A 57,671-nucleotide genomic window follows, 5' to 3' on the forward strand; every position below is an offset into this window, starting at 1 on the left:
AGAACGCGGAAAAAAGCAAAAGGCTTACGGTAGTGTAAACTTGCGTATAGCGGGTTGCCAGCAGCCAGAGCGGATAGACAATACAAAAACTGAAAAGGAGGCAAAAGCCGAATATGAGCACAAATGTGCACACTTTAAAAAAAAGGGCTTTATAACCGGTAACCATTTTGTGAAAATAATCTTTCACGCTTCAAAACCTTTTATAATAAAATAGATACCCTCTAAAAACATCGATTTTTAGAGGGTTTTCATCGATTTACTTGCAGCAGCCCGTGCATACTGAACCGTCTTGCATTACCGGTCCCGGAACTGCCGCAAAGAAAAAGCGTTATGCTTCGGAGATTGCTTCCGTAGGACAAACGCCTGCACATGCACCGCAGCTGATACAAGCATCAGCGTCGATAACGCGCGCTCCATTCGCTTCACTGATAGCGCCTACGGGGCATTCGCCCTCGCATGCACCGCAATTAACGCAAGCATCGGAGATCTTATAAGCCATAGTCATACTCCTTGATATATGTGTGATACCCGTATCATAATCCTAAGAGTTGAAAAATGCAAGTATTGAACATGAGAGAACGGGACAAACGTATCTACTTTTTTACAGTACATTGCAAAATCAGTGAAGCGGTTTTGAGAGATATTCTGCCGGCGCTTATAAAAACAATGAGTTTTAGTTACCTGCAAAGAGTGTTTTTTTCCAACGGCTGATCATCTGCAGCGCTTGGAGCGGAGTAGTTCCGTCGGTGTCGGTAGAAAGGATTTCGTTGATAATCAGTTCTTCATCGCTAAAGAGATTTTTTTCCGGTGAGGGATGTTTCTTTTCCGGCACGGTAAAGTCCGTAGACACGGCAGTGCCGGAAACTTGAGTGTTAAGAAGCTCCGTTGCGCGCCGTATGACCGTTTCCGGCAGCCCGGCCAGCTCTGCAACGTGCACGCCGTACGAATGGGCTGCAATCCCTTCGATAACTTTCTTTAAAAATACAATCTTTCCCTCGGTTTCCGCCACATCCAAACACAGCCGTTGCAGCCGCGGATGGATAAGTTGAGCCAGCTCGTGGTAATGGGTTGCAAAAAGGGTTTTTGCCCCGGTGGTCTGCAAAAGGTATTCGCTCACCGCCCGCGCAATAGAAAATCCGTCTCCCGTCGAAGTGCCCCTACCGATTTCATCCATAATGACAAGACTGTTAACCGAAGCGTTCCGCAGGATGTACGCAGTTTCGGTCATTTCGACAAGAAAGGTGGATTCCCCGCGGGCAAGATTATCGCTGGCGCCTACCCGGCAGAAAATACAGTCGACGGGGGTAAGCAGCGCTTTTTCCGCCGGCACAAAGGAACCGACCTGTGCGAGCAGCACAATCAGGGCGGTTTGCCGCAAAAAGGTGCTTTTACCCGCCATATTAGGACCGGTAATGAGGGCAAACGAAGGAATATCCGCATCGGCGGCGGACGAAAGCTTAATGCTGTTCGGCACAAATTCGCCTGCCGGTAGATGATTTTCCACAACAGGATGCCGTCCTTCGCGGATATCCAAAAGCCCGTCGGCGGAAAACTCCGGTTTTACCCATGCATGAAGGGCTGCCGCATAAGCAAAGGATTGCAGTACATCCAATTCTGCAATCTCTTTTGCAAGAAGGTGCAATAGACCAATCCGGTTGTATACTTCCGTATGCACTGTAAGGAACAGCTCTTTTTCGCATGCAATAATATTTTCGCCTACATCGTTCAGTTTTGTTTCAAGTTTGCTTAAATCATCCGTGGTAAAACGATCGGCTGTGGTAAGAGAACGCCGCCTAATAAAATGCTTGGGGATTTCTACCGTTTTAAGGGTACCGCGCGTTACCTCCAGAAAGTAACCGCTTAACCGGTTGTATTTAATCTTTAAATTTTTAATACCGGATTTTTCCCGTTCTTTTTCCAAATAAGCTTCCAAAAGCTTATTGGCGTTATCCCGCATATCACGCAGTTCATCCAGTTTTTCAGACCATCCCTGCTTAATCAGACCGCCCTCGGTAAGGGCAATCGGGCAATCTTCGGCAATGCTTTTGTCCAAAAGGGTATACAGCCCTTCCATATCGTCATGCAGCTCTTGCGGCAGCTGCAAAAAAAAGAGGCTGTTAATTCTACTCAAGTGTGCAAGCTCGATACATGCTTTAAGACTCTGCTTAATCCCTAAAAGGTCTTTTCCATGAGCCCGCTGCATGGCGACCCTGCCGGTAAGCCGGTGGATATCCAGCACTGCCGCAAGTGTAGTCCGAACGGCAGCCAACGCTTTTTCATTTCGGAAAAGCACCACTGTTTTATTAAGCCGTGCGTTTATTTCTTCGGCCGTCCGGAGCGGGTGATAGAGCCATTGCCGCAGCAGCCGCGTTCCCATCGCCGTTTTGGTATAGTTGACGGTTTCAAACAGCGTAAAAGCATCAGTGCTGTCATGCAAGTTTTGCAGCAATTCAAGATTTTTGCGGGTTGCATCATCCATCATCACAAAATCGGAGTCGCGGTATACCTTTATACCCGTAATATGCGGCAGTGCCGCTCCGGTTGTTTGATCCAAATACTGCAAAAGCAATCCTGCCGGCGGTAACTCCGGCGAAGGAGCCGTTAGGCCGAACGATTTAAGGCTTTCGGTACCGAAGCACGCACAAAGTCTCTTTTCGGCGGAAGTAGCGGAAAAATACCAATCGGGATAGAGGTTCTGCAGCATCTGCGGGTACTCTCCGCACAAGGCTTTTAAAGCAGGTACCGAATCGGCGAGCGATATTTGAATAAGGATTTCCCGCGGCTGTACACGGCCGAGTTCTTTTTTGAATTGTTCGGCAAAGTCGGAACGGGGAAAGGACGTAGCAAAAAACTCCCCCGTGCTGACATCGAGGTAGGCAAAACCGATAAATACATCCGTAACGCCGTTGTACGTAATCTCTTTCGGCGTGCAGTAAACTGCTGCAAGATAATTATTTTGCCCTTGTTCAAGGAAGTCGTCGCCCGTTGCGGTGCCGGGAGTAATCACTTCTACGATTTTCCGCTCCGTAAGTTCCCCGGGCACGACATCCGAAACTTGTTCGCAAATAGCAACTTTTTTTCCGGCACGGAGCAGCCGTGCAATATAAATACGCGAGGCATGGTAGGGAATACCGCACATAGGGCTACCCGTCCGCTGCGTCAGCGTCAAATTCAGCAGCTTACTCACCTCGATTGCATCGTCATTGAACATCTCATAAAAATCGCCTAAGCGGAAAAAGAGCACGGCATCTTTATACTGTGCCTTTATTGAGAGATATTGCTGCATCATCGGGGTGATCGGCGCCGGTTTTGCCATATTAGTTTGAACTGAGCTCTCGAATAACGGTTTCAGTAATATCGACGGTGGGGCTGTACCAAACGATAGCTTCCCCTTGCTGCAAATTTAAAACCATTGTATATCCTTGGCTTTCCGCAATCCGCTTAATAGCGGCATAAAGGCGGGAATAGAATGTATCATCACTTACAAGGTTTTTCCGCAGCATTGCAAGTTCATCATTGCAAGCCTTGGAATACTCAAGCAAAAAACTGGTCTTTGCATCGATTTCGGCCTGATATTTTTGTACGGCATCGGTGCGTCCGATTGCTTCGGCATCCACTTTTTTTTGCCGGAGTTCGATAATCTCATCGGACATCCGTTGCGTTTCAGCCTGATATTTTACCTGCTTTGCCTGATAGTCGCGGACGGAGCGGGAATCCCGCAAGAAAGTAGTGTAAATACGGGAGGTGTCTACAACTGCAAAACGGGTTATCTGCTGTGCCGCTAATGCGCCGGCTCCCGCCAAAAGACAAATCAATATAAAAACATGTTTTTTCATTTATCTTTGTACTCCTTTTATAAATTGGGAACATTAAACGACAAAACAAAACGCCAGTCGGCGCCCTTGCCGTTACCCCATACCAGTTTTCCGTTTTCCGCTTTAAAGGTATTTGCAAACATTAGCCGCAGCGGGAATTGAGGAATAACAAAACGCAATCCCGGACCAAAGCTGAAATAATAATCGTCAATTTTAAAGGTCTTTAGATCGGCTAAATCTTTCTTGACTGCAGCAGCATCGGCAAAAAAGTCGAAGGAAAGGATACCGTGAGCTAACGGCCATCTAAACTCCACCCAATGGTTAAGCAGTACATTTCCCTTGCCTGAAGAACCGAGTGTCATCCAGCCGCGGCCGGTAAACATACCGTCAATTGCAAGCTTGCTGCTGTCGCCGATAAGGCTGTTCGGCATGGGGATTTGGAATGAAAATCCGGTATAGAAGGCCAGTACGAATTTTAAATTCCAAATTTCCGAAACGGGATAATTGACAAGTGTAATATATGCCTCCGCTTTGGTTTCGGAACGGAAAAAGTATTCATCTTCGAGTTTCGGTATGATGCCGAAGAAAGAGACCTGCTCACTCAAGAACCAGCCTTTTGAAGGATCATACGTGATATCGCGTCCATCAAAGGAGAGTCGTGTCCAGAATGAGTTGCTGAGCCGCCAGTTTGCCTGCTGCTGCCGTACGGTCTGGTCTGCTGCGCGGTATAATGAAGTATCATAGAAATTCTTTACCAGCGAAAAGTTAACCCCGCCGCGCCATGTAATCATGCAGAATTGGGGATACCACCGATAACCGGTATGAATACCGAACGTCGTTTCAAATCGGTCATAGCGCATTCGGTATGCATTTGCCAAGTCTTGATTTTTTTCAAATTCTTTCTTACTCGCGAACGGGCCGTAGGGGAATACCATATCTTGATAATCGAACAAAGATTTGTGCGTCAGCGACAGATCGAATCCAAGCGTTAGTGGATAGCCGAGGAACCAGTTTTCAGCATAGCCGAGCTGAATTGTTTGATTATCGGTCGCCGCCGTAGCATTAACCGATAATTCATTTCCCCGCCCTGCAAGGTTCCGTTCCTGCCATTGCACAAACAGCGAAAGGGGGAAGCTATCTGCATCGGAAATACCCGAAAATGTAATACCGAATTGGATGCTGGCCGTCGATTGCTCTTCAACATTGAGGATAACATCGATAAGATCCTGCTCTGAACCTGCTTGTACATCCGGTACAACAGTCGAAAAATAGCGGAGATTAAATAAGTTTCGTAAACTATTTGTAAATTTTGACTTTGAAAACACATCGCCCGGTTCAAATAAAAGTTCACGCTTTATAACATAATCTTTTGTGCGTGCATTACCGCGGATGATAATATTTTCGATATGACTTCTACTCCGTTCGACAATCGTAATAACGAACGACACTTTTTTCGTTGCCGAATCGCGCTGAACCGCTCTTGCAATATAATTTGATGTATAACCGTTTTCAAAATACATATCGGCGATTGCTTGAAAGCCCTGTTCAAATCTGGTCATATTCAAAACACCGCCCGGCGTCAGTCTTATTTTTGCACTTAGATCTTCCGTAGAAAAAATCTTATTCCCTTCAAAAGAGGTTCCGTTGTAGAAATACTGCTCCCCTTCCATGATGATATATGTCAGCTTTACCATATTTTTTTGCGGATCGGATTCTGAATCTACATCCTGCACAATATTTTCGACATGGGCATCGATATACCCCCGTTCACCGTAGAATTGCTGAATAGCAGTCTTATCTTCTTCCAGCAGACGCTCTTGAAAAATTCCTTTTACAAGAAATTTTGCCGGTTTGGTAGCTAATACGCCTTTTAAAGCCTTTTCCCCCACAGCGGTGTTACCTTGAAAAGCAACCTCCGAAACGATTGTCTGCTTTCCTTCGTTAATGGTAAATTCAAGGCTAACACCTCCTTGCGGACTATCGGATACACTTGAATTTACAACAACCGATGCATAACCTTTTTCTATATAGTAATTTTTAATGGTTTGCTCGTCGGCATTCTTTTTTATTTCATTATAGATGTCGCCTTTTTTCAATAATATTTTCGATAAAAGATCACCACGTGAAATTTGATGATTACCGGTTATCGTTATCAATGTAACAACAGGCTTCTCCGTTACTTCAAATTCAAGCCTCACATACTGATAGTCCATATCGGCAGGAACAGCTTTAGGTACAATATTGGAAAAATAATCAAGGGCATATAATTTTTGTAAAATTTCCGAATATATTTCATCTGAAAAGGGTTTACCCTTAAACGAATCAAAAATACCGGCCATTTCGGTTTTCGATACGCTGTTTAATCCCTGAAAAACAATGCTTGTTATCGGTTTATTTTCATACCAATTATCGGAAGATTGTGCCCATAAAAAGCACACGGATACCATGAATGCCGTTACGGCTATCATCTTTTTTAACATTAAAGACTCCTCTATCTTATTTACCTTATATTATACAATAGCATTACCGCCCGGATCTCTCTGAACTGTACAGGGAGTCCCTTTTTCAGATATGCGTTCAATATGAATATTTCCATGAAAAAGTCAATGCCGCATCTCCTACAAATAAAGTATCCGGTTTTGTAGGGGCGACCGACCAACGAAGCAAAAAGAAGGGAGTTGCCATCTCCAAACCGATTTCGGGCTGAAATAAAATATTGTTATATACAGGACGCTGTGAACCGCCGTTTTTAAGCGATTTTGAATCATAGTGGCTTAAGTGCAGCAGCGCATCCGCATAAATAGCAGAACCGAAATATTTCCCTATATAAACACTTGTATTATCAAGATAGTTACTCATAGTTAAAGTGGTATTCTGACTTGTACTAAACAGGTTACCGAAAATAGCATTTTGAAGCAACAACGTGCGGAAAGAAAACGCATCCAATCCTAAAAAATCCCTTACTTTACTTTCCGTTTTTTTCAAAAAACCGACCTGAGCCAAGATATCCGAACTGGTAACCAGCAGGTTTTGCCATACATTATCTTTTTGCGTGTCGCCGATAGCGACTTGTCCTAATAACTGCATAATCTCATTGGTCGAACGGGGCGGATCTGAATTAAGAGTCGGATTAAAATTAAACAACGGCTGATCCTTTGCCGTCAAAATAAGCCGCAGCGGTTCGCCTGAGCTATCACGGTCGCGGATTTCCGCTCTTAATGTTACCAACGGTTCGATTTCCTTAGCAACATCTGCAAAAGTGATGTTACCTTCACGGATATAGAAACTGCGTTTAATATAAAACACCTCGCCGCCGCGCATTTTTATATCACCGGAAATCGTAAAATTCCCGGTTCCGGCATCGGCAACCAGCGAAAGAGGTAAATCGGTAGGCACCAGCGTCCTTAAAATGGGAAAATCTGCGGTAGGCCAGCGGAATTCAGCCTTATGCCCGAACTGTAAATCGAGCTTCATATCAAACGCCATATCGCTGCTTCCGCTATACTTAGCGTTGAATTTATCCAGATCGTTGAATTTAAATACAAAGTACCCCGAATCAAAGGTTGCCGAACCGTATACCCCGACAAGCGCCGGCGTGATCTTTATTTCAACAGTACAACCGGCAAAACCGTCCGCTTGGAACAAGATATTATCGGTTTTAAGCACCCCCATCTTGGCGCCGAGCGTCCCGCATTGGATTGAAACATCGTCCGGAATCCAGCCGGAAAATTCGGCGGTACACCGTGCCCAAATATCCGTCGACGGTCCCTTTAATACGGTATACGGTACTTCCAAGCCCGTACCGTCAGCAATAATATCCAATGCAACAGGACCGTATTTTTCCGGCGCATACCGGGGAGAATTGACGATTATATTCTGTCCGGTTAATTTTCCGTTAAACTCCGGTTCCATCGGTTTGCCGCCGATAGCTAAATCTCCGGTAAGTGTTCCGCCGTAAAAAAGCACATAATCCAAGCCTGTTATATCCCAAATCCGTTTAAAATCGGCACGGATACCGGTTACCTGTAAGTTTAAAGCATCTTTTTTTACGGTACCGTCCAAATTCAATTTAAGCGGCAGTGATTCGGCTAATTGAAGCGAAACTACGCCGTCATCCAGTATAAAGCCGGTTATATCATCATTCTTTCCGGCATAAAATGCGGTAACGCCCGGGTCACGGATAACAGAAAGCGGTACTGTGTTTTCTCCTTTTGTATCCCCGAACTGCCAATTACTCAAAGAGGTTGTAATCGTAAAACGCTCTATGACGCTTTTCAACCGGGAAAACAGCGCATCTTTTGTTTTTTCATTCGGCTGTACGCCGGTATATACGGCAGCGATATGCGCACCCATTTGCTTATCTGCAACCGCTCCGGCATAATCGGCATCCAGGCTGCCGGTCATATCAGCTAATGAAAAGGTTCCTGCAATACCTGACATCTTGTGCGCACCCCATTCAAGCTGTGCAACCTTTAATTCCGCTTTTTCATTTTCGATTATGAGGGAGCCGGAAGTATTGAGATCTTCTCCTTGTACAAACATTGAAAGCTGCGGCAAATTAAAATGAAATGAAAAAGAATTGGGAGAAGTTGAAAAAACGGCGTCCGCCGATACCTTGTGAGCTGTTCCCTGCGTATATAAAAAACGTGCCAAGGAAATATTGTCGATTTTAAGAGAGCCGTCGGTATAGATGCCTTGGCCGGAAAGATTAAGTTTTGCCGTAAGTTCCAGCTTTTCGGCAGCATCGGGAGAAACAAGGTTCATTTCAACCGTATAATCTTTTTCATCATCATTATCGGCTGCAGGCGCCGTCAATGCTAACACACCGGACAGAGCTTCTTCATTACCGAGCCTTACTTCAGACAAAAGCAGTCCCGAAGGATCCGCTTTTCCCCGAAAATTAAATCCAATTGCAGCTCGCGCTAATGAGGCGGGAGAACCGTAACTGACATAGCCGTCTTCAATAATGTAGTTCCAATCTGTACCGTTACGGTATTGAAACTCCGAATCGAGGGTTAAAAAGAGCGGCAAAAAAGGCAACGGCATCTCCTCGGTTTTAATTGTTCCTTTAAAACCCGTATCTTTTTCATAAAGAGCGCTGATTGCAAGGCCGTAATCACCGTAAATATTTAGAACATTCTGAGAAAAAAAGCCCTGCACCTGATACCCGATTGAATTAATAACTAAAGAACCGGTAAAGATAATGTCGCTTAAACGCTCAAAATCGGCATTAATATTTCCGCGGACGGACATATTATTATACGAAAACTCAATATCCGTCAGTGCAAAGGAGGACTGATTTCCTTTTAGCGACAACAGTGCATAAAAATCATTTATTGTATTTGAAGCTAAAACAAACCTGATAAAGTTATACGAGAAACTCCGTAAATCACTCGAAACATAAAACTCGGTCGTACATTGCAGCGGTTCAACAGCCGCTTGCGGTATGTCCACTCCGGGAACTGCTGCCTGAATAAAGCGGCAGATTGTACCGATACCGACGGCATCCAATGCTCCGTGCAGCTCTAAAAAATGCGGTGAACCGGCAGTAGTTCCTTCATTATAAATATATGAGCCGTCAAAACTATACTTTCCGTACCCGTCCTCGGCAGATACCGTGTAATCGGCTTTTTGGTTTGAAGGATTAACAGCTACGGTAATATTATGAAGCGAACCTTCTCCGACGATAAGCTCCGGTATTTTACAGAGGAGTGCTTTTCCATTCTTAGAAAATTGAAAATCTGCAGCTACCGAAGCGCCGGACGGAAGATTAAACCGTTTTACGGATACTATGCCGATAGGGAACTTTGTATCGAAATTAAATGCAAATTTTGAAAAAATATCCGCATCTTTTCCCGATAATGAAAGCCGCGAAACGTCGATGCCTTGATTATTTCCTTCCGCCGTAAGCCGCAACTGAGACGCTGCGAAACGATATGAAGAAAATGCCAGTGCAGGAACGGAAAAATTTAAATCGGTATTCCACCGGATCTGCTGTTCCGAAAACGTAAACTGAAAGTCGCCCGACATCGTCAATGAAGCAAATTGCCTAAGGTTTTTGGGAGCATTGTATACCGTCACAGACTGCAGCGGCATAAAATCTTTACAGCTGAATCTTCCGGTTATATCGTTTGTTTCGACATTCCAGCTTGCAGTCAAATCAATCGGCTGAAAATCCTGCATGGTGTTGAATGTAAAAACCTTATCACGGTAATCCGCAAACAGCTTGAGCCGGTATAGGCCGAACCGTTCGGCGGAAATATGAGAAAAATCGGCAACTGCCGAACCGGCGGTTAAATCTTTGTTGAACTTTCCTTCAATAGTAAAGGCTGTTTCAGCTTGGCCGATATCCGTATAGCCGGCATTTTGATAAGCAGCGGTGCTGGTAAGGCTTACCGTTATAGCATCCGAATCGATACCAAGATATCCGTCCGTTATCCGTGCATTTATATCATGTACGCTATTCTTAAATCTTAAACGGACATTTTTAATATGGACGTTGAGCAATTGAGAGGAGAAAAATGAAAGGCCTTGTCCGGTATTTGTAGAAGGCTGCACAGAACTTGAACTTGGAGCTTGCAGTATCGTATTAAGCTTTTCGGCAAGCGTTTTATTTTCGACCAAATCTATATCGACAAAACCGTCGGCGATATTGACGGAATCTATAATCTCTGCGCTATTGCCGAAAATGAGCGCCCAAAAACGGTATTGGACGGAAAAATCAGCGAACGAAGCAATTTCCCTATTCTGTTCGGCGTCATAAACTTTTACATTCCGCAATGAAACGGATCGCAATATTGAAGGGGACAGCGATTCATACGACAGGCGTATATTATACGTTTCCTCCAACTCCGTCAGGATCAGATTGCGCACCGCCGACAATTTTTTTTCAAGCGTCTGCATCAGAGGACGAAGTACCGCAAAGGAGAGGATAAGGATACATAAAAATAGTAAAAACTCTACTTTAGACCGGGCGGCAGATTTCATCGAGGGGCTATTATATCAAAAAAAAAATTGTTATGATAGATAAGCATGCTAGACAAACACATCAGGAGCCTTTTAAATTTCCCCGCAGAAAAAAATGAGGCTGTTCGACCAGAGTTGAACTGCTTCGCAGTTCAAATGGTCTCACCGCCTCATTTTTTTCTGCGCTTTTATCTATTCTGCCTGATGTGTTTGTCTGCCTGCTGGAAAAAATGTGCGAAATTTTATCTAAAATTTCGCACAGAAGGAAGGTAAGCATACCAGAACTTTACTAAATATCCCCGCAAAATACTGAGGCCGTTCAACCTTTCCTTTTGAAAATATGGGGGCATCTACTTCGTTATTTCACAAAAATTAGTCCTCGACGTGCAAAAGCACGCCTGTGGGTAATTTTTGTTCATGCCTCGTATCTGCCTCCCATATTTCCAAAAGGCTAACGGAAAGATTATTTTCGAACATCATACTCTCATTTATTTTGCGGTATTTGATTTATTTGTTTGATACGATTATCCTCTTGCTAAGAATAAGGAAAAATTTTAGATGATTTTGAAAAATTTTGTGGTGTTTGAGGGGCTTGACGGGACGGGGACGACGAGTCAGCTTCGACTGTTGCGGGAAGCCTTTACTACCCGCGGTCTGCAAGATACCGTATATTTTACCTGCGAGCCTACCGGAGATTCCATCGGGAAGTTAATCCGCGAAGCGCTTTCCGGAGCCGCAGGTTTCGACGCAAAGACGATTGCCTACCTTTTCGGCGCAGACCGCTGCGAGCATGTCTACGGTAAAAGCGGTATTTTAACGCAATTACAGGCGGGAAAAGCGGTATTTTCCGACCGATACTTGTTTTCCAGCCTTGCGTATCAGGGACTCGATGCCGGAAAAGAGCTTGCGCAGACAATCAATGCACCGTTCCCGCTCCCCGAATACCTCTTTTTCTTTGACCTACCGGCAAGCACGGCAATGGCGCGGATTGAAAAACGGAATATTCCGCGGGAAATATACGAAAAAGAAACCTTTCAGCAAAAGGTCGCTGCCGAATATCAAGCTATTTTCCGGCATTATGCAGAAACGGCTCCCGATATGCGGATTCTCCGCATCGATGCTTCAAAAACAATAGAGGAAATTCACGAAAACATCTGGAGAATTGTCTGCAATCTGCCGATAGTATGAAGGATGAAAAAGCTTTTTTGCTTATCCGCAGTGTTACTTTTTTTCTCTTTCGCCCAAACGGCGTTACTGCCTGCATATTTCGTAACGTATAAAGAGCAGTATTATAAGCTGTACCATATTCATTATCAGCAGTATCCCGACGATACGCTCGAGAATATCTATTGGCTTGAAAAGGCTATCAATGCGGATTTCTGCAACCCGTTGTATGCGTTGGGCAAGATCAACGATAAAACGGATTGGGAAAAATACCGCTACCTGTTTATGATGCACTTAAACCTTAAAATGGTCGAACAGCACCTGAGGCTTGGGATGAAATACGACAAGCAGGTTGCATACTTTTATAATGCACCGTGGAAAGAACAAAACATCGAAAGCTTAAAAATGGCGGAAGACTGCTATAATACCGCCTTATTTTATTGGAAAGAAGCGGCGTTATGGGCGGAAAAAGCAAATGTACGGAAGTTTCAGTTCCTTTTTTTAACCGATTTACAGAATTGGGAAGATGAACGGGAACGGATTGCGCAAAAAAAACTCAACTATGAACGCACAATAACACGGGAATTGGAACGGCTCACCAAAGTCCGCGCCGAATTTATGCAGATGGAAGAAACCTACTGAGGTAAACACATCAGGCTGTTTTTTTACGACCCCCACAGAAAAATTGAGGTTGTTCAACCAGAGTTGAACCGCTTCGCAGTTCAAATGGTTTCACAACCTCAATTTTTCTGCGATTTTTATCTACTCTGCCTGATGTGTTTGCTCGTCTACAAGAAAAAGCTGGACAGGTAAGGCGTTAACTGATATACTTAACTTCTAGTATTATATAAAGGGGAAAGAGGGGCAAAAATGTCTCGAACACGAGGATATAAGAAAACTGAAAACAATATCGTACGATATATCTCAAAACAGGTAAAAAAAGCGGCGGAAGCGGTTCTGCATTTTTTTCAGCGCATCATTGCAGGCGGCCGGAAAAAACTGACTATTATGATCGTCCCTCATTCACAGAAAAAAATACTGAACTTTCAGACAAGTATTTTCAGCTTGCTTTTTACGCTGATTGCCGTTATCGGCTTTTTTTCATCATTCTTTTGGTTTGCACACAAAACAGCCGTATCGGTACAGGATCTTTCCGCAACTAAAGAAGAAGCCCGTAAAGCACAGGCAAGTTTGGATGTATTACGGGATGAGACAAACGAACTTTTAAAAACGGCACGGAATTTTCAGGCTGCGCTTACGTCGACATTTTCTTCACTCGGCCTTAAGACGGCCGCTCCTGCCGGTCAAACGGCAAATGGGGACTTATCCTTTTTATTTAACATGCATGAGGTTGCGGAAGGCTCACTGAAAGAAGCGGCGGAGCTGCAGCAATTAACGTCATACCTTAACGATGCCGTCTTACCTGTGCAGGAAATGGGCAAACTCCTTAATATGCAGACTACGCTTTTCTCCGATATTCCGAGTTTATGGCCGATTAAAGGCGGAATCGGACATATTTCGATGCCATTCGGTCAAAACCGGCATCCTTTTACCGGACAATGGTATATTCATAAAGGGATAGACCTTTCCACCTACCGTTCGGGAGATCCTATCGTTGCAACGGCCGACGGCCAGGTTGTTACCGTAGAATTTGACCCCGGCTGGGGAAATTATATTATCATCAAACATAAGCACGGTTTTTATACCCGTTATGCGCACCTTCAATCATACCGCGTAAGCAGAGGCGAATATGTACAGCAAGGGCAGACTATCGGGTATATCGGAACAACAGGCATTTCGACAGGGCCACATCTCCATTATGAGGTACATATAGGTTCCGATGTTGTAGACCCGATTAAATATTTAAACATAAAGGCTTCCAACACAAAGCAATAAATATGGCAAAAAAAAACTTCATCGATGATATTTCGATTAATACCATTATAGGACCGGGAGCGATGATAACCGGCAATGTAACGGTTTCGGGATTTTTACGGATAGACGGCGATATAGACGGCAATGTGCAAACTCAAGGGCGTGTCATTATCGGAGAGGAAGCACGGATACGAGGTAATATCCGTGCAGCTTCCGTCAGTGTCGGCGGGGTTGTACAGGGCGATATTATCGCGCCGGATTATGTTGTGATTCTTTCATCGGGGATGGTCATCGGATCGGTTCTGACAAAAAAATTGCGAGTCGATGATGATGTCATTCTGCACGGTTTCTGCTCTGCGGCTGGAGACCAGAACAGCTTTGAAGAAGCGGAAAAGAAATATTCAAATCGGCAAGCGCTGCATTCCTCCACTTTTTCTTACTCAAAATAAAGGAGAAAAATGGGAAATCAGATAGAGAGTTCAAATTATACGGCAGGGGTAACCGTTCCGCCGTCCCTGCAAACCAAAACGGCACAATCCGAAAAAGACAAAAAAAAACTAAATAAATTTAAAGAGATGCTGCGAAGCGTCTTACCCCAAGCCGAGCCGAACAATGAAGCGAACATTATTGAACAGCTCAGCAAATTGCCGCCGGAAGAAGCGATAGCGCTGCTGCAAGACAATGTCCGATCTGCCGGCGATACATTACGGACACGCCAAAATCCGGAAACAATTTTACGGTATAAGCAGGCAGTTAAAAACTTTATCGGCTATGTTGCCCGCGAAGCATATACGGTTACAACGAAGACTCATTTACGGCGAGATAGAACCAACCATTTACGGCCGCGTTCTTTTACCCAAATTGTAATCATCAACGAAAAGCTTGATAAATTTGCCGGTGAATTACTCTGCGATCAAAAAAGCCAGCTTTTTATTCTTGAACGGCTTGAGGAAATATACGGCTTGATTATAGATTTAATTACATAATAGGAGTAAAAAATGGAGATTGAATTTGAAGATACATATTCCGAATATGAAGAAATAGATGATTTAAGCGCTTTGGAGGATACCGATGTGCCTCAAACAGAAGAACCTATTCAAGAAGGCGCATTCCCCTACCCGCTCTATCAGTTAAAACTCGAATATTCACAAGAAACCTTTTACGCAACAACAGCTGAACTCAACCTGCAAAGCGGAGATTATGTTATTACCCCGACACGTTACGGGGACGATATGGCTTGCGTAATGGGTTTAGTACGACACCCCATCAGAACAACGCTTAAAGATATTGTTACGATTACGAGAAAAGCGACGGAAGAAGACTTTCTCCATGCAAAAGAAAATCTTGGAAAAGAAAAAGAAGCAAGCATCCTTTTTAAAGAAAAAGTTCTCGCCCATAAGCTTGACATGAAACTGGTTGACTGCCACTACCTGCTTGACGACCCGAAAGTAATCTTCTTTTTTACGGCAGATACCCGTATCGACTTCCGCAAGCTGGTTAAAGACTTGGTAGCCATTCTGCGTCTCCGTATCGAGCTGCGGCAAATCGGAGTCCGCGATGAATCGAGGATGGCGGGCGGTATCGGTTGTTGCGGTAGACCGTTTTGCTGTCATGCAGTAACCGACAAGCTGCGGCCGGTATCCATCAAGATGGCAAAAGAGCAAAATCTATCTTTAAATTCGCTTAAAATTTCGGGACAATGCGGACGGCTTCTCTGCTGTCTTTCCTATGAGTACGATTGGTACATCGAAACTCGAAAAAAGCTGCCGTCAATCGGCACCAATCTCTACTACGATAATACGCTGTTCCGCATCAGTGAAATAAATCTCATCACCGGCATTATTGTGCTTTCAGGGGACGACGGTAGAGTAATTTCCATACCTGCACAGCGTTTTTTTCAGCAACACGGAAAATGGAGAATTAATTAGCTGGCATCTCTAACAACTGAAGTTTTTAGAGGTTCCCAGCTATTTAATAAGACGGTCGTAGGAATTTTGAACTCGTTGGGTTTTAGATATTTTATCTTCCGGACCCGGCGCTTTATCAAGTTTGCGGAGATACGCGTACAGCTTATCCGAAGTATCTTGACTGATCGCATGTTCCATTTCGCACGCTTCACGGTCTGCCGTTTCTTCCGGAACGCCCAATATATCGGTTAAGAACTTATACAGTGTATTATGCCGTTCGCGGACATTTTTTGCAACAGCGCATCCGCTTTCGGTGAGGCGCACCAGTCCGTACGGTTCGTGTTCAACAAAACCGGAATCCTTTAACAAACTTAAGCGCTTGTTTACACTTGCCCGTGACACACCGAGCAAATTGGCTATGTCAATTGAGCGGACAGACTCGGAACCGTGCGACAAATCGTAAATAACTTCTAAATAATCTTCTTGGGAAGCAGAAACTCTTGCTATCATGCCTGTATTATATACCCCTTTGCACCGGTTTGCAAGTTTTAATTTTCATTCGGACGGCATCGGCAAAACAAGCTTCCTCTATTTATACTTCTTAGTATTTTATGCTATACTGCCGGTATGGTGCCTAAAGTATGCCTCGTGTTGACGGAAAACACTATCGATAAAAATATTCAGTTAATTGAACGGTATCGGCCATGGATTGATATTGTCGAGCTGCGGGCTGATTTTCTTGATCCGCGAGAATTGCTGCATATCCGCACCTTTCCGAAAATCGCACATATACCGGTTATTTTAACCGTACGCAGGTTTCTGGACGGCGGACAATTTAAAGGCGGCGAAGGTTCACGCATTACATTATTTGCCCGCGGACTCGCCTTTGCAGATACCGATCCTCTTGATAATTTTGCTTACCTTGATCTCGAATCCGACGTACAGGCGCCGAGTCTGGAAGAAGCGGCACAAGCCTTTAATATCGGCATTATCCGCAGTATCCACAGTATCAAAACGCCGATTAAAGATATTGCCGCTAAAATACGGGAAATTCGGCGCACGGATGAAGAAATCGTAAAAATTGCATACAAGGCTGATAACCTTGCGGAGGTAACGGCGCTCTTTAAACAAGCGCAGCAGCTTAACGGGCAAAACACCTTAATTGCGATGGGCAAATACGGTATTCCGTCCCGTATTTTAGCACCGAAACTCCACTCCTCCTTGGTATACACCATGCCTCGGGAGTATATCGCAAAGTATCATTTAGAACAGGAATATATCGATCCCATTACGCTCACTGAGCTGTACCGCTTTCGCGCCATAAATGACCAAACGGGTATATACGGAGTCGCGGGTGCGGATACGACAAAAAGCCTAAGCCCTGCTATCCACAATAGAGGGTTTGAGAAAAAAGAACTCAACGCAGTTTACATTCCGATTTCCGGCACAAATATTCAAGAAGTGATTGAATTTGCCAAATGTACCGGAATAGCGGGGCTCTCGATTACCCATCCGTTTAAATTCGATGTTATTCCTTTTTTAGATTCGCTCGGTCCCGTATCAACAGCCTGCGGTGCAGTGAACACGGTTCTATTTAACGGAGGAAAGCGACAGGGATTGAATACCGATATAGACGGTTTTATTCGAGCTTTACAAGAATTTTTACATGTCCGAAACCTTCGCTTTAAGCATGTTGCCATTATCGGAACCGGAGGAGCGGCGCACGCGATTGCCAATGCCGTACATCAACTGCATGGAAAAGCATGTGTTTTCGGCCGTTCTGCAGAAAAAGCAAAAAAACTGGCAGACCGGTATAACTTCCAATGGGAAATTTTGGATTTGGCCTCCGTCCGTATATTGAAAAAATATTCCGAAATCATTATCCAATCCACCTCTGTGGGTATGCACGAAGGTGAAGACCCGCTTGAATTTTACAGCTTTTCGGGCAATGAAAAAGTATTTGACGTTATCTATGTTCCCGAAAAAACTACGCTCTTAAAACGCGCGGAAGCTGCCGGCTGCCATATTTGCAACGGATACGATATGCTTAGATATCAGGCATATAAACAATTTGAACTATTTACAGGAGGTTCCTATGAAGAATACGATAAGTGTTGAAGATCAGAAAGTATTGGTTGCCCATACCGCCATCGATAAACTGATTTCGGAGGGGCTCATCCACTCAGGCATGAAGATCGGTCTTGGAACGGGCTCTACCGCAATGCCCGCCGTAAAGCGTTTGGCGGAGTATATTGCAAAGGGAGAATTAAAAGATATTGCCGCCGTTCCTACCAGTTTCCAAACGTCGATAGCATGTGAAGAGTATAATATTCCGATTTTTTCCCTCAGTTCGGGACGAATCAACGGAGTGTTAGACCTTACGATTGACGGTGCGGATGAAATTGATTCTAAAAAGAATCTTATTAAAGGAGGCGGAGCAGCGTTGCTGCGTGAAAAGATTATCGCGTATAATAGTGAACTTTTTGTCGTTATCGGCGATGAAACCAAGAGCGTCAAAGCTTTGGGGGTAAACTTTCCGCTTCCAATCGAAATAGTGCCGGAAGCGCGGCTTAGTATTATGAAAAAACTTGAATCCTACGGAGTTTCAATGATTATCCGTGACGGCATACGTAAAAAAGGCCCCATTATCACCGATAACGGAAACTTCATCATGGATATAAAATGGCCGCTCAATGCAAAAATCAATCCGGTAAAATTGGAAAGCGAACTGAATGCCATACCGGGTATTATCGAAAACGGATTTTTTACTCAAAAGCCTCCGCGCGTATTTTTAAGCAATGCCAACGGAACCGTCGAAGAGTTTTAACAACCGGGGATAGAGATGAGAATAGGTATATTTGCGGCGGAACAGCAAGAGATTGAAAACATCCAGCAAAGTTTGCAAGGCCGAAAGACCGAAAAAGCAGGGCTTACGTTTTATGAAGCGGAACACGGTACCCATACGGTTATCAGCGTATGCGGCGGAATCGGCAAAGTGAATGCGGCGATTTGTACGCAGCTGTTAATTTCGGAATTCCATGCAGAGGTAATTATCAATACCGGCACTGCCGGAGGTTTAAATGATTCATTGCATGTATTCGATTTGGTAGTGTCGACCGACGCAGTACAGCATGATGTGGATATTTCGGCATTCGGTTATGCAAAGGGGCAGATTGCCGGTACGCCGTCGCCCTTTTGGAAGGCGGACGATAATCTGCGTGCCAAAATAATGGAAACATTTACGCAGCTTAAAACAGACTGTGCGGAAGATTTTGCTCATACCGACAGTATGATTGCGGGACGCATTGCTTCGGGAGACCGCTTTATTGTCGACCCTGCCGTAAAACAGGGCATTATTTCAACGTTTAAAGCCGACTGCGTTGAAATGGAAGGCGCCGCGGTCGCTCAAGCCTGTGTAATGAACGCAGTGCCCTTTGTAATACTGCGGTGTATTTCCGACAATGCGGGAGAGCCTGCGGCAATCTCGTATCAGCAATTTTCAAAGGAGGCTTCCCGCATCTCCGCGATGCTGGTACTGCATACTATTGCCTTACTATAGCATGACAAGATTTGACTAAATACGAAGGTATAACTTCGGCAGCCGCAATAAGGCTGCCTTGTTAACTGTCAAGTTTGCGGGGCAAACTTGCGGATTGTATGTGCACGTTCCGCGCACCAATGCAACAGTTTCCAAAGCGGACACTTTGTTCAACTGTTGCATTTTAAGGAAGGATGGCGTAAAATTATCCGTTATGTCCGCTTCATTAAAACCGCTTATCATTCAAGGCGACCGCTCTATATTGCTCGACGTTCATGCGCCGGAAGCAACGGATGCGCGCTTTGCACTTATCCCCTTTGCAGAACTTGAAAAATCTCCCGAACACTTGCATACCTACCGCTTGACCGGCTTATCTTTATGGAATGCCGCAAGCGCAGGCTTTACTGCCGAAAAAATTACGGAAACGCTCAAGCGGTTTTCCCGTTTTGATATTCCGCCTGCGGTACTCGATTGGGTGGAAGAAACGTTCAGCAGGTACGGAAAGATTAAACTAACCGAGTGTGAAGATGATTCGTTTTTGTATTTGACGGCGGAAAACGATCGGATATATCAAGAATTAAAAGCTTCGCCGAAGCTTGCAAAGTATCTGGTTGCGGCGGAAAAACCGCGTTCGTTTTTAATTGCGCTTTTGAACCGCGGTACGGTAAAACAGGCGCTGCTGAAAATGGGCTGGCCGGTACGTGATGAGGTACCATTGAAAGACGGTGCGCCGCTTGCGGTTGATTTACGTACGCAGACGAAAAAAGAAAAAGATTTTATCATCCGCGACTATCAGCGGGAAGCGGCGGAAGCATTTACCGGCGATAAGGGACCGGGAACAGGCTTCGGTACGATTGTGCTGCCGTGCGGCGCGGGTAAAACGATTGTCGGTATGCTGGTTATGTCGATGCTGAACACTGATACATTGATTCTAACCACTAACACCGCCGCCGTGCATCAGTGGAAGCGCGAGTTAATCGATAAAACCGGATTGGAACCCGATAGCATCGGTATTTATTCAAGCGATACCAAAGAGATTAAGCCCGTTACCGTGGCAACCTATCAAATTTTAACATGGCGGCCGGACACCGAATCGGAGTTTCCGCATTTTAAACTGTTTCGTGAACGGAACTGGGGCTTGATTATCTATGACGAGGTGCATCTGCTTCCCGCTCCGGTATTCCGCATTACCGCGGAGCTGCAAGTGATTAGGCGGCTCGGCTTAACGGCAACGCTGATCAGAGAGGACGGCTGCGAGGGGGATGTGTTTAGTCTCGTCGGCCCGAAGCGCTATGATGTGCCGTGGAAGGAGCTTGAAGAAAAGGGCTGGATTGCTCACGCCTATTGTACGGAGATACGCATCCCTTTGCCGGTCTCTAAGGAGATTGAGTATGCCGCCGCCCCCTTGCGCGAAAAGCACCGGATTGCGAGCGAGAACGAAGCAAAAAACGAGATTGTCCGGCAGCTGCTTGCACGGCATACGGACGACCAGATTTTGATTATCGGGCAATACATTACGCAGCTGAAAAAAATAGCCGAAGCGGTTCAAGCTCCGCTCATTACCGGAAAAACGCCGAATGCCGAACGGGAAGTTTTATACGATGCGTTCAGAGCGGGGGATATTTCCGTACTGGTAGTTTCCAAGGTAGCGAATTTCGCAATCGATTTGCCGGATGCTTCCGTTGCAATCCAAATTTCCGGTACCTTCGGAAGCAGGCAGGAAGAAGCGCAGCGGCTCGGCCGTATTCTCCGCCCGAAAGAGCGGGATTCGTTTTTTTACACGCTCGTAACGCGCCATTCGGTCGAAGAAGAATGCGCCGACCACCGCCAAAAATTCCTTGCGGAACAAGGCTATGCCTACTCGCTCATCACCGATGCGGATTTCGCCGCCGATACATGCATACGATAGTGCAATGGAATCACTAAACTTCCAATTATAATTGCTTCAATAAAAACCTCTTCATATTTTTCCCCTTGTGCCGATATTGAGTAGAGAGGTTCTTATGATTAGAGGTTGGTACACTGCGGCAAGCGGCATGAATGCTCAGCAAAAACAGCTGGACGTTATCGCCCAGAATTTAGCAAATGCCGATACGACAAGCTATAAACGGGACGTTGCGACCCATAAAAATTTTCCCGAATTACTGATACGGCGCTTAAACGATGACGGCGTGGTTAAAAATCCCTTCGGTTCTTCCGATGTTGCGCCCATTATCGGAAAGCTCGGCCTTGGGGTGGAGCTGAACGAAATCTTTACCGAATTTGAACAAGGTTCCTTAAAACAGACCAATACCGCCTCAGATCTCGCGCTTGAAGGCAAAGGATTTTTCTGTGTAGAAACCCCTTACGGCGAACGGTATACCCGCAACGGAAACTTTACTGTCGGCGTCGAAGGTTATCTGATGACCAAAGAAGGTTATCCCGTTCTTGGGGAAAACGGCCGTATTTTTTTACAGGATCAAGAATACAAAGTGAATCAGAATGGAGAGGTTTATGCGCGACCGATGACCGAACCTGATTCGGATTCCACGCTCGTCGACCGGCTTAAAATCGTTACCTTTGAAAATGACCGCTATCTGAAAAAGCACGGCTCAAGTTTTTATCTCGACACGCCGGTGTCGGGGCCTGCAATCGCTGCGGAAGGCGGCGACCGTCCTGTTGTGGTGCAGGGTTTTGTTGAAGCCTCAAATATTAAGGTAGTCAACGAAATGGTGCGGATGATCGAGGTGAACCGTGCGTATGAAGCAAATCAAAAAACAATTCAATCCGAAGATACGATGATGAGTAAGCTTTGGAATGAAGTTGCGAAGGTCAAATAGAAAAAATTAGTGATACGGCGGAATAACGAATAATCGGTATTCCTTAACGGCCTTAAAAGCAGGAGAAGAAGATGGTCAGAAGTTTATGGACAGCCGCAACCGGCATGAACAGTCAGCAAGCAAATATCGATACGGTTGCAAACAACCTTGCAAACGTAAATACGAGCGGTTTTAAAAAGCAGCGGGCGGAGTTTGAAGACCTGCTGTATCAGACCATTCGGGCAGCGGGAACACCTGCAACCGAAGATACGATTACGCCCGTCGGTGTGGAGATGGGGCACGGTGCAAAGCTCGCGGCAACACAGCGGAATTTTGAGCAGGGTTCGCTGCAGCAAACGGGAGTGTCCACCGATGTGGCTATTGCGGGAGAAGGATTTTTCCGCGTGCTGCAATATGACGGCACGTATGCGTATACGCGCGACGGCTCCTTTAAAATCGACGCAGACCGTCAGCTGGTAACCTCAAACGGGCTGCGCTGTTTGCCGGAAATTATTTTCCCTGAAAACTATCTGCCCCACACAATCGCAATCAGTCAGGACGGCCGTGTGTCGGTACGGGTTGGGGAACAGGATGATCCGGTAGAAGTAGGACAGATAGAGCTGTACCGCTTTCAAAACCCTGTAGGCCTTTCCGCACAAGGGAGCAACTTGTTCCGGCAAACACCGGCTTCGGGTCAAGCGATTGCAGGACGGCCGGGTTTTAACGGCTTCGGCAAAACCGAACATAAATTTTTGGAAATGTCGAACGTATCTACGGTCAGCGAAATGGTCAACATGATTGTCGCACAGCGCGCCTACGAGTTTAACTCAAAGGCGATCCAAACCAGCGATAATATGCTCGGCACCGCAGTCGGCCTAAAACGGTAATATTCCTTTTGTGCGGATTTTTGTCTAAAATTTCGCATATTTTATTCGTGCGGAGGGTTTAATACCCCGACGCTCTGCGTCGTAACAAAGGGTATTAAAGCCGACTGCAACCACCTTATGAGAACAACATACCACGATGCCCTGCGTCGGGGTATGTTGATTGTAGAAAGCGGACAACCGCATCAGACCGAGTTAAAAAAGCAGTCTGATGCGGTTGCCCTGATTGAAAGGAGCGGATTTGATGATTGAGGCGGTAACGCAAAATATCTACACGGCGCAGCATCCGGCAAACAAACATGCTGCAAAAAACACGCAGAGCTTTTCTCAGTTGCTCGATTCCTTAAAGACCGAATCCGCCCGTTTTTCTACAGCGCAGGAAGCCGCGCATTCCAACCTCTCGACGCGGCTGCCGGGCGAGTATTTAAGCTCATTTGAAATCGTCAATCCCACCGATGCAGACCGTGCCGCACAGCCTAAGGGCATGGGCGCCGCTGCAGCAGCGCAGGCCGGCGGGAAAGCCGTTATCGATAAAACCTCTCAACTGTATCAGCAAGCGCTTGAACTTGAATCCTATTTTGTCAAAATAATGCTCGACTCTATGCGGAGCACCTTAGGCAAAAATACTCTTGCCGGAAAAGAAAGCTTTGCCGGCCAAATGTACGACGACATGATGTACGAAGAGCTGTCCCGCACGATGACCAAAAACGCAGGACTCGGCCTTGCCGATCAAATATACTTACAGCTGAACGGGCAAGCGTAAGGAAATCTCTGTCCCAGCAATTCTTGTTAAAGCCTTGAAACGCCGGTTAATTCAGAAACGAATTAACCGGCATCTTTTTATTCGTGCGGAGGGTTTAATACCCCGACGCTCGCGTCGGGGTTGTTGATTCTTGACATTTTGATTGACGATATGTCGGAATTTTTGTATAGTTAGATCACTTAAGTCTCTAAAACTGAAGTTTTTAGAGATTCATGTTATAATAATCAAAAGGAGGTCATATATGGCTACATCAAGTTTAAAGAAATCATTTGTTATAAACTCAAAAAAAGAAGCCGATGCGTTTGTAAAGCTGTTTGCAAATTCTATGAAAAATCCTCCTGAACCTATAAAGGAAGTAAATGTATCTTCGATTCCTTGTGAGCAGATGGCACAGATAATTAATGCACAGCTTAGCAAAAACAACTGACTATAAAATTCACAGACTATCGGAATTACTGGCAATAGAAAACGGCGAGGCATATTTTAATTCAGTTGTGAAAGTATTCAAATCTCAAAATAAAGATGTTGAAAGTTTTCTCAAGACAAAAGCAGTACAAGCAACAAAATTGAATACAGCAACTACATATCTTGTATATGTAGAGCGATCTGCTATTAAGATAGATTTAGTCGGATATTTCTCGCTAGCGATGAAGATGCTTACTCTAAAGAAATCTTCATTGTCAAAATCTTCAATAAGAATAATAAGCAGATTCGGTTATTATGATGACGACTCGGAGTCTTATAAAGTCCCTGCAATTCTTATTGCCCAGTTTGGAAGAAATTTCAGTGAAGAATCGCTGTCAATTCCGGGAACAGATTTAATGGCAATTACCTTACATCAAGTACAAACTATCCTTGCATTATTAAGCGGAAAGACTGTATTTCTTGAATCTGAGAAGAAGCAAAAATTGATAAATTTTTATATAGAAAATGGATTTACTGTTCTTGATAATGACGTTTTGTCTAAAAATAAAAAGGAATTAATACAATTATATAAACTGTTGTAAATATTTACCCAATAAAGTTTTCACTAGAAACTATAAAAGGATATGATGATGAATGAACAAAAGCATACTCCGCCTCTGCAATTAGGTGCTATACAAGAGACGATGCTGATACCGGTTACGATAAAAGCAACTGAAACTCAGCGGAAAAATGCGAGAATTAAAGATTATACCGCTGTAAAAATCCTTGAGGCCTTGCAGTGCAATACTTCAAAATACGACAAATTTATGAGTCATGAGGGAGTTATTGCACGCACGATTATGTTTGATCGGGAAGCTGCCTCTTTTATTGCAGCGCATCCTGATTGTACTGTGCTGAATCTTGCGTGCGGGCTGGATGACCGATTCTCCCGTGTCGATAACGGAACTATCCGCTGGTTCGATCTTGACCTTGCCGATAGTATGGCGGTGCGGCGGTCATTTTTTTCCGATACCGACCGGAGAAAGATGATTACCGGATCCGTACTTGATACTGCATGGGTTTCTGCGGTAAAGAGTTCCGGTAACTACAAGAAACCCTCTTATGTATTGATCATAATAGAAGGACTCCTCATGTATCTGACGGAAACAGAGGTTAAAAAGACCTTTGACATCATTGCAAACTCTTTTCCCGGTGCACGGATTATCACTGAGCTGATGTGTAGAGCCGTAACAGGATTTTCAAAACACCATGATACCGTTAAACATACCGGTGCGGTATTCCGATGGGGAATCGATAACGGTACCGAACTTGAAGAGTTGTGTCCAAAGCTGCAGCTGCTTAAAGAAGAAAGTTTTAACCTGGAAATGAGCAAATACACGTTCCGCGGCTGGCTATTCGGTAATCTGCCTAAGTTCAAGCAGCTGAATAATAGGCTGGCGGTATTTGAAGTAAAGGCTTACTCTCCTACCCCCACCGTTTCGGTATAGACTTCAATATCCCCCGACACGGAATGCAGGGGGATTAAACGATCCGTACTACTGAATTAAAAATACTGCCGTTTTGCCTCTGCACGGGGATGCAAAATCCATTCTACATCGGCATCGGTAAGCGTCATATTATAGAATTGTTTATAATATTCTTTTATTTTTTGATTCATATCGATATCGCTGAAAAGGTCGGGTCGGGCTGTTTTCGCAAACCACCACATAGCAAGCGGGGTATCGGTTGTGGGCGGCCACCAACGGTGCATTCCAAACGGAAACTTAAATACCTGCCGGTTTTTGACTGCGTTAATGCCGCTCCAATCATGACCGGGAGCCGCCGTGTTGTTGTATAAATTATCCGGTGTCTTATCGGAAAAGGTTAAGATAAAGACCTGATCAGGCTGCCATTCATATATTTGTTCCATATTGATAGCTCCCTGAGTTGCCTTCCCTCCAAGGTTTATTCCGCCCAGCAAGTTCGCCCAGTATTGCCCGAACGATTTTTTTCCGGCAGAGGCGATAGTTGTGTCCGAATACTTACTGATAAACAGAATCTTATTCGGAGAGGGAAGCGGATGCTTTTCAATTCGAGCTTTAATTTCCTTTTCAACTTGTTCGCCGTAGGCAATAATCTGTTGAGCAGGGCTTTCCATTTGCAGCGTTTGAGCCATCGTATCCATCCACGACTTGAGGGTTACAAGCGGGCTTGCATCCCATCCGGTACTCGGATGTGCTAAGGCTACAGCAGCAATCCCGGCTTGCCGGAGCGGTGCGGCAACCGATGCATCCATATAAAAGACAACATCCGGCTTGAGCTTAATCAGCTCTTCCAAGTTGAGCTTTCCGCCGGTATAAAACGCAGAGGAAATATTTTGGAAGTCCGGGGCATATTTTGAAAATATGCTGTACTTTGCCCCATTGACGGAATCGGGAGAGACTCCGACAATATTGTCGGTCTTACCCTGTTGAAACACGGTTAGAACGGTCGGTGCAGGCAGCGGACCTAATACCACGATCCGTTCGATCTTATTGGGAACCTCTACCGAATTTCCCTTGAAGTCTACAACCGTGTGAGTTCTTGCTGCTGCGCTCATCGCCGCGGTTCCGGCTGTCTTTGCCGGTTCATCTTTTTTACCGGCGCCGTAGACACCGCCCAACACAATAGAAAAAAACAATACCGTTATTAGTAGTTTTTTCATACCTTACACTCCTTCTGGTAAGTTTGGTTTTTATTTCGCTAAAGATACCGCCGTTACAGCGCTGTACGGTATCCCTTTATGCGAAGCCTGAAGAATATCAACGTGCACCTGAAAAACATCTTCCATTATCTCTGCGTTAATAACCGTCTCCGATTGCCCGAATATACTTTCTCCGCTGCGGGAGAGAATGAGCGATTTATCGGAAATACGTAGGGCATGGGCGGGGTAATGCGTATTGAACACACAGCATAAGCCGTCAACTTTTGCAAGCCGGTGAACCGTTTCCAAAATGATAAGCTGGTTGCGGAAATCCAAGTTTGATTCAGGTTCATCCAGCACCAGCATCTCCGGCTTGCTGCACAGTGCCCGGGCAATCAGCACCATTTGCAATTCCCCACCACTTAAACGGTTGCAATACTTGCCGCGTAAATGGGAAATGCCTACTGCTTCCATCGCTTCTTCACAGTATTGTCTATCCTTTTCTCCCGGCACGCCGAACAATCCGATGTGTACACTGCGTCCCAATAGAATCATCTCCTCTACGGTAAAAGCAAAGGGGAGATATTTTGCCTGCGGAACATAGGCAATACGCCTCCACAGCTGTTGTGCAGGAATTTCTACAATATCTTGTCCGTCAACCGTAGTGGTGCCGGAATTCCATTGCAGCATCCCCATCATGCAGCGGAGCAACGTTGTTTTTCCGACACCGTTGGGGCCAAGGATGGATAATATCTGCCCGCTCTCTATCGAAAAAGAAACATCCCGTAAAACCGGTGTGCCGCCTTTAAATGTAAATGTCCCATTGTGAACCGCGAATATCACTTCCAGCCGCCTCCCGTCCGTTTTAGCAGTATGATAAAGAAAGGAGCTCCTACAAGGGCTGTCAGAATAGAAAGGGGAATTTCCGACTGCGTTGCACTGCGGGCGACTGTATCTAACAGCAGCATGAACACAGCACCGATGCTGGCGCTTGCAGGAATAACCCGCCGGTTATCGCTTCCGAAGAGCATCCTGCATACATGAGGCACCACGAGCCCTACCCAGCCGATTTGTCCGCACATAGAAACACTGGAAGCAATAACCGCCGCCGATGCGATAATGATCAGTAAGCGTATTTTTCGGAGATCGATCCCCATAGACTTTGCTTCATCATCAGATAAGGTGAGAATATTGCATTTCCACCGTGCAAGGATTAAGATTACCGTTCCTGTTACAATAATCGGCGCTCCTACGGCTAAACCTTTCCATGTGGCATTATTCAGACTCCCAAGCAGCCAATAGGTAATTGTCGGGAGTTTTTCTTCAGAATCTGCCGTGTATTTGATGAGCGATACCATTGCCTGGAATAGCGCAGACACCACAACGCCTGCTAACACCAGCATAACAATGGAGTTCTGCTGCTTTATTTTTCCTGCTTGATAGGTGAGGTATAGGGCAAGGATACCGAAAACAAGGGCACTTAGCTGTACAATCAGCAGGCGTTGATCTGCCAGCAGTGCCAGTGCGGCACCGAAACTTGCCCCTGATGCTACTCCCAGCGTATCGGGTGAAACCAGAGGATTGGAAAGCAGCGCTTGTAACCCCGCTCCGGCACTTGCCAATGCACAGCCGCAGAGCAGCCCTAACAGGATGCGGGGCAGTCTGATGCCGATAATAATGTGGGCTTCAACATTATCTTTTGCCAATGCGATATTATTGTGTGTAATGAACTGTATAATTGCGCGAATAGTACTACTTGCCGGCACCGAATACCGTCCGATAGAGAGGCTGATCATCATTGCAATAAGCGGTGCTAAAAATAAGGCACAGCCAAATAAAATAGAATATGTCCGCTGTTTATTTCCTATCATTGTTGTTACCCTTCCAGGGCAACCGCATTAAAAATATGTTTAGCGGTTGTCTTCCTTCTGTGCGAAATTTTGCATAAAATTTCGCATATTTTTTCCAACGAATGGGTAAACGCATCAGGCAGAGTAGGTACAAATCGCGGAAAAATTGAGACTGTGAGACCATTTGAACCGCGAAGAGGTTCAACTCTGGTCGAATAGTCTCAATTTTTCCGCGGGGATATTAAAAAACGGCCTGATGTGTTTACCCTGTTACCTCTTGTTGACATTGAAAAAAAGTTAGCATAAACTAACCATGTATTCTGTTGCCGTTGCAACAAAGAAGGAAAAAATGCTTAATTTTTGCACAGCTTTTTTAGCGCATTCTGCGGTATTTAAAGGTATCCCCGCTCAAGAAATTGATAAAGCTGTTTCCTGCCTTCACGGATTTTACCGGTTACTTGAAAGCGGACAGGAAGTACATCCTATAGCTGATACTATCCCTTACGCAGGCATTGTGATTACCGGCTGCATTCATGTAGAACAAATCGGTGTTGATGGGAAGATCATACTGCTTAAGCAAGTGCAAAGGGGAGACCTATTCGGCGCAGAACTCAGTTGTTTAGGGTTGACAAATCCGTTTTTACGTATGGTAAGTGCTCAAAAATCAAAGGTGCTGTTTATCAAAGTGCCGTCTGCACAAAATAAGACGTGCCGAACCTGTCCGTATAAGATGACTGTTTTAGAGAATATCCTCAGGGAAGTTGCACGTGATGCAGTATATCTGAATCTGAAAATTCAGCTTCTTTCGCAGCCGACACTCCGTGATAAACTGCTGTTTTACCTGAATGTAATGCATGACTCGCAGCACTCTCATGTTTTTACAATCCCTTTTACGCGGGAAAAACTGGCGCAGTTTATTTGTGCTGATAGAAGTGCGGTATCGCGGGAGTTGAGCCGTATGCAGCGCGAAGGTATTATCATAATTGAGGGGAAACAGATCAAGTTTTTGTTGCACCGGCAACAGACGGTAAACGGATAAATCCGGTATAAGTAATGTATGGAAGATTTAAAGGCTATTTTGGATATAAACCGTGCGTTGTATAAAAGATTCGGCTTACCGCTGCCGATTTTTGATGAGCTTATTACAGGCTTCCGCTGGATTATGACGGCTGATACCGATTCACATATAAGCCTTGCGCTGCGTGTTGAAGAAAATATAAGCCCTGAACAATATGCGAAAATTGCAGCGGAGCTTTACGGTAAACCGGTAGACGTATGTATCGAACTGCTGCTTAAACGGCATGATCCTCATCTACGGAATCTCATCGTAAGCTTAAGCAGTTTGATGAGTAAGCCGCTCAATACGGCGGAACTTTTGGCGAAGCGCAGCATTGTGAGGACGGAAGGTATGCAATTCCGGTATCAAACGGAAGGAAAAAAGATCGGGCTTATCGGGTTCGGTGTTTATATCAACCGGTTTTTGAACCGCTGTAAAGAATTTCATGTCTTCGATTTACGGAAACCGGAAGCAATTCTAAGTTATCGCTATAAAAACGGGCTGCAGCGGTTTCCGGAAGGCATACAGTGGCATCTTGGACACAATGCTGCTGATTTTTGCGATATACTCAGTACGCTTGATATTATCATTATGTCAGGCAGCACTATTGTGAATAATTCATATACGACATTGCGGCAAGCGGGAACCAATGCGGAAATTGTAGGCTTGTACGGACCGAGTTGCGAGCTCTGTCCCGACTACTTTTTTGAACAAGGGTATAACTATATGTTCAGTACCTCGGTTAGGGACAAGGAAACGTATTTGAAGACTGCCCTCGGCGCAGAGCAGACATACCGTGAATTTGACTATATGGATATTTATGAACTTGAACGGAGATAAGATGAAAGAAAAACGAATATTTTCCATTGCAGAAGAGCATAAACCGATAGTGGGGTGTACAACGTCAGAGGCATTATTGCAAGGCAGTATGTGCAGTATGTCGGTATTTTCTATTGCAGCGGAGACTAATATCAGCCCCGAAACTTATAACTATCCTAAACTTTGGAAGATAGAGCAGGGGGGTGCAGATGTTATCTATCTTAGTGAGCATACTCAGCCGCTGCAGTACGGCGAGCTGTTTGTGGTGCCGGAAAATATTCCGGTCGGCATACAAAGCAGCGGCGGATGTATATATTCGGAAATCATATTCAATAAGGAGTGTTCTATGAACAAAATTTTGAAAGGCGGAGAGCTTTTTGTCTTAAAAGAATTGCTTCCATACAAGGAAGCAAATATCGTCAGCATGGATCTTGTTGATGACAAAAAAACAAAATTTGTGCTGATGTCGTTTGATGTGGGTACGGAGCTGCAGCCCCATGCAGCTCCCGGGGAAGCAATTGTATTCGGGCTTGACGGTGAAGCTATCATCGGTTATGAAGGCAAGGAATACCGCATACATGAAGGTGAAAACTTCAAGTTCGATAAAGACGGCAGACACTATGTAAAAGCAGTGGGTAAATTTAAAATGGCGTTGCTGCTGATTCGCGAATAGCACAAAAGGCATCTTCTAAGGATCTAACTTGTGTTTTAGAAGATACTTTCCGCGGTTGGTTTTTCGGTAATTTGCCTAAGCTTAAGCTGATGAATAATCGGCTTGCCGTGCTTGAAGTGAGGGCAGGAAAATAGGAGATTATGATGTACGAAGCTGGACATGTTTTTTTAGCAAGAATCGGTAAAACGACGCTCCGTCCGGGCGGTATTGAAGCTACCGAATGGCTGATTGATCAGGCTGCAATAACACAGGAGACAAAGGTTCTTGAGGTTGCGTGCAATAGAGGGCGAACCATGATTCAGTTGGCACAGAGATTCGGTTGCGCCGTTACGGGTGTCGATCTTGATGAAAATGCCTTACAAAAGGCGAAAGCTAATATCGAAAAAAATAATCTACAAGATAAACTTACGCTGATACACGGCGATGCAACAGCATTACCGTTTGAAGATAATAGTTTTGATGTTATTATCAATGAAGCAATGCTGACCATGCTGGTGGGCGACCGCAAAGACAAAGCTCTCAAAGAGTATTTTCGTGTGCTTAAACCGGGCGGTAGAGTAGTAACGCAGGATGTTTTTTTTACCGTTAAAGATGCGGCACAGCAACAGGAACTCAGAATGAGTTTAAGCAAGACTATCAATGTAAATGTTGAGCCGCTCGATGCTGAAGGGTGGGAGCGCCTTTTTTCCCGGAACGGATTTACCGTAACGCAGAAGCGCGGAATGATGACCCTACTCAGCCCCCACGGTTTGCTCCGAGATGAAGGCTTGTGGAATACGCTGCATATTATCCGGTGCGCACTCAAGAAAGAAAACAGAGCAATGTTCTCCAAGATGTATCGTTACTTCAACGGACACAAGTACGAACTCGGCTATATCTGTAACGCGGGCGTAAAATCGGCAGCAGTCTAATGCTTAGTATTCAACTCAAAGCCTCAACACCGCTTATTCATTCCGCCGTATTTGCGCCTACCGTTTCGGTGTAAACCTCTTTATTCAGTACTTCCAGTGAAAGCTTTGTTCCTTCCGGCACGGTGTATGGTACGGAATATGCGCCGCCCGGATGCCGGAATGAGGTAAGGAGATCCTTATCCCCGTTGGGATACGCTGCATAGAGCGAAACGGTAAAGGGGTAGGGAAACTCCGCCAGTGTTGTTTTGAGGATGCCTGATACCATGCCGCCTGCCGATTCCGGTAGAGAAACGGTCAGTATTACCGGAGAAAATACCGGAATTTCACTCTGTGCTGCGGCGCTTTGCTGTTGTACGGTAATATCCGTTCCCGTTGTGCTGCCTGCGGTAAAAGCAAAAGTTACCGCAGCTCTCTGCATTACCTGATATATTTTTTTTAGATCGGCGCCGGCCATATCGGGAACTTGGGTTGTTTCCGCTTGCGTTCCCTTGCTTACTACAAAGGTCAGCTCCATATTATTCGCAATCGGAGTTCCCGCTGCGGGTTCCTGCTCAAGGATGGTTCCCGCGGGTTCGGCGCTGTATTTTGTCAAATACGGCTGTTTAATCTGGAGGTATTGGCGGGTGCCGGAGGTAAACAGTTCGCGTATCCGGTTTTGTACGTCTTCGATATTCTCTCCGATGTAGTTCTGTACCGTATCGATAACGGTACCTTGGCTTACCACCAGTTCGATCCGTTTGCCGCCTTTAACAATGGCACCCGGGCTGGGATCCTGTTCAAGGATGAGACCCTTTTCGTCCGCTCTTTGGGAATAGCGGAGCTGAATACGCGGATAGAGTTCACGTGCCTGTAAATCGAGCAGCGCTTCGGGCAAATCTTTACCGACAACATTCGGCACCATCACCTGTTCGGCGCTTTTTAGCGAAATAAAAAAGACCAGCGTCGAAACCGCAACAAAAACGATGAGCATCACCAACGATGTAATAACAATTGTTTTTCCGTTTCCGCTGATATCATCAGCAATATCACCTATACTCATACTTATTCCTTATCTTTTATTCGTGCGGAGGGTTTTTCCGATAAGGCCTGCCGCTCCGTTTAGGAAATCTTTCCATTGCATTGCTTTTTTAGTTTCTTTTTGAAGGATTTGAACCGCTAAAATTCCCTTCCCTGTCTGTACCAATATACCGTCCCGTTTATCAACACCGAGTACCAGCCCCGGTGTTTCGGGAGATTCCGCCACTGCGTTCCCCGTATACGGATGAGCCTGCAGAATAGAAAGCTTTGTCCCGTCCCAATAGGTAAAGGCGCCAGGCCATGGAGTATAGGCGCGTATTTTTCGGTCTATTGCGGCAGCATCGTCTTGCCAGCAGAGTAATCCGCTGTCTTTTTGTATCAGGGTACAGTACGATGCCGCCTCGTGATTTTGAGGTACGGCATTGACGGAATCAGTTTCTACCATTTTAAGCGCTTGCACGATGAGCGAAGCGCCGAGTTCTGCACAGCGGGTTAAGAGTGTTTCGGTCGTATCGGACGGTTCAACCGGCAGCTCTTTTTGAATGATGATGTCACCCGCATCCATTTCCTGCGCCATATACTGAACGGTTACACCGGTTATGCTGTCTCCTGCAAGGATTGCTGCCGGTACCGGACTCGGTCCTCTCCAGCGGGGCAGAAGAGAAGGATGGATGTTGAGGGCATGTTTTGGAAAGAGCGCCAGCGTCTTGGGGCCGAAAATCTTTCCGTACGCAAAGCAGACCATTATATCGGGACGGAGCGCCGCAACGGCTTCGCGGAAATCCGCATTTAATTTTTCGGGCGTCAATACCGGTACGTCTTGAGCGATAACACCGGCTTTTTTCAGTTCGGCAGCCGCTTGCGCAACGGTGGATTCCGTATAGTTTTTACCGCGCCCTACGCGGGCGGGCGGAGCCGTCAGCACACCGGCAAGAGGATATGCTTTTGCAATTGCCTGTAAAGCGGGAACCGCACATTCGGGGGTTCCTGCAAAAAAAACATTCATTATGCGCGCGCCCGTTTTTTTGCTTCGCGCTGTTTTTTGCGCTCTTGCTGCTGAGCAAACTTTGCGACAAGTTCGTCCCGCTCTTTTTCGGACAACCGGTCTATAAAGAGGATTCCTTCAAGATGATCATACTCATGCTGAATAACCCGTGCCAGCAAACCGGTTGCTTCTATTGTCTTGCGCCGCCCGTTAATATCCTGATATTGGACGGTTACGGATTCGGGGCGGATAACGTCCGCATACATTTTAGGGATACTCAAACAGCCTTCTTCGTAGCTGCATTGTTTTTCCGAAGTGCCGACAATGAGCGGATTGATAAATACCCGTTCCACACCGTCATCGATTTTTACGATAAACAGTCTTATGTTTTTTCCCACTTGAGGAGCCGCCAAACCGATACCCTTATCCGTATCCATCGTTATAAACATTTCCCGTATCAGTTCATGCAAGGAGTCATCGATATGCTCTACCGGCTTTGAGGGCTGCCGGAGCGTTTCTTCACCTAAATACAGTACCTTCATTGCGCATCATAGTACAAAATTTATGCGGTGCGGTCAATGCGTTGCAGAATGACTGTTGATAGGCTATTGGAGAATAACAAGCCGGGGCAGGCAAACGCAGCTAAAATCAAGGGAATAGTCTCGCCGTAAGGCTTTTGCTTGTGCTATACTGACCCTATGCTGATTGGAGAAATTCAAACACCCGTTTCAAATCTTTACGGCGCAGGTAAGACAACAGTCGAACAGCTTAACCGGCTGGGCATCTCAACGGTTGGCGATTTACTGCGGTTTTGGCCTCGTTTATGGGAAGACCGCAGCAGGTATAATACGCTCAGCGAATGGAACAAGTTTCATAAACTGAATGTGCCGGTAACGGTTATTGCCCACCAATGGTTCGGCTACGGGCGTATGAAAACATTAAAACTGATTGTTTCCGATTCGGAAGGTGTCCGCGGCGAGCTGATTTGTTTTAATCGCCCTTTTTTGGAGAAGGCATTTCCCGAAGGTACGCAGGCGCTGGTATACGGTGCTTTTGCCGTTAAATACGGCGCTATCCAATCGAGTTCTTTTGATATTGAAAAAAGCGATACGGCGGAGCGTCGCATCTTACCGGTATATCCGCTGACACAGGGGCTAACGCAGACAAAGCTGCGCAAGCTCATCGAACAGGCGCTTAATTCGTATGCGCGGGGAATCGATTCGGAACTTCCCGCCGATGTATTGAATAAATACGGCTATCCCGATAAGAAGACCGTGCTGTTTGCAATGCACCGCCCCGCTTCCATGCAGGAGGCGGAGAACGCCCGTACCGCACTGATCTTCGAAGAATTTTTCCTGTATGAGGCGGCTGTCGGTATGCGTGCGCTCGAACGGCGCGGTGTGCTGCCCCGCACGGAAAAAACGGCTGCCGCTGCAAAACCGGCAGGGGAATCCGGCGTATCATCGGCGGAGACCGGTGTCAACGCGGCAAGGGCGGCAGAAGCAGGCGGCCAATCGGTAGGGATGTCAGTGGACGGCCAAACACGGGCAGCTCCTTACGGGTATGAATACAGCCCGCTGCAAAAAGAGCTTCTGGCCCGCCTGCCCTTTACGCTGACCGCAGACCAGCAAGCCGTTACGGCAGAAATTAACGCCGACCTTGACGGAACGGTACCCGCCGCCCGTCTTATTCAGGGGGATGTCGGTTCGGGTAAAACCCTCGTTGCGTTTTTAGCGTGTTTAAAAGTTATCGAAGGCGGCGGTCAGGCAGCGCTGATGGCGCCTACCGAGCTGCTGGCGCGTCAGCACGCAGATAACGCGGCAAAGCTTTTGGAACCGCTCGGTGTGCAGCTTGCTTTCTTAACCGGCAACCTCAAGGCTGCGGGGCGCTCTCAACTATTGCAGCAGCTTGCCGCCGGTAATATCGACCTCATCATCGGTACGCATGCTCTGTTTTCCGCGCAAACAACCTATAAAAATCTGCGTATGGTTGTTATCGACGAGCAGCACCGCTTCGGCGTGCTCCAGCGGTCGGCAATCATCCAAAAAGGTATCGACAGCGCAAACAAGACGCCTCATTTTTTAATGATGAGCGCAACCCCCATCCCCCGCACCCTTGCGCTGTCGATGTTCGGCGACCTCGACATTTCCGTCATCAAAACGATGCCTCCCGGGCGCAAGCCGGTGATTACCTATGTTGCCCCCGAGAGCAAGGCTGAAAAAGTGTATTATTTTATCGGACAAGATATCCTTGCCGGAAAGCAAGCCTATTTTGTGTACCCGATTATCGAAGATTCGGAGACGCTCAGCCTGAAATCGGCGGAAGATATGTTCGCGGAGCTGACCAGAGACTTCCCCAATCACCGGCTTGCGCTTCTGCATTCCAAGGTGCCGGAGAACGAAGCGCGGGCTATCATGCAGGAGTTCCGTGAAGGCACTATTCACATTCTGGTGGCAACCAGCGTTATTGAAGTCGGCGTCGATGTGCCGAACGCAACCTGCATGGTAATAGAGCACGCCGACCGGTTCGGTCTTTCCGCCCTGCATCAGCTGAGAGGCAGAATCGGACGGGGCAGCGATCAGGCTTATTGTTTTTTGCTCTACGGAAAAAATATTACCGAAACCGGCATGGCGCGGCTCAAGGTGATGGCAAGCACCACAGACGGATTTGTCATTGCGGAAGAAGATTTAAAACTGCGGGGGCCGGGGGATATCGGCGGTGTTGAGCAGTCGGGCTATTGCGGGTTTGAACTTGGCGATCCCATTCGTGATTTTGCGCTGTTGGAAAAAGCCCGCGCCGCCGCCTTTGAGATGCTTGCCGCGCAGAGCGGATTAACTCAACATGAAGGCACAAATACCGCCGAGTAAAAAAAGAGCGGCCTTATGGGGACTTATAAGACCGCTCTCACACTTATTTTGGGAGGAATAAATTCCTACTCTTCATCAGGTTATTTTGTCGCCTCTCTTAAAAGCTTACGACATGTATCGAGTACGCGCTTTGCAACCAGTTCTTCAGAGCTGTCTGCCGGAATACAGGTTGGCTTTTTACCGTCCGTCTTTTCGATTTCGCTCGGCTTCATACCGTACCATACATGCATGTGTGCGGGACTGCCGTGCGGTGTCGTCATCGATAAAAAGGCGAATTTTCCCGCTTTTTGCCGGTCGGATGCAACAAATGCATTTGCCGTAGCGCGCAGTTTATTAGCGCCGTCACGGCTGTAAGCAACTCTCGAAAGTTCGGTCATACCTTTCCATACAACCATTTCGTTTTTATCGTTTCCGGTAACGAATTCAAGGTGTGTAAAATCGGAAGCAGTACCGTAGCTTTCCTTTGCCATCTTAATGATTTCTTCTTTGGTAAAGTCGCTGCCGTCTTTCTTTCCGGAAAATTCTTTAATGAGCTTTGCGTACGCTTCCTGAACGGCGGGACGCGGATCGTCATAGATAAGTGCAGTGTTGATCCATTTACCCGTATACGGCATAAGAGGAGCTTTCGGCAACATCTCCGCAACTTCTTTAATCGTATCGGTCATTTCTTTTAACAGGTTTTCGTTCGAGACTGCCGTATCGGCGTAGGTCGGCCACCAGAGCGGATCGCTTTCTACCAGCGACTTAATGTCTCTGCTGCCGAACCGTGCATGCCAGTGCAATAAGCTGTCTTCGGAATCTCGATGCGGAGGTACGATAATAAAATATTGCGCTTCCGCTAAGCCTTGTACCGGTTTGATCGCTTCAAATGCATACCATGAATGGCCTTCAAACCCTTGCATGGGTTTCATTCCGGTATAACGGTATTCGCACGGAATTTGTTTTTCATTACCGTCTTTGTCCATTACGGTAAACAATACGGTATTAGAACCGTCAAACTTGACTTTTGCAATCGGTGTTGCAAACATATTGGAAACTGCTGCCTTTAATCCGTCTTCGGTATAGTACGGCATCTTTTCCGCTTGCATTCTATATGCGTCGTTCAGCTGAGTCGCGCCGGAAATCGCACTAAAGGATTGCCATTCGCCCTTCCACGCAGAAAGTTCATTTCCCGCTTCGAGCTTTGCAGCCGCGGATGTCGATTTACATCCGGTAAAAAATACGGTAAGCAGCAATACTGCCGCTCCGTATACGATATGTTTTTTAGATAACATCTAAACCTCCTAATGTTTGCCTATACTTACAAAAATCGTAAAAAATGTCAACTACTGCTGACAGATTCTATAATCCATAACCCCGATGCAGAGCGCCATGGTATTAAATCGGCAGGAAGGCACAAATGCTTCCGCATAAAAAAAGAGCGGCCTTATGGGGACATATAAGACCGCTCTAACACTTATTCGGGAGGAATAACCTACTATTCATGCAGCCGGATTACAGCTTTACAATGTAACCCTATAGTTACAAAAAACGATCAAAATGTCAACCCTTTCTAACAGATTCCAACTTATCGATTTATAAAAGAAGAAACCGAAACATTAATTGGGCATCTCTAAAAACTGCAAGCCTATCGGCTTGTTCTGTAAAGAAATTCATTAAGTTATCCGCTTCGCGGACTGCGAATCAGTTTTTAGAAGTTTCCAATGTTTCCCCACTGCTTTTTGTACGTACAATAAAACCGCTGCGCAGGGATACGCTCGTTTCAATAACACAAGGATGTCCGTGGCATACCCAATCGCAGGAGTCGCCGGTTTCGGGATCGAGCAGCGTGTAATCGCGGTCTTCGATTGCGCAGATATCCGGGCCGATGTATTCAAGCGGCATATCCGCGGTGATTTTATTCATGGATATAAATTCGTATCGGTTGTTTCCGAGCTCTTTACCGATGGTGCCGGCCATGATATACGGCGACTTGGACTCCCCGCGGGTAGTTTTATTTGCATCATCCTTTGAAAAATAAAACCCCGTACCGAATGCCCTGTGCGCCGTGTTGTACAGCTCTTTTACAAAGGGTTCCGCCTCGGCGGGGGAGATTTTACCGAATAAGGCGTCGAGCCGTTTCCGGTAAGCACGGGTAACAAGCGCGGTATAATAGAGGCTTTTCATTCTTCCTTCTATCTTAAGCGCATCTGCCCCCGCTTTTTTCAGGTCTGCAAGATAGTCTATCATGCAGAGGTCTTTAGACGAAAAAAGCGCCGTGTAACCGCTGCCTTCTTCTACGGGGAAGTATTCACCCGGCCGTTCTTTCTCCTCAACCGCAAGCGAATAGTCCCACCGGCAGGAATGAGTACAAGCTCCCGCATTCGCGCTGCGGCCGGTAAGATATGCGCTGATAAGACATCGCCCCGAATACGCAATACACATCGCACCGTGTACAAAGCATTCCAGCTCCATCTCCGGCACCCTGTCTTTTATTTCGGCGATGTCCGCAAGCGAGGCTTCTCTGCCAAGCACCACGCGCTTAAATCCCAGATCACGGTATACCCGCACCGCTTCATAGTTGATGCAGTTTGCCTGTGTGCTTAAGTGTAGCGGCGTATCGGGAAAATGCTTGCGTAGTACGGGAACCATTCCGATATCCTGAACGATAAAGGCGTCGATAGGATAAAGTTTAAAATAATCGGCTTCCGCCAAAAAAGCCTTAATATCTTCATTATGAAAAGAAATATTTAATGCGCAGAGCAGCTTTTTAGGCTTGCCTTGTTTTGCATACTGCTCTTTAAGCGCACGGATGGTTTTATACTCATCGGTAAAAAAATTGTCGGCTTTTACCCGCAACGAAAAGTTTTTAAGGCCGATGTAGGCGGAATCGGCTCCATACTCCCATGCGTAGTGCAGCTTTTCCAGATTTCCGGCAGGGGCTACCAATTCCATCATATTCATCATTCTTCCTCAATAAAAAGAGACTGTACCCATTGTCCCATTTTTTCTACCGCTAAGTGAGCTTGTTTTGCTTGAGCATCCATTGCCTGAAAAAGATGCCACATATCAGGCCATATATCCAGCTGAACATGACCGCCGGCAGCTTCAATCTTCTGCGCAAGAACCTTGGCGTCTGCAGAAAGAATTTCCTTGCCGCCGCACTGAATAAAGACCGGCGGAAAGCCCTCGAAAGAACCGTAAAGCGGGGAGACAAGCGGATTATGAAAATTATCGGTTGACGTATAGCGTCCTGCCGCCGCTTGGAGTGCTTCCTTCAGCAAAAATTTATCGGATTTTTGTAATGCATGAATCTCTTCATTTGAACAGGAAACATCCGCCCACGGAGAAATAAGCACAAGCGCTGCAGGCTGCGGTAATTGTTCCTGTTTTAAGTAATGGATAAGCGCTACTGCTAATGCAGCTCCGGCCTCATCCCCTGCAATAACAACCGATGCCGAAGAAATGCCGTATTTTTTTAACATTCCCTTATACGAAACAACAATGTCGTCCAAGCCTATGGGAAAAGGATATTCCGGTGCAAGCCGGTACTCCGGTAAAAAAAGTTTACACGCGCATTCATGGGCAAATGAAGCGCAAAAATTCCGCGCAGCCCTGCAAGAACCGTTAACAAAGGATCCTCCGTGCACATAAAGAACAACACGGTTTGCCGCTGCAACTTCCGGTTCCAATATTTCTAGCGGCACCGAACCGATAGTGTCGCGCGCAATATCCGTATTATTCGGCAGATAGGGGGAATAAAAAAAAGCATCATATTCTTCTCGAATAGTGCTTAACGGTATCTTAGGTGAATAGAGTGTCTTTTTAAATGCCTTTTGAATTTGCCTCAATGAATTGTGTACTGTCCCATCCATTGGGGTAGTATATAGAATCTGACTTGATGATTCCAGCCCCTTTTGAAATATACGGCACATCTACGTTGTCGCATCGTCAAAACTATACATCCGTGTATAGTTTTGACTGTGAGTTTCGGCAGCAGCCGAAACATCACTTCTGATATAAACCAGCGGCATCCGTGCCGCTACTGAAGATCCTCAACGTATCAGAACCGCCACAGCCCTAGCATTTGTGTCGTCTATTTCAAAAGGCTAACGGAAAGTATATTTTTAACAACATCCTGATTTTGCGATCTATATTTACTCGTCTGATGCGTTTGCCTTCCCTTTGTGCAAAATTTTATCTAAAATTTTGCACAAATTTTTTCAGGAAAAGGACAAACACATCAGACAGATAAATCAAAAGCGCAGAATAATAGGCTGGGCGACCATTTGAACCGCGAAGAGGTTCAACTCTGGTTGAACAGCCTATTATTCTGCGGGGCAATCAGCAAAACGTCTGATATGTTTGCCCTAGGGGTTAGTCGGTAACTGAATGGAGCCATTTGCCGGATTTAATCCGCCAAAGGCCTAAGAGCAGTTTAAGCGGTTCCTCGCTGAAAAGGCACATATAAATAACCCACGGCGGAAGCGCAGTATAAAGCGATACGGAATATGCAAGCGGGATGGCGATAAGCCACATAATAAAGGTATCGCAGATCATACCGAATCGGGTATCGCCGCCTGCGCGGACAAGGCCGATCAAAATACACATATTGCACGCTTTAAGCGGATAACAGCAAGCTAATACGATAAAGAGTTTTTTAACCGTCGACAATACAATCGGTTCCACATTAAAGATGAAGGGCACAAGGTAAGAAATAGGGATAAGTGCGGCGCCGATAAACATCGCAACAATCGGAATAAACAACAGGACTTTAGAAGCATATTGCCGAGCCTCGCTATCGTGTTTTTCGCCTATCTTTTTCCCGATCAAAACACTGATGCCGTTTCCGAATCCGATAAAGATAACCCATGTCAGTTGCGAAATGGTATTGGTAATATTAAAAGCGGCATACGAAAATGTATTAATACCGGCAAAAATTTTATGATGAAACGTAATGCCGAAAGACCACAGCGATTCATTAAGCAGTACCGGCAGCACGATTAAAAAATACACTTTTAAAAATTTAGCGTCAAAGCTGAAATGACTTTTAAGCGTTCCTAACACCGGATATTTCCGGTACTTCGTTACAGTAAAGGTAATACAAAGTTCGACGCAGCGGGCGACAACGGTAGCGATAGCGGCTCCGCGGACACCTAATGCCGGAGCACCGAAAAGGCCGAAAATCAAAACGGCGTTGAGCACCGTGTTCACCACCAGAGAAACCAACGTTGCAGCAACCGCAATTTTTACTTTTTCGATGGAGCGCAGCGTAATCATCAGCATAAAATTTACCGCAAAGGGAATAAAACAAAATGCCGACACTCTAAGGTATTGTACGCCGGTTTCAATTACGGCACTGTCTTTTGTGTACAACGCCAGTATTTCCTTAGGCAAAGTTGCACAGCAAACCGTAAATAAAACGGCAAACGATACGGCCACTATCATAGAAATACCGAACGTTTTCTGTAATCCCTTAAAATCTTTTTTGCCCCAAAACTGCGCCGTAAACACCATACTGCCCGACCCGATACCGTACAGAATCAGATTAAGCAAAAAAAAGAGCTGATTTCCCAAACCAACTGCGGCAAGTTCTATTGTGCCGAGCTTGCCGATCATCACCGTATCAAGAATATTGACAAAGGCGCTAAGGAAATTTTGCAGCATAATCGGAAGAGCTATTGTAAATAACGTTGTTAAAAATTTTTTATCAAAAAACACCGCCTTAAACCGTGCGGACATCGTCATATAAGCATTCTCCATCAATAGACTATTCGTCCCTTCCATTCATATCCCTGTTTCCGTACGGAATGAATCCATGAAACAAGCGCAATGTACAGCAGATTGATGAATAGTAACGGATATAGAAATATAAGCTTTCTGTCGATACACTGTGTCCTAAATACAACTGCCCATGTCCCGCCTACTAAAATCAAATTAATCCATAATGCGGCAAGCGTAAATGATACGGTCTTTGCAGCGATGATAGTATATACCGTTAATCCGATTGTTAAAACCGGCGGTAAAGTTAAAAAAAGAAAAATACCAAGCATTGCAAGCAAGAGGATGGTATCGTTTTTATCTATAAAGTCAAAAATATTCTTGCTGATTCCATCCACAGCGCTTTGCCACGATGTATACATACGGCACGAAGCGGCATCGTGCAGATTTAAAAAAATGGTTTTATATCCATGCCGCTTCATTGTCCGAGCCATAAAGACATCTTCCGTCGTCTTGTCTTTAACCAAATCAAATCCGCCGCACTCCATAAACGCACTGCTTTTAACACAAATATACTGCCCGATAGCTATTGCAAAAACCGGTAATCTGCTCCGCTTGCACATCCACAACGGTAAAATAAAACCGCTTAGTAAATACATCAACGGTATTGTTAACTTTTCACCGAATGTCTCCATTTTCTGCGTAATATACCCTGATAAAAAATCAACTTTATGATAAACAAGGTTGGTAACGGCAAACGATATGGAACGGGGTGAATGGACGGTATCGGCATCGGTAAACAGCCAGTATTTTCCCTTTGCCTGTTTGCAAAGCTGCTTCATTGCGAACGGTTTACCCCGCCAATCACGCGGCAACGGTTCACCTTGAAAAATCCGCAATTTATCGGGGTATAATGCTTGAAGTTTCGTAAGTATATCGCCGGTTTTATCGGTAGAGTTATCATCTAAAACCAGCACTTCATAATTCATATAGGTTTGGTTCATGAGCGACTGAACGCAGCGCTCGATGCACCCCTCTTCATCACGGGCGGGAATCAGCACCGAAGCGAGCGGCCCATCGGTTAAATCGGCAGGGAGAGAAGCCTTAGTCAACCATAAAGCATTACTGACAGAAAGACAAAAAAAATACACGCCAAGTCCGATGATAATCCAATCGAACAAGGCGATTATAAGCGTTATCATGTTGATATCCTTTACAACAGATGACGAACCGGTTTTTGGCCGCCCCTATTCCTTTGTTCTATTCCGTTTCCCATCTACGTCCGAATAATTTTTTTACAAAGCGGGAAAAACCGCCGGTTTCGGGAATTTCGGTTTTTTCCATGCGGGAAACGATATGCTTTAGACAGCTTGAGGCCTTACCGTTGGGTTCGGCAATAATAAAAGGCTTTTGTTTTAAAACGGCTTTTGTTACCGAAGGATCATTATAGATAAATCCGAGATATTCGATTTTAAGATTTAAAAATTGCGCAGCTATTTTTATCATGTGATCTGCAATCCGTTTTCCTTCTGCAGCGGAATCTACCCTATTGATAATCATTTTAAGGTTGAGATTCATGTTATCAACCTCTGTGGCAATGACCTTAATAATACCGTACGCATCGGTAATTGCAGTCGGCTCGGAAGTTGTGATAATAACCACCTCATCGGCAGCCGCAACGAAACTCAGTACATTCTTAGAAACGCCCGCACTCGTATCGATAATAATAATATCGACATCGGAAAGCGTATACATCTCTTTAATAAATTCATCACGCTCCGCTTCTGCCATATTTGCAATTTTTGCAAAGCCGGAAGCGCCGACAATTAATTTAATACCGTATTCGGTGTCGATAATAATTTCCGATAATTTCTTTTGCTTTTTAATGACATGGTATAAATTATACTGCGGAATGATATTCATAATAACATTGACATTGGCAAGCCCAAGGTCGGCATCGAGAACGATAACTTTTTTCCCCATCTGCGCATACGCAATACCCATATTGGTTGCGACATTGGTTTTTCCTACCCCGCCCTTTCCGCTGGTAACGGCAATAATACGGGTCTTTTGCGCCGTATCGTGACTTGCACCGGCATTGTCGGCCGCGTTATGTATTTCTTTCATTAAGAGACGTAATCCATCAGCTTGATCACCCATTTTTTTCTCCACATTTTGAGTTTGTATCGGATTGATTGTGTTCCGAGCTTCTACACGGCAGAAACCTTGAGAAGCCGGTCTCTATCTTTATTACAGAGTTGACTGATATATTCCTCGTCTACCGAAAAACCTTTCAATTTTTTTAAGAAGGTTTCGATATCGGCAAGCATAAAATCCTGCGGGACTTCCTGTCCTGCGGTTATATACGTTATCGGTATATTAGTTTCGGAAATAATACTGAATAAATTACCGATATATGAGGTTTCATCAAACTTTGTAATAATCAGCGACTTATATTTAAAGACCGCATATTCTTTCATAATTTCCCGAATGTCGTTTATCCGCGTTCCGGCACATACCGTCAGATAAACTTCCGCATCATCGCCTAATTCGGCAAAATAATTCTGCATCGTGGAAATTTTCTCGCGGTCTTTCGGACTTCTGCCGATTGTATCGATGCAAATAACATCCGCCTCTTCGCGGTACAATGCCATATATTTACGTACCTCTGCAGGATTCGAGGCAACCATCAGCGGAATCCCCATCAATTCACAATAACGCTTCATCTGGTATGCAGCTCCGATACGCCAGTTATCAATCGTAATAACTTTAACACGCAGCGGATGTTCGGAATTTTTGCGGATATACTGTACGGCGATTTTTGCAAGCGTTGTCGTTTTTCCTACCCCCGTAGGCCCGACCAATAAAACCACCCGTGTTTTAGGTTGATCATCAGCAGGTTTAATGCTGATCGATTCGGCAAGCAGTTCAAAAAGCTTTTTTTGCACCGTCAAAAAATTCTCAATTTCGGTATAGCTGAGCTCGTCTTTAAGGCGGGCGGAAAGCTCTTTGATGTAGGAAGGAGAAAAGTCGTTTTCTTCGAGTAGTTTTTGTACTTTAACAATATGCGTGTGCTCAACGTCAGTTTGCGCGGCATTCTTTTTTTCCATTTCCGCCACAAGCCGTTCAACCGTCTCCGCCAGCTTGTCCAAAGACTTTTCTTGTTCCGGCGTAGGCGCGGAGACAGCTTTTTTTTCCGGATTTTTTTTCGGTGTAAGGTTGACATATTGACGCAGCTCATCCGCAGCAGCAGGATTTTTGCTTGCATACCGTGTTACGATTTTAAGCCGTTCTTCTTCGTCGTTCAAATTACTCGCACCGGTTAGTCTGGGCGCCGGTCTAGCAGGGGGCTGCTGTTCCGTAAGCAAAGACGGACGCTGCGACATTTTATCGTTTACCGTAAACGTTACTTCTACCACATCTTTTTCTAAAAGCCCGAAAAGCCGGCTGATTTTAGCATCCTTCCTTCTCCAGATGGTAAAGTCGTCGCCGTGTTTTTTCGTAATCTTTTTTACACATTTGTCATACGTCGAATCTTGCTCAACAAAAAGTTCCATTAGTTTTTGTCCTGTTCCAATTTAATCTCACCGATAACTTCAACCTGTATATCCTTCGCAATTTCAGGGATGGACAGCACAACAAGATCGGGAATTTCCCTATCGGTTGAATTTTTAATCAAAATACGGGCGGATGCTTCGGGCGCAAGTACAATAGGAAGGAAACCGTTTTTCTGCACGGTCGTAACCGCTTGGATAAGCGAGCGTATCCACATCCGCTGCTCGGAAGGTTCAAGAGCCGCCATCGGCCCATTCACCGTATCTATTCTACTGTCGATAATTTTTTGAGCAAGTGCAGGTTCAACAGTCAGCACATGGAGTGTTTTATTTTCATCGGCATACTGCAAGCATATCTGCCTGCCGAGCGCCTGCCGTACCTTTTCAACAAGAAGAGAAACATCGGATGTAATGGGGCGGAAATCTGCAAGCGTTTCCAAAATAACGATCGTATTGCGAATAGACACCTGTTCACGCAAAAGCCCCTGCAGAACTTTCTGCACCTCGCCGAGGCTGCACACCTTTGCCGCTTCATCGATAACCGCCGGATAGTCTTTGCGCAGCGCATCCATAATACCCTGCACTTCCTGCCGTCCGAGGATTTCGGCAGCATGTTTTTTAATCACTTCGGTAAGATGTGTTGCGATAATTGCCGGCGGGTCTACCACCGTGTAACCGGCGCGTTCGGCGCGGTCGCGGTTTTCTTCGGATATCCACACGGCAGGCAAGCCGAAGGTAGGATCGACGGTTCGCTCTCCGGGTATTTCTTCCGAAACTCCGCCGGGATTTATTCCGAGGTACCAGCCCATGCGGATCTTGCCCCGCGCCACTTCGACACCCTTAATCTTAAAACAGTATTCGCTCGGTTCAAGCCGCATATTATCGATAATACGGATACGCGGGGCAACCAAACCGAGGTCAAGCGCCGCTTCCCGCCGGATTCTTGTAATACGTTCAAGCAGTTCGGCACCTTTGTCCTTATCGACAAGCGGAATTAACGCATAACCCAATTCCAAGGACAGCGGATCGAGCGGCACAATCGGAGCAATTTCTCCCGGCGCAGGTTCTCCCCCGCCGCCCCCAGCCCGCTGCTGTTGTCCGCCCTGCTTTTGAACCGCCTGCTTTTCTTTTGCAGCCTTAAACGTCCGTTCTTCTTTAACGATTTTCCAGCCGACAACAGCCAAAACAGCCGCGATAATAAACAGAACAACATGCGGGAATCCGGGGAGCACACCCATAATCGCGAGCGTACCGGCGGCAACAAAGTAAATCCATCCGATTTGAGAAAACTGCTTTTTAATATCCTGACCGAACGAACCTTCGTCGATCATGCGGGTAACCAGCAAGCCGGTCGCTACCGACAAAAAGAGCGAAGGCAGCTGAGCGAGCAGTCCGTCTCCGATGGTTAGCGTCGTGTAGGTACGCAGCGCATTGGAAAAAGGTTCCCTGCGGAAAATCATCCCGATAATTAACCCGGCGACAACGTTGATAACCGTAATAAAAATACCGACTTTTACGTTTCCGGACACAAATTGGTTTGCTCCGTCCATCGCCCCGTAAAAGTCGTCCTCACGCTGCAGCTGCTCTTTTTTCTGCCGGGCTTCCTCGTCGGTGATGATGCCGGCGTTGTATTCGGCATCGATCGACATACTCTTGGTCGGATGAGAGTCCAGTTTAAAACGGGCGGAAACTTCGGCGACACGCTTGGCGCCTTTTGTAATAACAAAGGCCTGCACCGCAATAAGGATGATAAAGATAACAAAGCCGATAACGAGACCTTGACTGCCCGAAGCGCCGATAACGAACGAACTGAACGCCCGTATCATTGCTCCGTCAAACGCTTCTCCTTTGGAAAGAATAAGGCGGGTTGAAGACACATTCAGCACCAGTCCGAAAATAGTGCTAAGCAGCAGCAATGAAGGGAAAACTGAAAAATCGGTAGCGCGCGCAGTAAACAGGACAATCAGCAATACGATAAGACTAAACGTCAGATTCAGCGCCATAAAAAAATCAAGCAGCACGGTGGGAAGTGGAATAATAAACATCAGCACCATGAGGATGACGGTAAATGCAACTGCTATATCGATATTGTACTTTTTTGCTGCCATGACTATCTTCTATAAAATTCCTGTTTTTTGTTGTTGAGGGTATATACTTCTGCAAACACTAACGAAAGCGCCCGATAGTACTGTTCCGGAATTATATCACCGATTTGAACTTTAGCATAGAGCGCGCGGGCAAGCGGTTTGTTTTCTATTAATGGAATATTATGTTCACGGGCAATCGCCTTTATCCGCTGCGCCATCGCATCGGCGCCCTTAGCCAGCACCATCGGAGCCGCCATTGTTTTTGAATCCCACTGCATTGCGATTGCAAAGTGAGTCGGGTTCGTAATAACAACGTCGGCCTTAGGCACATTGCGGATTGCATTTTGCGAAAGGATTGCCTGCATTTGCTGCCGGATTCTTCCCTTAACTTGGGGATCTCCCTCCAACTCCTTGTATTCTTCTTTTATTTCCTGCTTCGTCATCTTGAGCGAATCGATAAATTGCTTGCGCTGAAAAAAATAATCGGGAATTGCAAGGATTAACAGCAGCAAGGCTGCCGTTGCAAGCAGTTTTGCTCCAAGCCCCGCAATAAAAAAAACCGCCTGCGGAAAACTCACCGACAGTAATTCGATAAAATGAGGAAGGTTTGCCCGTATCATCAAAAAGGAGACAAACACCAGCACAACAACCTTCGTCAGCGACTTTGCAAAATTAAACAAACCCTCGGCGGAAAAGAGCGCACGTTTAAAAAAGCGCATAAAATTTGGGACAATCTTATTGAATTGAGGCTGAATAGGTTTGGTAGAAAATAAGAACCCGTTATTTTGCAGGATATTGGCAATCACACCTGCAAGCATTGCGATAAGGGCAAGCGGGAGCGCAAGTTTTAGAAAGTACTGCACAAAGATACCGAACCAAATGCCGCTGTTGATATCCGACTGCGTACTCCGCAAAAAAAAGAACCGCAAGATTTCCATACATTCTTCCAAGAAAAAAGAAGAAAGAAAGATCAATGCACCGGCGGGAAATAACAGCACCAGCGCCGCGTTAATATCCTGACTTTTTGCGACACGCCCTTCTTCACGCGCTTTGCGTATTTTATAGTCGGTTGGGTCTTCGGTACGCCCTTCATCCTCTGCGGCGAACCACTGTAAATCAATGAAAAAGTTCCGCTCATTATATCCGCTTGCAGCTTCTGTCACGAATTTCCGCATCCTAGATACCTCCGCTAGCGCGGATTAAAAGCGACTCAAAGGCCGCAAATCCGTTTTCCATAATCCGAATAAAGAAATTAGCCATAAACGGCAGCGAGACGGTCAAAAGGAAGAAGGTCAACAAAATAGTTATCGGGAATCCTTCCGATAAAAGGTTCATCTGCGGAGCGGCCTTTGACAGCAGCCCCATCGAAACATGTACCAAAAAGAGGGTGCCCATAACCGGCATCGCAATCATCATCGCATTCAAGAAAAGACTGCCGAGGTTCGTTACAAGAAAGGACGCTACCAACTCCCGCTTTTCCAAAAACATAAAGCAATTGATCGACTGAAAACTGCGGAGCACGCCGCCTAAAAACAGGGTTTGGAATCCCTTAATCTGCAAAAAGATCAGCACCGCAATAAAGTTTAAGAATTGTCCCATCAACGGGTTTTCAATTTGAGCAAGCGCATCATACACTTCCGATACGCCGAACCCCATTTGATACGAAAAAAATTGACCGGCCGTACTAAACGAGGCAAAGATAATGCTGATAAAAAAACCGGTCAGTACGCCGAGCAGCGCCTCGCCGACAACCAACAGCGCATAGTCGAGATTAAACCCCTGCACGTCCAGCGGGGAACCGTAGGCAACCGGCATCACTAAAAAACCGATTAAGCCCGCAAGCGAGATTTTTGCAATGCGCGGCACCGCCCTTGTCGAAAGAAGCGGCGTGGTAGAAATCATCGCGAATATCCGCACGCATACCAAAAAAAAGAGAGGAGCTTTAACCAGCAAAAAGGAGAAAGGGTTGGGATCCATTATCCGCGCCGCCTATAGGTTACCTAACCTTGTACCAGCTGAGGAATCATATCGAACAGACGGATGGTATAATCCCGCAATACGCTGAACATCCAGCCGCCCAATAATGCAAGCATCCCCAAAATCGTCAAAATTTTCGGCACAAAGGTGAGTGTCTGTTCCTGAATGGAGGTTGTCGCTTGAAAAATCGCTACGATTAAACCAACAACTAATGCAGCCAGCAGAATGGGGGCGGCTAATATAAATACCTGAAAAATGCCCTCGCGCAAGAGATTGACAATCATCCCGATACTCATCGTTTTCCTCCTTTTAATTGGTTATTTTACGATCTACAAGAACGACTGAAAGAGCTGGCCTACCAGCAAATTCCAACCGTCAACCAGTACAAATAGAATCAACTTAAACGGCATGGAAATTTGTACCGGCGGCAGCATGATCATACCCATCGACATCAGGATACTCGCTACTACCATATCGATAATGATAAACGGCAGATAAAGGAAAATGCCGATCTGAAAGGCAACGGTCAGCTCGTGCAGGATAAATGCGGGAATTAACACATGAGTGGGAACGTCGGCGAGTGTATTGGGCTTATCCATACGGGCAAGCGACATACAGAGCCTGATATGAGAGGGATCATGCGCCATCTGCTTATACATAAAAAGGCGCAGCGGTTTTTCCGCTTCCGTATAGGCGGTTTCGATATTGATTTGTCCGTCTGCCATCGGTTTAAACGATTTATCGTATATTTCCGTAAACGTCGGCCACATGATAAAAATCGTCAAAAAGAGCGCAATCCCGTTCAGTACCTGCGTAGGCGGCACTTGCTGCAGCGACAGGGCACGCTTAATAAAGTCGAGCGCAATACTGAGCCGCAAAAACGAGGTCATCAAAAGGAGAATGCTCGGCGCAAGGGTTATCAGCGTTATTAATAGGAGCAGCTGAATGGAAAACGCTACTTCCCGATTATTTTGAGGTTCGCGGATATTCAGGTTGACAAAGGGAATAGCTCCGGCCTGACGGGTTGCATCTATTTCGGTGCGGCCGGTTTGCGACGTACCGGTATTACTCTGAGCAACCAGCGCTGCAGGGATGCAAAACAGGCAAATGCACGCAATACACAGTGCAAGTTTTTTCATCGGCCTTCCCTCCCCTCGCCGCTATTCGGTGCCGTCCGCATCTGTCCTGCGCCACCGTTTTCCGCATCTTGCGGAGTTCCGTTTTCCTGTGCTGCGCCTGAGGTTTGCAGGCGTCCCCGCTGCTTGGCCAAAAACGAGTCGAAAGGGTTGGCGTCCGCTTCCTTAGGTTTTGCAGCAGGAAAAAACGTATGCAGTAATGAGCTGAAGCTCTGCTTCGGGCCGGGCGTTTGCGCCGCCTGCAGGTTCATTGCATCGATCAGCTCTTTATCGGTTATCTCTGCAACCAACGACAGCGAAGCATCCGAAGTTCCTATCAAGTAGGCTTTATCGATAAGGGTTACAATGTAGAGGGTTTTATTGGGTGCAAGCGGCAAACTTGCGACATTCTTTAAAAAGGGATCATCACCGGCGGTAAATTGTTTTGAACGCCGGATAAAATACAGCACGCCGTAAATGAGTGCACAAACTGCCGCCAGAGAAATAATCAGCTGAAACAGCATTGAAACGGTTGAGCTTCCTGCCGCACGCGGCGCAGGCACATCTTGAACCGGCAAGGCCGCCTCATCCGTCTGTAACACAATGGCCGTTTCTGCAGGCGCGGCAGCTGAAGCATTGCTCCCCGCTGCAGACGTATCATCTGCAAACACGCATACTGCGCTGCACATCAACAGGAAAGAGAAGAGTATTACTTTATACAAATCCTTATGCATGTCCCCACCCAATGCCGCGATCAATCGGCTATGTATCGCTAATGCGTTCCGCCGGTGACAAAATTTCGGTAACACGGACACCGAAATTTTCATCGATAACGACAACTTCTCCTTTTGCAATCGGCTTATGATTAACTAATATATCCACCGGTTCACCGGCAAGCTTATCCAATTCGATAATATGCCCTTCACCCATGCTTAAAATTTCTTTAATCATCTTGCGGGTACGTCCGAGTTCGACGGTCATCTCCATGAACACGTCCATAATCAACCCGATATTCCCCTGCTCCGCTTCGGTTACACCGTTGAGAAGAGGAGAAAATTGCACGGACTGTACATTCGGATTCATACCGGGCATCACCATTCCGCCCTGAGCCTGTACGCCTCCCTGCATTTGCATTCCCATACCCATCGGTTGCTGTCCCATCTGCGGCATTCCATTCATTCCGTTCATCGGCATATTCATTGCTCCCATTCCGCCTCCTTGATCAGGAGCAGACTGTGCCGGAATAGGCTGCACAGGCGCTGCCTGCGGAGCACTCTCCGTTTTACTTAATTTATCGGCAATTTGTTCCGCTGTCTTTTTTGCAATAATTTCCCATAAGTCAAAGACGGCATCATCAATTGTAACCGAATATGTTAAAAGTGCAAAGTCCTGCGAAAGCCGTACCATTGCCTTGGGCACGTGATGAGCTTCGGCCGGCATATTGGTAACGCCTTTAATATTCTGGCCATCGAAAGCACTGATTTCTTTTCCGACATATTGCGCAACCGTCTCACTGATAACGGAAAGCGCCATATCGTCAATCTTAACACTTTCCTCATTATTTACAAGGCTGACCAGCTTTTCCGCAAATTCGGGAGCAAGCACAAACAGATGGTCGCCTGTCAGCGCTCCTTCAAAATCGATCGTAACGGCAACCGCCATATCCGGAACTTTCTGCAAAAGAGCTTCGCGGTTGCTTAACTCGATAACAGGATTGGATACGGAAACGGTTTTACCCGTCATCGAATCCAGATTTGCAGCGAGTGCGGGAACATTCCCGTCAAAAAATTTCTGTAACGCTTCTTGGCGCGCCGGTGTAAACGCTCCGCCTGCCGGAGCGCCGACGGAACCGCCGCTCATACCCGACAACAATGCGTCTATTTCGTTCTGAGAAATGGAACCATCACTCATATAATTCCTCCTGATCAGCACTTAACTCTTCAAATTCATCTTGATTGATATCTTCAATCTTTTCCAATATCTGTACGGCTACCTTATTTCCCACAACGCCGGGCTGACACCAAAACTTCTTTCTACTGCCGACACTCAGCGTAAACGGATGGCCAACTCTTGTATCGGTCAGTCTCACTACATCGCCTGCACGGAGATTTAACACATCCCGCACCGGCAATCTTAATGAACCTACTTCGGCAACAACGTCCATATCTACCGTAGAAAGTTTTTCTTTTAATACGCCCATGTACTGAGTCGTCGAACTTCTGCGTACGGACGAGAACCAGAACTGACTGGACAGCTTGGAAATAATCGGCTCTATCGTGATATAGGGAATACAGAAGTTCATCATCCCTTCTTCTTCGCCGACCTTTGTTTCCAGCGTAACCAAAACGACCATTTCTGAAGGAGGTACAATCTGCGCAAATTGCGGATTCGTTTCGATCTGCCCTAAACGGGGGCGTAAGTCAATAACCTGCGTCCATGCTTCGCGCATATTTGCTAAGATACGCACGATAACCCCTTCCATAACGGAGGCTTCTATATCGGTTAATTCCCGCTGTACCATCGTACCCTGCCCCGTACCGCCGAAAAGACGGTCTATTATAGAGAAGGTAACGGAAGGGTCTATTTCTAAAACGGCATTCCCTTTCAGCGGATCCATGTTAATTACAGCCAGCGTAGTCGGCGTAGGGATTGAACGGATAAACTCTTCATACGTCAGCTGATCGACAGAGGCAACGTGTACGTGCGCCATACTCCGCAGCTGAGCAGAAAGAGCGGTGGTAGTCAAACGCGCAAAGGTTTCGTGCATAATTGAAACGGTACGCATTTGCTCCTTAGAGAATTTATCCGGCCGCTTAAAATCGTAAATTTTGATTTTACGCGTATCATTAACCGGTCTAAATTCTTCCGCTTCGGTATCCCCTGAGCTGATTGCAGTGAGAAGCTGGTCTATTTCGTCCTGCGATAATACTTCAGTCATACAATCCCTATTGTTCTATAATATCATATTGAGTAAAAGCAACCGCTTTTATCTTCGACTTTGATAGTATATTGTCATTGATTTCATTGCGTATTTCAATCTTGATTTTTTCTTCCTGACGAAGTTCCGCAACAGTCTTATTTTGGAAGTATGAACGGAGAAAATCCTTCAATTCAACCAACCGTGCCGTTAATTCCTGCGATGTTGTCTTATCGTTCTGCGGATACCCGAGTTCAACGTTGGCAACAACGGTCGCCGGAACAACATCGGAGGTTAATGCTTTTACTGCCCCGATTGCAGAATAGTATTGCAGCATTTCACGCGAATCGCGGTATTCTTCCGCAATAGGATATTCGGACTGCGACTGCCCTCTTTTTGACATCAGATTAACCGTAATAACGACAACCGTTACAATAAAAATTAAAGCAGCGAGCGCAAGGGCAATGTATTTCAGAAGCGTCGGAATAAGCCCCGCTTTTTTAGCTTTTACCGGATTATCGACACCGATGTTTTCATCCATTCCGTGTTCATCAGTCAAATTTGTATGCTCGTCAGCCATTGTGGTTACTCCTCTCTCTTCAAGTAAATCTTTAGGGAAGCACTAAAAATGTGCATCATCCAAAATAATAATATCAACCCGCCTATTATAGGCACGCCCTTCTGCAGTCTCATTGGAATAGACAGGGCGAGTATCTGCATAACCGGCAATCGAAAACTTATCTTCCTGTGCACCGAAATCCGTTAAATTATGCAGCACATTGATTGCACGGGCAGCCGACAGTTCCCAGTTGCTTGTCCACTTTCCCGAAAGCGCATCGCTTGAATCGGTGTGCCCTTCAATACGGAAACGGCGTGCCGCTAATTCTTTATCGGATAAAAACTGCGCAATCCTCAATAATGTCTCGCGGCTTTCTTCAATATTTAATTCCGCACTGTTGCGCGCAAAAAAGGAATCCGCCGCAAGAGAAATTACAATACCCCGTTCATCGCTGGTAACGGCGATCTTATTTGTTTTGATCTCAGGGGCGAAAACCGATACGGCTTTTTTTAAAGCGGTACCGAGTAACTTTCCCTTTTCCATTGCCGGCATTGAACTGATGGTATTACCGAGATCCGCAAGTTTACCGGCCGATAAAGAAATGGAACCGCCGGTCGGGTCGCCGCTTATAGACGCCGATAGAGCCTGTAGACGGGTAATGTCAACTTCGCTCGGTTCGTACAGCATGACGAAGAAGCAAAGCATCAGCGTAACCATATCGCCGTACGTTGTCAGCCATCCGCTGCCGGGTGCGTTTGCGCCTTTCTTTTTCCGTGCCACGGCTTACTCCTTCATAACCTCAGCTTCCAAAACTTTACGGTCTTTCGGATCAAGATAGGTAAGCAGCCGCTGTGCAAGGATACGCGGGTGGTCGCCCGATTGAATACCGAGTATCCCCTCAATAATCATTTCCTTTGACCGCACTTCCAGATTATTCTGGTACGCAAGTTTGGAAGCGATAGGAATAAGCAGCCAGTTTGCCATCATAGAACCGTAAAATGTCGTAACCAGCGCAACTGCCATATTCGGACCTAACGAACTTTTGTCTTCGATGTTCAGCAACATACCGATAAGACCGATAACCGTTCCCAACATTCCGAAACCGGGAGCAAGGGTTGCCCATGCGTTTATAAGCGAAATCCACTTGTTATGGCGCTCTTCCATCTGCGTCAATTCATTTTCCATCGACACACGGATGGCAGCTCCGTCGATACCGTCGATAACATTGCGCAGTCCGGTGCGAAGAAAATCATCTTCAAAATCCTGAATTTCTTCTTCCAGAGCCAAAAGACCGGTACGGCGGCTTTTTTCGGACAAGGCGACGAGTTTTTGTACCATTTCTTTCTCTTTATAGTCGGCAACTTTGAACACCCTGCCCATAACCTTGAAAATACCGATAACGTAAGAAAGCGGATAGGTTAAGAACAAACACATATACGAACCGCCGATCGTGATGAACATCGAAGGAACGTCGATAAGTCCGCCGAGCGAGCTTCCCATAAAAGCGCCGAACATAACGACAGCGATACCGCCGAATATACCTATAAATGATGCTATATCCATAACTTAAGACAGCTCCCTTACATTTCGTTTTTAAAGATACCGATACATCTACGGTACGCGACAATAGCGTCGATCAGTGCTTCAGGCGTTTCTTTTATCACAAAACTTTTGCCCGACAACATGTGCAACGTTACATCGGGATTACAGTCTATCGTTTCAATCTGATGGGGATTTATCCAATACTGTGTGCCGTTAAGCCGCGTAACCTTTACCATAATGTATCCTTTATATTACCTTATTACCGCTTCAAATTCAATACGGTTTCAAGCATTGTGTCGGACGTCTGGATGGTCTTTGCTCCTGCTTGGAACCCGCGCTGGGTAATAATCATGTCGGTAAACTGATCGGTTAAATCGACATTACTCATTTCGAGAGTGCCGGCAATCAGTTTCCCTTTTCCCATTACACCTGAAGTTGTGATATTTGCAATACCGGAGTTGTTAGACTGCACATAAGTGTTCTCCCCTGCTTTTTCCAAACCGCCCTGATTTGCAAAGCCCGCCATTGCCAGCTGTCCGATTTCGTGGCTGACGCCGTTGGAATACACGCCGGTAATAATACCGCTCTGATCGATCTTGAAATTTTCAAGATACCCCATTGCGTATCCGTCCTGCTCGTAAGCCTTGGTTGTGCTGCGTTCGGCAAACTGGGTAATGGTATTGCGGGATGTTCCAATCTCGCCTAAGTTAATATCAAAGGTGTGGCGGACGGGGGCTCCGTCTTCTCCGGCCGTCGCACCGGGAACATTATAGGAAACTTGTACGAGTACCTGTCCCGCTTCGGCGGAGGCATTGCCTGCCGTATCGGTAACCGATGCAAGGTGTCCGTAGTTATCGAAGGTAACGGTGAACGTGTTACCGGTGCCTTCGGTAGTACCAACACCCGTGCGCGTTGCCGTTGCTTCTGCATTTTCGGGGTCTACATTGACCGTTGCGAGCCACTGGTTTTGAGTGCCCGGGACGCGCGAAAAGCTTAGGTTAAGTTCATGGGTCTCGCCGAAGGTGTCGTACACTTTGAACTCGGTTGTCCATGTCGATTCCAGCACTTGGGCACGGTTTGCGTTTTCGGGAAGTTCCGGCAGCCGCTTGTCGAGGTTACAGGCATAGTTCACCGAGGTAGTCGCACGGGCGTCGATCTTCTGCCCGATCGGGATGATGAGGTCTTCCGTCTGTGCGGAGGTGTTGATAAGCCGGGTACCGTCTACTTCCTGCGCCATCCAGCC

53 protein-coding genes (1 of these 53 only partly in view) are annotated in these 57,671 nt (G+C 46.0%); 21 read left to right on the forward strand and 32 right to left on the reverse strand.

What is annotated here, in order from left to right; genetic code table 11:
• Positions 1 to 328: 328 nt before the first annotated feature.
• The 5 genes from HMPREF1222_RS11280 to HMPREF1222_RS11300 all read right to left on the reverse strand — a co-directional run bounded on the left by HMPREF1222_RS11280 (position 329) and on the right by HMPREF1222_RS11300 (position 10,718).
• Complete coding sequence (locus HMPREF1222_RS11280; RefSeq protein WP_006189053.1) at positions 329 to 499, reverse strand: DUF362 domain-containing protein; 171 nt, start codon at positions 497 to 499, stop codon at positions 329 to 331.
• A 174-nt stretch (positions 500 to 673) separates the two neighbouring features.
• Positions 674 to 3,316 (reverse strand): DNA mismatch repair protein MutS, encoded by a 2,643-nt coding sequence (gene mutS / locus HMPREF1222_RS11285; RefSeq protein WP_016519506.1) that lies wholly within the window; start codon positions 3,314 to 3,316, stop codon positions 674 to 676.
• A gap of 1 nt (position 3,317) precedes the next feature.
• Positions 3,318 to 3,836: an OmpH/Skp family outer membrane protein gene (locus HMPREF1222_RS11290; protein ID WP_016519507.1), complete on the reverse strand. Its 519-nt coding sequence runs from the start codon at positions 3,834 to 3,836 to the stop codon at positions 3,318 to 3,320.
• A 17-nt stretch (positions 3,837 to 3,853) separates the two neighbouring features.
• The gene (gene bamA / locus HMPREF1222_RS11295; RefSeq protein ID WP_006189056.1) at positions 3,854 to 6,295 is read right to left on the reverse strand and encodes an outer membrane protein assembly factor BamA; all 2,442 of its coding nucleotides are present in this window, start codon (positions 6,293 to 6,295) and stop codon (positions 3,854 to 3,856) included.
• A 97-nt stretch (positions 6,296 to 6,392) separates the two neighbouring features.
• The gene (locus tag HMPREF1222_RS11300; RefSeq protein ID WP_155997722.1) at positions 6,393 to 10,718 is read right to left on the reverse strand and encodes a translocation/assembly module TamB domain-containing protein; all 4,326 of its coding nucleotides are present in this window, start codon (positions 10,716 to 10,718) and stop codon (positions 6,393 to 6,395) included.
• A gap of 621 nt (positions 10,719 to 11,339) precedes the next feature.
• Between HMPREF1222_RS11300 and tmk the strand changes: the two genes are divergently transcribed.
• The 6 genes from tmk to HMPREF1222_RS11335 all read left to right on the forward strand — a co-directional run bounded on the left by tmk (position 11,340) and on the right by HMPREF1222_RS11335 (position 15,748).
• Positions 11,340 to 11,969 carry a dTMP kinase gene (gene tmk / locus HMPREF1222_RS11310; RefSeq protein WP_006189058.1) on the forward strand — a complete coding sequence of 210 codons (630 nt, stop codon included), beginning with the start codon at positions 11,340 to 11,342 and terminating at the stop codon, positions 11,967 to 11,969.
• A gap of 3 nt (positions 11,970 to 11,972) precedes the next feature.
• Complete coding sequence (locus tag HMPREF1222_RS11315) at positions 11,973 to 12,587, forward strand: hypothetical protein (protein ID WP_016519509.1); 615 nt, start codon at positions 11,973 to 11,975, stop codon at positions 12,585 to 12,587.
• 228 nt (positions 12,588 to 12,815) lie between these two features.
• Positions 12,816 to 13,841 (forward strand): M23 family metallopeptidase, encoded by a 1,026-nt coding sequence (locus HMPREF1222_RS11320; RefSeq protein WP_016519510.1) that lies wholly within the window; start codon positions 12,816 to 12,818, stop codon positions 13,839 to 13,841.
• Positions 13,842 to 13,843: 2 nt separating this feature from the next.
• Complete coding sequence (locus tag HMPREF1222_RS11325; protein ID WP_006189061.1) at positions 13,844 to 14,269, forward strand: bactofilin family protein; 426 nt, start codon at positions 13,844 to 13,846, stop codon at positions 14,267 to 14,269.
• A gap of 9 nt (positions 14,270 to 14,278) precedes the next feature.
• Positions 14,279 to 14,806: a YaaR family protein gene (locus tag HMPREF1222_RS11330; protein WP_006189062.1), complete on the forward strand. Its 528-nt coding sequence runs from the start codon at positions 14,279 to 14,281 to the stop codon at positions 14,804 to 14,806.
• A gap of 12 nt (positions 14,807 to 14,818) precedes the next feature.
• Positions 14,819 to 15,748 (forward strand): PSP1 domain-containing protein, encoded by a 930-nt coding sequence (locus tag HMPREF1222_RS11335; RefSeq protein WP_016519511.1) that lies wholly within the window; start codon positions 14,819 to 14,821, stop codon positions 15,746 to 15,748.
• 39 nt (positions 15,749 to 15,787) lie between these two features.
• Here HMPREF1222_RS11335 and HMPREF1222_RS11340 read toward each other — a convergent pair whose 3' ends face one another.
• On the reverse strand, positions 15,788 to 16,237 hold the full coding sequence (locus HMPREF1222_RS11340; RefSeq protein ID WP_006189065.1) for a metal-dependent transcriptional regulator: 450 nt from the start codon (positions 16,235 to 16,237) through the stop codon (positions 15,788 to 15,790).
• A 117-nt stretch (positions 16,238 to 16,354) separates the two neighbouring features.
• Here HMPREF1222_RS11340 and HMPREF1222_RS11345 point away from each other — a divergent pair, with 117 nt between their 5' ends.
• From HMPREF1222_RS11345 to HMPREF1222_RS11390, 10 genes are all read left to right on the forward strand, one after another.
• Complete coding sequence (locus HMPREF1222_RS11345; RefSeq protein ID WP_016519512.1) at positions 16,355 to 17,845, forward strand: type I 3-dehydroquinate dehydratase; 1,491 nt, start codon at positions 16,355 to 16,357, stop codon at positions 17,843 to 17,845.
• Entirely contained in the window at positions 17,823 to 18,554 is a 732-nt protein-coding gene (rpiA, locus tag HMPREF1222_RS11350) for a ribose-5-phosphate isomerase RpiA (protein ID WP_016519513.1), read from the forward strand. The genes HMPREF1222_RS11345 and rpiA overlap by 23 nt, the downstream gene beginning before the upstream one ends.
• Before the next feature lie 15 nt (positions 18,555 to 18,569).
• Positions 18,570 to 19,286, forward strand: coding sequence for a 5'-methylthioadenosine/adenosylhomocysteine nucleosidase (locus HMPREF1222_RS11355; protein ID WP_016519514.1), 717 nt, complete (start codon positions 18,570 to 18,572; stop codon positions 19,284 to 19,286).
• Positions 19,287 to 19,479: 193 nt separating this feature from the next.
• Complete coding sequence (locus HMPREF1222_RS11360) at positions 19,480 to 21,174, forward strand: DNA repair helicase XPB (RefSeq protein ID WP_016519515.1); 1,695 nt, start codon at positions 19,480 to 19,482, stop codon at positions 21,172 to 21,174.
• Positions 21,175 to 21,268: 94 nt separating this feature from the next.
• Positions 21,269 to 22,084 carry a flagellar basal-body rod protein FlgF gene (gene flgF / locus HMPREF1222_RS11365; protein ID WP_016519516.1) on the forward strand — a complete coding sequence of 272 codons (816 nt, stop codon included), beginning with the start codon at positions 21,269 to 21,271 and terminating at the stop codon, positions 22,082 to 22,084.
• Between the two features lie 71 nt (positions 22,085 to 22,155).
• A complete protein-coding gene (gene flgG, locus HMPREF1222_RS11370) occupies positions 22,156 to 22,950 on the forward strand; it encodes a flagellar basal-body rod protein FlgG (protein WP_006189072.1) in 795 nt (264 codons plus the stop codon).
• Between the two features lie 241 nt (positions 22,951 to 23,191).
• On the forward strand, positions 23,192 to 23,710 hold the full coding sequence (locus HMPREF1222_RS11375) for a rod-binding protein (RefSeq protein ID WP_016519517.1): 519 nt from the start codon (positions 23,192 to 23,194) through the stop codon (positions 23,708 to 23,710).
• Positions 23,711 to 23,951: 241 nt separating this feature from the next.
• Positions 23,952 to 24,137 carry a hypothetical protein gene (locus tag HMPREF1222_RS11380; RefSeq protein WP_006189074.1) on the forward strand — a complete coding sequence of 62 codons (186 nt, stop codon included), beginning with the start codon at positions 23,952 to 23,954 and terminating at the stop codon, positions 24,135 to 24,137.
• A complete protein-coding gene (locus tag HMPREF1222_RS11385; RefSeq protein WP_006189075.1) occupies positions 24,112 to 24,717 on the forward strand; it encodes a hypothetical protein in 606 nt (201 codons plus the stop codon). Before HMPREF1222_RS11380 ends, HMPREF1222_RS11385 begins: the two co-directional genes overlap by 26 nt.
• 48 nt (positions 24,718 to 24,765) lie before the next feature.
• Positions 24,766 to 25,623 (forward strand): class I SAM-dependent methyltransferase, encoded by an 858-nt coding sequence (locus HMPREF1222_RS11390; RefSeq protein WP_016519518.1) that lies wholly within the window; start codon positions 24,766 to 24,768, stop codon positions 25,621 to 25,623.
• A 56-nt stretch (positions 25,624 to 25,679) separates the two neighbouring features.
• Here HMPREF1222_RS11390 and HMPREF1222_RS11395 read toward each other — a convergent pair whose 3' ends face one another.
• From HMPREF1222_RS11395 to HMPREF1222_RS11405, 3 genes are read right to left on the reverse strand one after another with little or no spacing between them, the layout of a single operon-like run.
• On the reverse strand, positions 25,680 to 26,819 hold the full coding sequence (locus HMPREF1222_RS11395) for an ABC transporter substrate-binding protein (RefSeq protein ID WP_016519519.1): 1,140 nt from the start codon (positions 26,817 to 26,819) through the stop codon (positions 25,680 to 25,682).
• Between the two features lie 30 nt (positions 26,820 to 26,849).
• Positions 26,850 to 27,641 carry an ABC transporter ATP-binding protein gene (locus tag HMPREF1222_RS11400; RefSeq protein ID WP_016519520.1) on the reverse strand — a complete coding sequence of 264 codons (792 nt, stop codon included), beginning with the start codon at positions 27,639 to 27,641 and terminating at the stop codon, positions 26,850 to 26,852.
• Complete coding sequence (locus tag HMPREF1222_RS11405) at positions 27,638 to 28,669, reverse strand: FecCD family ABC transporter permease (protein ID WP_016519521.1); 1,032 nt, start codon at positions 28,667 to 28,669, stop codon at positions 27,638 to 27,640. The genes HMPREF1222_RS11400 and HMPREF1222_RS11405 overlap by 4 nt, the downstream gene beginning before the upstream one ends.
• A 328-nt stretch (positions 28,670 to 28,997) precedes the next feature.
• Here HMPREF1222_RS11405 and HMPREF1222_RS11410 point away from each other — a divergent pair, with 328 nt between their 5' ends.
• The 4 genes from HMPREF1222_RS11410 to HMPREF1222_RS11425 all read left to right on the forward strand — a co-directional run bounded on the left by HMPREF1222_RS11410 (position 28,998) and on the right by HMPREF1222_RS11425 (position 32,108).
• A complete protein-coding gene (locus tag HMPREF1222_RS11410; RefSeq protein WP_016519522.1) occupies positions 28,998 to 29,687 on the forward strand; it encodes a Crp/Fnr family transcriptional regulator in 690 nt (229 codons plus the stop codon).
• 18 nt (positions 29,688 to 29,705) lie between these two features.
• Positions 29,706 to 30,545, forward strand: coding sequence for a Rossmann-like domain-containing protein (locus HMPREF1222_RS11415; RefSeq protein ID WP_016519523.1), 840 nt, complete (start codon positions 29,706 to 29,708; stop codon positions 30,543 to 30,545).
• Between the two features lies 1 nt (position 30,546).
• On the forward strand, positions 30,547 to 31,197 hold the full coding sequence (locus tag HMPREF1222_RS11420; protein WP_016519524.1) for a cupin domain-containing protein: 651 nt from the start codon (positions 30,547 to 30,549) through the stop codon (positions 31,195 to 31,197).
• Between the two features lie 140 nt (positions 31,198 to 31,337).
• Positions 31,338 to 32,108 (forward strand): class I SAM-dependent methyltransferase, encoded by a 771-nt coding sequence (locus HMPREF1222_RS11425; protein ID WP_196799966.1) that lies wholly within the window; start codon positions 31,338 to 31,340, stop codon positions 32,106 to 32,108.
• A gap of 37 nt (positions 32,109 to 32,145) precedes the next feature.
• On the opposite strand, the gene HMPREF1222_RS11430 is transcribed toward HMPREF1222_RS11425, so the two are convergent.
• Genes HMPREF1222_RS11430 through def form a run of 3 tightly spaced genes read right to left on the reverse strand, consistent with a single transcriptional unit; the run spans position 32,146 to position 34,652 of the window.
• Positions 32,146 to 33,147 carry a PASTA domain-containing protein gene (locus HMPREF1222_RS11430; RefSeq protein ID WP_016519526.1) on the reverse strand — a complete coding sequence of 334 codons (1,002 nt, stop codon included), beginning with the start codon at positions 33,145 to 33,147 and terminating at the stop codon, positions 32,146 to 32,148.
• 9 nt (positions 33,148 to 33,156) lie between these two features.
• Positions 33,157 to 34,131, reverse strand: a complete 975-nt coding sequence (fmt, locus tag HMPREF1222_RS11435) for a methionyl-tRNA formyltransferase (RefSeq protein WP_016519527.1) — start codon at positions 34,129 to 34,131, stop codon at positions 33,157 to 33,159.
• Positions 34,131 to 34,652 carry a peptide deformylase gene (gene def, locus HMPREF1222_RS11440; RefSeq protein ID WP_016519528.1) on the reverse strand — a complete coding sequence of 174 codons (522 nt, stop codon included), beginning with the start codon at positions 34,650 to 34,652 and terminating at the stop codon, positions 34,131 to 34,133. Before def ends, fmt begins: the two co-directional genes overlap by 1 nt.
• Before the next feature lie 156 nt (positions 34,653 to 34,808).
• On the opposite strand from def, the gene recG reads away from it, so the two are divergent.
• Positions 34,809 to 36,977 carry an ATP-dependent DNA helicase RecG gene (gene recG, locus HMPREF1222_RS11445; protein WP_016519529.1) on the forward strand — a complete coding sequence of 723 codons (2,169 nt, stop codon included), beginning with the start codon at positions 34,809 to 34,811 and terminating at the stop codon, positions 36,975 to 36,977.
• Between the two features lie 80 nt (positions 36,978 to 37,057).
• Here the strand turns inward: recG and HMPREF1222_RS11450 are convergent, their stop codons facing one another.
• From HMPREF1222_RS11450 to flgE, 20 genes are all read right to left on the reverse strand, one after another.
• Complete coding sequence (locus HMPREF1222_RS11450; protein ID WP_016519530.1) at positions 37,058 to 38,251, reverse strand: ZinT/AdcA family metal-binding protein; 1,194 nt, start codon at positions 38,249 to 38,251, stop codon at positions 37,058 to 37,060.
• A gap of 409 nt (positions 38,252 to 38,660) precedes the next feature.
• Entirely contained in the window at positions 38,661 to 39,911 is a 1,251-nt protein-coding gene (locus tag HMPREF1222_RS11455; protein WP_196799968.1) for a peptidase U32 family protein, read from the reverse strand.
• Between the two features lie 8 nt (positions 39,912 to 39,919).
• Positions 39,920 to 40,891 carry an alpha/beta hydrolase gene (locus HMPREF1222_RS11460; RefSeq protein WP_244870175.1) on the reverse strand — a complete coding sequence of 324 codons (972 nt, stop codon included), beginning with the start codon at positions 40,889 to 40,891 and terminating at the stop codon, positions 39,920 to 39,922.
• Positions 40,892 to 41,333: 442 nt separating this feature from the next.
• Positions 41,334 to 42,704: an MATE family efflux transporter gene (locus HMPREF1222_RS11465; protein WP_016519533.1), complete on the reverse strand. Its 1,371-nt coding sequence runs from the start codon at positions 42,702 to 42,704 to the stop codon at positions 41,334 to 41,336.
• A 14-nt stretch (positions 42,705 to 42,718) separates the two neighbouring features.
• Positions 42,719 to 43,879 carry a glycosyltransferase family 2 protein gene (locus HMPREF1222_RS11470; RefSeq protein ID WP_016519534.1) on the reverse strand — a complete coding sequence of 387 codons (1,161 nt, stop codon included), beginning with the start codon at positions 43,877 to 43,879 and terminating at the stop codon, positions 42,719 to 42,721.
• A 58-nt stretch (positions 43,880 to 43,937) separates the two neighbouring features.
• On the reverse strand, positions 43,938 to 44,837 hold the full coding sequence (locus HMPREF1222_RS11475; RefSeq protein WP_016519535.1) for a MinD/ParA family protein: 900 nt from the start codon (positions 44,835 to 44,837) through the stop codon (positions 43,938 to 43,940).
• Between the two features lie 50 nt (positions 44,838 to 44,887).
• Positions 44,888 to 46,234, reverse strand: a complete 1,347-nt coding sequence (gene flhF, locus HMPREF1222_RS11480; protein WP_016519536.1) for a flagellar biosynthesis GTPase FlhF — start codon at positions 46,232 to 46,234, stop codon at positions 44,888 to 44,890.
• Positions 46,234 to 48,339 carry a flagellar biosynthesis protein FlhA gene (gene flhA / locus HMPREF1222_RS11485; RefSeq protein ID WP_006189099.1) on the reverse strand — a complete coding sequence of 702 codons (2,106 nt, stop codon included), beginning with the start codon at positions 48,337 to 48,339 and terminating at the stop codon, positions 46,234 to 46,236. The genes flhF and flhA overlap by 1 nt, the downstream gene beginning before the upstream one ends.
• Positions 48,340 to 48,341: 2 nt before the next feature.
• Complete coding sequence (flhB, locus tag HMPREF1222_RS11490) at positions 48,342 to 49,493, reverse strand: flagellar biosynthesis protein FlhB (protein ID WP_016519537.1); 1,152 nt, start codon at positions 49,491 to 49,493, stop codon at positions 48,342 to 48,344.
• A gap of 1 nt (position 49,494) precedes the next feature.
• A complete protein-coding gene (fliR, locus tag HMPREF1222_RS11495) occupies positions 49,495 to 50,295 on the reverse strand; it encodes a flagellar biosynthetic protein FliR (protein WP_016519538.1) in 801 nt (266 codons plus the stop codon).
• 23 nt (positions 50,296 to 50,318) lie between these two features.
• A complete protein-coding gene (fliQ, locus tag HMPREF1222_RS11500) occupies positions 50,319 to 50,591 on the reverse strand; it encodes a flagellar biosynthesis protein FliQ (RefSeq protein WP_016519539.1) in 273 nt (90 codons plus the stop codon).
• A gap of 33 nt (positions 50,592 to 50,624) precedes the next feature.
• Positions 50,625 to 51,434, reverse strand: coding sequence for a flagellar type III secretion system pore protein FliP (gene fliP, locus HMPREF1222_RS11505; protein WP_006189103.1), 810 nt, complete (start codon positions 51,432 to 51,434; stop codon positions 50,625 to 50,627).
• Complete coding sequence (locus HMPREF1222_RS11510; protein WP_244870177.1) at positions 51,431 to 52,081, reverse strand: FliO/MopB family protein; 651 nt, start codon at positions 52,079 to 52,081, stop codon at positions 51,431 to 51,433. The genes fliP and HMPREF1222_RS11510 overlap by 4 nt, the downstream gene beginning before the upstream one ends.
• A gap of 91 nt (positions 52,082 to 52,172) precedes the next feature.
• Complete coding sequence (fliN, locus tag HMPREF1222_RS11515; protein WP_016519541.1) at positions 52,173 to 53,321, reverse strand: flagellar motor switch protein FliN; 1,149 nt, start codon at positions 53,319 to 53,321, stop codon at positions 52,173 to 52,175.
• Positions 53,314 to 54,348, reverse strand: coding sequence for a flagellar motor switch protein FliM (gene fliM, locus HMPREF1222_RS11520; RefSeq protein ID WP_016519542.1), 1,035 nt, complete (start codon positions 54,346 to 54,348; stop codon positions 53,314 to 53,316). Before fliM ends, fliN begins: the two co-directional genes overlap by 8 nt.
• A gap of 7 nt (positions 54,349 to 54,355) precedes the next feature.
• Complete coding sequence (locus HMPREF1222_RS11525; RefSeq protein ID WP_016519543.1) at positions 54,356 to 54,907, reverse strand: flagellar basal body-associated FliL family protein; 552 nt, start codon at positions 54,905 to 54,907, stop codon at positions 54,356 to 54,358.
• A gap of 42 nt (positions 54,908 to 54,949) precedes the next feature.
• Complete coding sequence (gene motB, locus HMPREF1222_RS11530) at positions 54,950 to 55,666, reverse strand: flagellar motor protein MotB (RefSeq protein WP_016519544.1); 717 nt, start codon at positions 55,664 to 55,666, stop codon at positions 54,950 to 54,952.
• 3 nt (positions 55,667 to 55,669) lie between these two features.
• The gene (locus HMPREF1222_RS11535; RefSeq protein WP_006189109.1) at positions 55,670 to 56,449 is read right to left on the reverse strand and encodes a motility protein A; all 780 of its coding nucleotides are present in this window, start codon (positions 56,447 to 56,449) and stop codon (positions 55,670 to 55,672) included.
• A 17-nt stretch (positions 56,450 to 56,466) separates the two neighbouring features.
• Complete coding sequence (locus tag HMPREF1222_RS11540) at positions 56,467 to 56,664, reverse strand: flagellar FlbD family protein (protein WP_006189110.1); 198 nt, start codon at positions 56,662 to 56,664, stop codon at positions 56,467 to 56,469.
• Positions 56,665 to 56,687: 23 nt separating this feature from the next.
• Positions 56,688 to 57,671, reverse strand: partial view of a flagellar hook protein FlgE gene (gene flgE, locus HMPREF1222_RS11545; protein WP_016519545.1) — the 3' portion only. Its footprint extends 408 nt past the window's final position; 984 of the gene's 1,392 nt are visible here — the last part of the coding sequence; its start codon lies off the right edge, out of view — the gene reads right to left on this strand; its stop codon occupies positions 56,688 to 56,690.

It is taken from the genome of Treponema vincentii F0403 (assembly GCF_000412995.1).
Lineage (GTDB): Bacteria > Spirochaetota > Spirochaetia > Treponematales > Treponemataceae > Treponema > Treponema vincentii.

Excerpts from the sequence above, each read along its gene's own strand:
- HMPREF1222_RS11425 (WP_196799966.1), top strand. The coding sequence starts at position 31,338 with ATGATGTACGAAGCTGGACATGTTTTTTTAGCAAGAATCGGTAAAACG.
- HMPREF1222_RS11340 (WP_006189065.1), bottom strand. The coding sequence starts at position 16,237 with ATGATAGCAAGAGTTTCTGCTTCCCAAGAAGATTATTTAGAAGTTATT.
- flhF (WP_016519536.1), bottom strand. The coding sequence starts at position 46,234 with ATGGAACTTTTTGTTGAGCAAGATTCGACGTATGACAAATGTGTAAAA.
- HMPREF1222_RS11450 (WP_016519530.1), bottom strand. The coding sequence starts at position 38,251 with ATGTTATCTAAAAAACATATCGTATACGGAGCGGCAGTATTGCTGCTT.
- HMPREF1222_RS11380 (WP_006189074.1), top strand. The coding sequence starts at position 23,952 with ATGGCTACATCAAGTTTAAAGAAATCATTTGTTATAAACTCAAAAAAA.
- HMPREF1222_RS11430 (WP_016519526.1), bottom strand. The coding sequence starts at position 33,147 with ATGAGTATAGGTGATATTGCTGATGATATCAGCGGAAACGGAAAAACA.
- HMPREF1222_RS11320 (WP_016519510.1), top strand. The coding sequence starts at position 12,816 with ATGTCTCGAACACGAGGATATAAGAAAACTGAAAACAATATCGTACGA.
- HMPREF1222_RS11470 (WP_016519534.1), bottom strand. The coding sequence starts at position 43,879 with ATGATAACGCTTATAATCGCCTTGTTCGATTGGATTATCATCGGACTT.
- HMPREF1222_RS11325 (WP_006189061.1), top strand. The coding sequence starts at position 13,844 with ATGGCAAAAAAAAACTTCATCGATGATATTTCGATTAATACCATTATA.
- def (WP_016519528.1), bottom strand. The coding sequence starts at position 34,652 with ATGAAGGTACTGTATTTAGGTGAAGAAACGCTCCGGCAGCCCTCAAAG.
- HMPREF1222_RS11460 (WP_244870175.1), bottom strand. The coding sequence starts at position 40,891 with ATGTGCCGTATATTTCAAAAGGGGCTGGAATCATCAAGTCAGATTCTA.
- HMPREF1222_RS11465 (WP_016519533.1), bottom strand. The coding sequence starts at position 42,704 with ATGACGATGTCCGCACGGTTTAAGGCGGTGTTTTTTGATAAAAAATTT.
- fliM (WP_016519542.1), bottom strand. The coding sequence starts at position 54,348 with ATGACTGAAGTATTATCGCAGGACGAAATAGACCAGCTTCTCACTGCA.
- HMPREF1222_RS11290 (WP_016519507.1), bottom strand. The coding sequence starts at position 3,836 with ATGAAAAAACATGTTTTTATATTGATTTGTCTTTTGGCGGGAGCCGGC.
- recG (WP_016519529.1), top strand. The coding sequence starts at position 34,809 with ATGCTGATTGGAGAAATTCAAACACCCGTTTCAAATCTTTACGGCGCA.
- HMPREF1222_RS11330 (WP_006189062.1), top strand. The coding sequence starts at position 14,279 with ATGGGAAATCAGATAGAGAGTTCAAATTATACGGCAGGGGTAACCGTT.
- HMPREF1222_RS11375 (WP_016519517.1), top strand. The coding sequence starts at position 23,192 with ATGATTGAGGCGGTAACGCAAAATATCTACACGGCGCAGCATCCGGCA.
- flhA (WP_006189099.1), bottom strand. The coding sequence starts at position 48,339 with ATGGCAGCAAAAAAGTACAATATCGATATAGCAGTTGCATTTACCGTC.
- HMPREF1222_RS11415 (WP_016519523.1), top strand. The coding sequence starts at position 29,706 with ATGGAAGATTTAAAGGCTATTTTGGATATAAACCGTGCGTTGTATAAA.
- HMPREF1222_RS11280 (WP_006189053.1), bottom strand. The coding sequence starts at position 499 with ATGGCTTATAAGATCTCCGATGCTTGCGTTAATTGCGGTGCATGCGAG.
- HMPREF1222_RS11360 (WP_016519515.1), top strand. The coding sequence starts at position 19,480 with ATGTCCGCTTCATTAAAACCGCTTATCATTCAAGGCGACCGCTCTATA.
- flgF (WP_016519516.1), top strand. The coding sequence starts at position 21,269 with ATGATTAGAGGTTGGTACACTGCGGCAAGCGGCATGAATGCTCAGCAA.
- HMPREF1222_RS11455 (WP_196799968.1), bottom strand. The coding sequence starts at position 39,911 with ATGGAATTGGTAGCCCCTGCCGGAAATCTGGAAAAGCTGCACTACGCA.
- HMPREF1222_RS11525 (WP_016519543.1), bottom strand. The coding sequence starts at position 54,907 with ATGGCTGACGAGCATACAAATTTGACTGATGAACACGGAATGGATGAA.
- rpiA (WP_016519513.1), top strand. The coding sequence starts at position 17,823 with ATGAAGAATACGATAAGTGTTGAAGATCAGAAAGTATTGGTTGCCCAT.
- fliR (WP_016519538.1), bottom strand. The coding sequence starts at position 50,295 with ATGGATCCCAACCCTTTCTCCTTTTTGCTGGTTAAAGCTCCTCTCTTT.
- HMPREF1222_RS11300 (WP_155997722.1), bottom strand. The coding sequence starts at position 10,718 with ATGCAGACGCTTGAAAAAAAATTGTCGGCGGTGCGCAATCTGATCCTG.
- fliP (WP_006189103.1), bottom strand. The coding sequence starts at position 51,434 with ATGAAAAAACTTGCACTGTGTATTGCGTGCATTTGCCTGTTTTGCATC.
- bamA (WP_006189056.1), bottom strand. The coding sequence starts at position 6,295 with ATGTTAAAAAAGATGATAGCCGTAACGGCATTCATGGTATCCGTGTGC.
- mutS (WP_016519506.1), bottom strand. The coding sequence starts at position 3,316 with ATGGCAAAACCGGCGCCGATCACCCCGATGATGCAGCAATATCTCTCA.
- HMPREF1222_RS11420 (WP_016519524.1), top strand. The coding sequence starts at position 30,547 with ATGAAAGAAAAACGAATATTTTCCATTGCAGAAGAGCATAAACCGATA.
- HMPREF1222_RS11535 (WP_006189109.1), bottom strand. The coding sequence starts at position 56,449 with ATGGATATAGCATCATTTATAGGTATATTCGGCGGTATCGCTGTCGTT.
- HMPREF1222_RS11315 (WP_016519509.1), top strand. The coding sequence starts at position 11,973 with ATGAAAAAGCTTTTTTGCTTATCCGCAGTGTTACTTTTTTTCTCTTTC.
- HMPREF1222_RS11385 (WP_006189075.1), top strand. The coding sequence starts at position 24,112 with ATGCACAGCTTAGCAAAAACAACTGACTATAAAATTCACAGACTATCG.
- HMPREF1222_RS11355 (WP_016519514.1), top strand. The coding sequence starts at position 18,570 with ATGAGAATAGGTATATTTGCGGCGGAACAGCAAGAGATTGAAAACATC.
- flgG (WP_006189072.1), top strand. The coding sequence starts at position 22,156 with ATGGTCAGAAGTTTATGGACAGCCGCAACCGGCATGAACAGTCAGCAA.
- HMPREF1222_RS11410 (WP_016519522.1), top strand. The coding sequence starts at position 28,998 with ATGCTTAATTTTTGCACAGCTTTTTTAGCGCATTCTGCGGTATTTAAA.
- HMPREF1222_RS11395 (WP_016519519.1), bottom strand. The coding sequence starts at position 26,819 with ATGAAAAAACTACTAATAACGGTATTGTTTTTTTCTATTGTGTTGGGC.
- HMPREF1222_RS11475 (WP_016519535.1), bottom strand. The coding sequence starts at position 44,837 with ATGGGTGATCAAGCTGATGGATTACGTCTCTTAATGAAAGAAATACAT.
- fliN (WP_016519541.1), bottom strand. The coding sequence starts at position 53,321 with ATGAGTGATGGTTCCATTTCTCAGAACGAAATAGACGCATTGTTGTCG.
- fmt (WP_016519527.1), bottom strand. The coding sequence starts at position 34,131 with ATGAATGTTTTTTTTGCAGGAACCCCCGAATGTGCGGTTCCCGCTTTA.
- HMPREF1222_RS11390 (WP_016519518.1), top strand. The coding sequence starts at position 24,766 with ATGAATGAACAAAAGCATACTCCGCCTCTGCAATTAGGTGCTATACAA.
- HMPREF1222_RS11405 (WP_016519521.1), bottom strand. The coding sequence starts at position 28,669 with ATGATAGGAAATAAACAGCGGACATATTCTATTTTATTTGGCTGTGCC.
- tmk (WP_006189058.1), top strand. The coding sequence starts at position 11,340 with ATGATTTTGAAAAATTTTGTGGTGTTTGAGGGGCTTGACGGGACGGGG.
- HMPREF1222_RS11335 (WP_016519511.1), top strand. The coding sequence starts at position 14,819 with ATGGAGATTGAATTTGAAGATACATATTCCGAATATGAAGAAATAGAT.
- fliQ (WP_016519539.1), bottom strand. The coding sequence starts at position 50,591 with ATGAGTATCGGGATGATTGTCAATCTCTTGCGCGAGGGCATTTTTCAG.
- HMPREF1222_RS11540 (WP_006189110.1), bottom strand. The coding sequence starts at position 56,664 with ATGGTAAAGGTTACGCGGCTTAACGGCACACAGTATTGGATAAATCCC.
- HMPREF1222_RS11345 (WP_016519512.1), top strand. The coding sequence starts at position 16,355 with ATGGTGCCTAAAGTATGCCTCGTGTTGACGGAAAACACTATCGATAAA.
- flhB (WP_016519537.1), bottom strand. The coding sequence starts at position 49,493 with ATGCGGAAATTCGTGACAGAAGCTGCAAGCGGATATAATGAGCGGAAC.